Annotated in this window: 53 protein-coding genes (2 of these 53 cut by a window edge); 8 read left to right on the forward strand and 45 right to left on the reverse strand. The window is 31.0% G+C overall.

Annotation, left to right across the window (positions count from 1 at the left end):
• From BR77_RS17890 to BR77_RS17930, 9 genes are all read right to left on the reverse strand, one after another.
• Window positions 1-139, reverse strand: the beginning of a protein-coding gene (locus tag BR77_RS17890) for a helix-turn-helix transcriptional regulator (protein ID WP_035067097.1). The gene continues 752 nt to the left of window position 1, outside the view; only the first 139 of its 891 coding nucleotides appear in the window; the start codon lies at window positions 137-139; its stop codon lies off the left edge, out of view.
• A 567-nt stretch (window positions 140-706) separates the two neighbouring features.
• Window positions 707-2,677 carry an NACHT domain-containing protein gene (locus tag BR77_RS17895; protein WP_035067099.1) on the reverse strand — a complete coding sequence of 657 codons (1,971 nt, stop codon included), beginning with the start codon at window positions 2,675-2,677 and terminating at the stop codon, window positions 707-709.
• Window positions 2,678-2,682: 5 nt separating this feature from the next.
• Window positions 2,683-3,354, reverse strand: a complete 672-nt coding sequence (locus BR77_RS17900; protein WP_051926846.1) for a recombinase family protein — start codon at window positions 3,352-3,354, stop codon at window positions 2,683-2,685.
• A 439-nt stretch (window positions 3,355-3,793) separates the two neighbouring features.
• The gene (locus tag BR77_RS17905; RefSeq protein WP_015077927.1) at window positions 3,794-4,417 is read right to left on the reverse strand and encodes an HAD-IA family hydrolase; all 624 of its coding nucleotides are present in this window, start codon (window positions 4,415-4,417) and stop codon (window positions 3,794-3,796) included.
• Window positions 4,418-4,438: 21 nt separating this feature from the next.
• Complete coding sequence (locus tag BR77_RS17910) at window positions 4,439-5,092, reverse strand: HAD family hydrolase (RefSeq protein WP_015077928.1); 654 nt, start codon at window positions 5,090-5,092, stop codon at window positions 4,439-4,441.
• A complete protein-coding gene (locus BR77_RS18475) occupies window positions 5,085-5,735 on the reverse strand; it encodes a 4'-phosphopantetheinyl transferase family protein (RefSeq protein WP_015077929.1) in 651 nt (216 codons plus the stop codon). Before BR77_RS18475 ends, BR77_RS17910 begins: the two co-directional genes overlap by 8 nt.
• A gap of 3 nt (window positions 5,736-5,738) precedes the next feature.
• The gene (locus BR77_RS17920) at window positions 5,739-6,737 is read right to left on the reverse strand and encodes a protein kinase family protein (protein ID WP_015077930.1); all 999 of its coding nucleotides are present in this window, start codon (window positions 6,735-6,737) and stop codon (window positions 5,739-5,741) included.
• Window positions 6,738-6,839: 102 nt separating this feature from the next.
• Entirely contained in the window at window positions 6,840-7,781 is a 942-nt protein-coding gene (locus BR77_RS17925) for a hypothetical protein (protein ID WP_015077931.1), read from the reverse strand.
• Window positions 7,778-11,677, reverse strand: coding sequence for a non-ribosomal peptide synthetase (locus BR77_RS17930; RefSeq protein WP_035067103.1), 3,900 nt, complete (start codon window positions 11,675-11,677; stop codon window positions 7,778-7,780). Before BR77_RS17930 ends, BR77_RS17925 begins: the two co-directional genes overlap by 4 nt.
• Before the next feature lie 163 nt (window positions 11,678-11,840).
• Between BR77_RS17930 and BR77_RS17935 the strand changes: the two genes are divergently transcribed.
• Both BR77_RS17935 and BR77_RS17940 read left to right on the forward strand, forming a co-directional pair.
• The gene (locus BR77_RS17935; protein ID WP_035067105.1) at window positions 11,841-13,061 is read left to right on the forward strand and encodes an ATP-grasp domain-containing protein; all 1,221 of its coding nucleotides are present in this window, start codon (window positions 11,841-11,843) and stop codon (window positions 13,059-13,061) included.
• Window positions 13,030-14,256, forward strand: a complete 1,227-nt coding sequence (locus BR77_RS17940) for an MFS transporter (RefSeq protein WP_080639172.1) — start codon at window positions 13,030-13,032, stop codon at window positions 14,254-14,256. The genes BR77_RS17935 and BR77_RS17940 overlap by 32 nt, the downstream gene beginning before the upstream one ends.
• 361 nt (window positions 14,257-14,617) lie before the next feature.
• On the opposite strand, the gene BR77_RS17945 is transcribed toward BR77_RS17940, so the two are convergent.
• The 4 genes from BR77_RS17945 to BR77_RS17960 form a co-directional block, all read right to left on the reverse strand.
• Window positions 14,618-17,173: a DEAD/DEAH box helicase family protein gene (locus BR77_RS17945; protein ID WP_015077938.1), complete on the reverse strand. Its 2,556-nt coding sequence runs from the start codon at window positions 17,171-17,173 to the stop codon at window positions 14,618-14,620.
• A gap of 53 nt (window positions 17,174-17,226) precedes the next feature.
• A complete protein-coding gene (locus BR77_RS17950; RefSeq protein WP_035067107.1) occupies window positions 17,227-18,117 on the reverse strand; it encodes a helix-turn-helix domain-containing protein in 891 nt (296 codons plus the stop codon).
• A 286-nt stretch (window positions 18,118-18,403) separates the two neighbouring features.
• Window positions 18,404-18,790, reverse strand: coding sequence for a hypothetical protein (locus BR77_RS17955; protein ID WP_035067109.1), 387 nt, complete (start codon window positions 18,788-18,790; stop codon window positions 18,404-18,406).
• Window position 18,791: 1 nt separating this feature from the next.
• Window positions 18,792-19,973, reverse strand: coding sequence for a Tle-like phospholipase domain-containing protein (locus tag BR77_RS17960; RefSeq protein ID WP_035067112.1), 1,182 nt, complete (start codon window positions 19,971-19,973; stop codon window positions 18,792-18,794).
• 63 nt (window positions 19,974-20,036) lie between these two features.
• Between BR77_RS17960 and BR77_RS17965 the strand changes: the two genes are divergently transcribed.
• Window positions 20,037-20,402, forward strand: coding sequence for a DUF1433 domain-containing protein (locus tag BR77_RS17965; RefSeq protein WP_035067113.1), 366 nt, complete (start codon window positions 20,037-20,039; stop codon window positions 20,400-20,402).
• 74 nt (window positions 20,403-20,476) lie between these two features.
• Here BR77_RS17965 and BR77_RS17970 read toward each other — a convergent pair whose 3' ends face one another.
• From BR77_RS17970 to BR77_RS18480, 4 genes are all read right to left on the reverse strand, one after another.
• Window positions 20,477-20,683, reverse strand: coding sequence for a hypothetical protein (locus BR77_RS17970; protein WP_035067115.1), 207 nt, complete (start codon window positions 20,681-20,683; stop codon window positions 20,477-20,479).
• Window positions 20,684-20,715: 32 nt separating this feature from the next.
• Window positions 20,716-20,898 (reverse strand): hypothetical protein, encoded by a 183-nt coding sequence (locus BR77_RS17975; protein ID WP_035067117.1) that lies wholly within the window; start codon window positions 20,896-20,898, stop codon window positions 20,716-20,718.
• A gap of 16 nt (window positions 20,899-20,914) precedes the next feature.
• Complete coding sequence (locus BR77_RS19295; RefSeq protein WP_155520239.1) at window positions 20,915-21,058, reverse strand: hypothetical protein; 144 nt, start codon at window positions 21,056-21,058, stop codon at window positions 20,915-20,917.
• A gap of 134 nt (window positions 21,059-21,192) precedes the next feature.
• Complete coding sequence (locus BR77_RS18480) at window positions 21,193-21,690, reverse strand: hypothetical protein (RefSeq protein WP_185751431.1); 498 nt, start codon at window positions 21,688-21,690, stop codon at window positions 21,193-21,195.
• Between the two features lie 335 nt (window positions 21,691-22,025).
• On the opposite strand from BR77_RS18480, the gene BR77_RS18890 reads away from it, so the two are divergent.
• A protein-coding gene (locus BR77_RS18890) for an IS3 family transposase (protein ID WP_233463432.1) occupies window positions 22,026-23,167 on the forward strand; the annotation gives its coding sequence in 2 pieces (ribosomal slippage) (window positions 22,026-22,272 and window positions 22,272-23,167; 1,143 coding nt in all).
• A gap of 1,022 nt (window positions 23,168-24,189) precedes the next feature.
• The gene (locus BR77_RS17995) at window positions 24,190-24,633 is read left to right on the forward strand and encodes a GNAT family N-acetyltransferase (protein WP_035067119.1); all 444 of its coding nucleotides are present in this window, start codon (window positions 24,190-24,192) and stop codon (window positions 24,631-24,633) included.
• A gap of 56 nt (window positions 24,634-24,689) precedes the next feature.
• Here BR77_RS17995 and BR77_RS18000 read toward each other — a convergent pair whose 3' ends face one another.
• From BR77_RS18000 to BR77_RS18030, 7 genes are all read right to left on the reverse strand, one after another.
• Window positions 24,690-24,896 (reverse strand): hypothetical protein, encoded by a 207-nt coding sequence (locus BR77_RS18000; RefSeq protein ID WP_035067120.1) that lies wholly within the window; start codon window positions 24,894-24,896, stop codon window positions 24,690-24,692.
• Window positions 24,883-26,202, reverse strand: coding sequence for a Y-family DNA polymerase (locus BR77_RS18005; RefSeq protein ID WP_035067122.1), 1,320 nt, complete (start codon window positions 26,200-26,202; stop codon window positions 24,883-24,885). The genes BR77_RS18000 and BR77_RS18005 overlap by 14 nt, the downstream gene beginning before the upstream one ends.
• A gap of 228 nt (window positions 26,203-26,430) precedes the next feature.
• Window positions 26,431-26,712 carry a hypothetical protein gene (locus tag BR77_RS18010; protein WP_035067124.1) on the reverse strand — a complete coding sequence of 94 codons (282 nt, stop codon included), beginning with the start codon at window positions 26,710-26,712 and terminating at the stop codon, window positions 26,431-26,433.
• Window positions 26,713-26,744: 32 nt separating this feature from the next.
• Window positions 26,745-27,362 (reverse strand): thermonuclease family protein, encoded by a 618-nt coding sequence (locus BR77_RS18015; RefSeq protein ID WP_035067126.1) that lies wholly within the window; start codon window positions 27,360-27,362, stop codon window positions 26,745-26,747.
• A 75-nt stretch (window positions 27,363-27,437) separates the two neighbouring features.
• Complete coding sequence (locus tag BR77_RS18020; RefSeq protein ID WP_035067127.1) at window positions 27,438-28,295, reverse strand: DNA cytosine methyltransferase; 858 nt, start codon at window positions 28,293-28,295, stop codon at window positions 27,438-27,440.
• Between the two features lie 42 nt (window positions 28,296-28,337).
• A complete protein-coding gene (locus tag BR77_RS18025) occupies window positions 28,338-29,150 on the reverse strand; it encodes a DNA adenine methylase (protein ID WP_035067129.1) in 813 nt (270 codons plus the stop codon).
• Between the two features lie 391 nt (window positions 29,151-29,541).
• The gene (locus BR77_RS18030) at window positions 29,542-29,952 is read right to left on the reverse strand and encodes a hypothetical protein (protein WP_035067133.1); all 411 of its coding nucleotides are present in this window, start codon (window positions 29,950-29,952) and stop codon (window positions 29,542-29,544) included.
• Window positions 29,953-30,297: 345 nt separating this feature from the next.
• Between BR77_RS18030 and BR77_RS18035 the strand changes: the two genes are divergently transcribed.
• Window positions 30,298-30,579: a MerR family transcriptional regulator gene (locus BR77_RS18035; RefSeq protein WP_035067136.1), complete on the forward strand. Its 282-nt coding sequence runs from the start codon at window positions 30,298-30,300 to the stop codon at window positions 30,577-30,579.
• A gap of 75 nt (window positions 30,580-30,654) precedes the next feature.
• On the opposite strand, the gene BR77_RS18040 is transcribed toward BR77_RS18035, so the two are convergent.
• The gene (locus tag BR77_RS18040; protein ID WP_035067139.1) at window positions 30,655-30,918 is read right to left on the reverse strand and encodes a hypothetical protein; all 264 of its coding nucleotides are present in this window, start codon (window positions 30,916-30,918) and stop codon (window positions 30,655-30,657) included.
• Between the two features lie 105 nt (window positions 30,919-31,023).
• Window positions 31,024-31,359: a hypothetical protein gene (locus BR77_RS18045; RefSeq protein ID WP_035067142.1), complete on the reverse strand. Its 336-nt coding sequence runs from the start codon at window positions 31,357-31,359 to the stop codon at window positions 31,024-31,026.
• A gap of 122 nt (window positions 31,360-31,481) precedes the next feature.
• On the opposite strand from BR77_RS18045, the gene BR77_RS18050 reads away from it, so the two are divergent.
• Window positions 31,482-31,709 carry a hypothetical protein gene (locus BR77_RS18050; RefSeq protein ID WP_035067145.1) on the forward strand — a complete coding sequence of 76 codons (228 nt, stop codon included), beginning with the start codon at window positions 31,482-31,484 and terminating at the stop codon, window positions 31,707-31,709.
• Between the two features lie 22 nt (window positions 31,710-31,731).
• Here BR77_RS18050 and BR77_RS18055 read toward each other — a convergent pair whose 3' ends face one another.
• The 4 genes from BR77_RS18055 to BR77_RS18070 all read right to left on the reverse strand — a co-directional run bounded on the left by BR77_RS18055 (window position 31,732) and on the right by BR77_RS18070 (window position 40,605).
• Window positions 31,732-32,109: a hypothetical protein gene (locus BR77_RS18055; protein ID WP_035067148.1), complete on the reverse strand. Its 378-nt coding sequence runs from the start codon at window positions 32,107-32,109 to the stop codon at window positions 31,732-31,734.
• Window positions 32,110-32,180: 71 nt separating this feature from the next.
• The gene (locus BR77_RS18060) at window positions 32,181-38,642 is read right to left on the reverse strand and encodes an SNF2-related protein (protein WP_051926849.1); all 6,462 of its coding nucleotides are present in this window, start codon (window positions 38,640-38,642) and stop codon (window positions 32,181-32,183) included.
• A 168-nt stretch (window positions 38,643-38,810) separates the two neighbouring features.
• Complete coding sequence (locus BR77_RS18065) at window positions 38,811-40,382, reverse strand: DUF3991 and TOPRIM domain-containing protein (protein ID WP_035067152.1); 1,572 nt, start codon at window positions 40,380-40,382, stop codon at window positions 38,811-38,813.
• Between the two features lie 13 nt (window positions 40,383-40,395).
• A complete protein-coding gene (locus BR77_RS18070; RefSeq protein WP_035067154.1) occupies window positions 40,396-40,605 on the reverse strand; it encodes a hypothetical protein in 210 nt (69 codons plus the stop codon).
• 84 nt (window positions 40,606-40,689) lie between these two features.
• Between BR77_RS18070 and BR77_RS18900 the strand changes: the two genes are divergently transcribed.
• A protein-coding gene (locus BR77_RS18900; protein WP_233463432.1) for an IS3 family transposase occupies window positions 40,690-41,831 on the forward strand; the annotation gives its coding sequence in 2 pieces (ribosomal slippage) (window positions 40,690-40,936 and window positions 40,936-41,831; 1,143 coding nt in all).
• A gap of 19 nt (window positions 41,832-41,850) precedes the next feature.
• Here BR77_RS18900 and BR77_RS18085 read toward each other — a convergent pair.
• The 15 genes from BR77_RS18085 to BR77_RS18160 all read right to left on the reverse strand — a co-directional run.
• Entirely contained in the window at window positions 41,851-42,063 is a 213-nt protein-coding gene (locus BR77_RS18085) for a hypothetical protein (protein WP_035067157.1), read from the reverse strand.
• Window positions 42,064-42,070: 7 nt separating this feature from the next.
• Window positions 42,071-44,506, reverse strand: a complete 2,436-nt coding sequence (locus BR77_RS18090) for a VirB4-like conjugal transfer ATPase, CD1110 family (protein WP_307781486.1) — start codon at window positions 44,504-44,506, stop codon at window positions 42,071-42,073.
• The gene (locus tag BR77_RS18095) at window positions 44,454-44,828 is read right to left on the reverse strand and encodes a PrgI family protein (RefSeq protein ID WP_035067159.1); all 375 of its coding nucleotides are present in this window, start codon (window positions 44,826-44,828) and stop codon (window positions 44,454-44,456) included. Before BR77_RS18095 ends, BR77_RS18090 begins: the two co-directional genes overlap by 53 nt.
• Before the next feature lie 14 nt (window positions 44,829-44,842).
• Window positions 44,843-45,679: a VirB6/TrbL-like conjugal transfer protein, CD1112 family gene (locus BR77_RS18100; RefSeq protein ID WP_035067162.1), complete on the reverse strand. Its 837-nt coding sequence runs from the start codon at window positions 45,677-45,679 to the stop codon at window positions 44,843-44,845.
• A gap of 11 nt (window positions 45,680-45,690) precedes the next feature.
• A complete protein-coding gene (locus tag BR77_RS18105; protein WP_035067165.1) occupies window positions 45,691-45,894 on the reverse strand; it encodes a hypothetical protein in 204 nt (67 codons plus the stop codon).
• Window positions 45,895-45,907: 13 nt separating this feature from the next.
• Window positions 45,908-47,695 carry a VirD4-like conjugal transfer protein, CD1115 family gene (locus BR77_RS18110; RefSeq protein WP_080732589.1) on the reverse strand — a complete coding sequence of 596 codons (1,788 nt, stop codon included), beginning with the start codon at window positions 47,693-47,695 and terminating at the stop codon, window positions 45,908-45,910.
• On the reverse strand, window positions 47,695-48,477 hold the full coding sequence (locus tag BR77_RS18115) for a DUF3801 domain-containing protein (RefSeq protein ID WP_035067168.1): 783 nt from the start codon (window positions 48,475-48,477) through the stop codon (window positions 47,695-47,697). The genes BR77_RS18110 and BR77_RS18115 overlap by 1 nt, the downstream gene beginning before the upstream one ends.
• A gap of 22 nt (window positions 48,478-48,499) precedes the next feature.
• Complete coding sequence (locus tag BR77_RS18120; RefSeq protein WP_080732590.1) at window positions 48,500-49,324, reverse strand: hypothetical protein; 825 nt, start codon at window positions 49,322-49,324, stop codon at window positions 48,500-48,502.
• A gap of 77 nt (window positions 49,325-49,401) precedes the next feature.
• A complete protein-coding gene (locus tag BR77_RS18125) occupies window positions 49,402-50,040 on the reverse strand; it encodes a hypothetical protein (protein ID WP_035067171.1) in 639 nt (212 codons plus the stop codon).
• Between the two features lie 54 nt (window positions 50,041-50,094).
• A complete protein-coding gene (locus BR77_RS18130; protein ID WP_035067174.1) occupies window positions 50,095-50,373 on the reverse strand; it encodes a hypothetical protein in 279 nt (92 codons plus the stop codon).
• Window positions 50,374-50,710: 337 nt separating this feature from the next.
• Window positions 50,711-51,670, reverse strand: a complete 960-nt coding sequence (locus BR77_RS18140; protein ID WP_155520240.1) for a hypothetical protein — start codon at window positions 51,668-51,670, stop codon at window positions 50,711-50,713.
• A gap of 54 nt (window positions 51,671-51,724) precedes the next feature.
• Window positions 51,725-52,009: a hypothetical protein gene (locus tag BR77_RS18145; RefSeq protein ID WP_035067183.1), complete on the reverse strand. Its 285-nt coding sequence runs from the start codon at window positions 52,007-52,009 to the stop codon at window positions 51,725-51,727.
• 95 nt (window positions 52,010-52,104) lie between these two features.
• Window positions 52,105-52,989, reverse strand: a complete 885-nt coding sequence (locus tag BR77_RS18150; RefSeq protein ID WP_035067185.1) for a hypothetical protein — start codon at window positions 52,987-52,989, stop codon at window positions 52,105-52,107.
• A 41-nt stretch (window positions 52,990-53,030) separates the two neighbouring features.
• Window positions 53,031-53,312, reverse strand: coding sequence for a hypothetical protein (locus tag BR77_RS18155; RefSeq protein WP_035067188.1), 282 nt, complete (start codon window positions 53,310-53,312; stop codon window positions 53,031-53,033).
• 78 nt (window positions 53,313-53,390) lie between these two features.
• Window positions 53,391-57,671, reverse strand: the 3' portion of a protein-coding gene (locus tag BR77_RS18160) for a SpaA isopeptide-forming pilin-related protein (protein WP_035067191.1). Its footprint extends 342 nt past the window's final position; the window shows 4,281 of its 4,623 coding nt (coding positions 343-4,623); its start codon lies off the right edge, out of view; it ends in the stop codon at window positions 53,391-53,393.

The following is a 57,671-nucleotide window of genomic DNA, read 5'->3' on the forward strand; positions in this document are numbered from 1 at the left end:
TTGAAATCGTTGGTACACTTGCCCCATTTTCTAAATTACTAATGGTTGCCTGCGTACAGATATTTTCAGCCAACTCTTTTTGAGTTAATCCACGTTTTAAACATTTGCTCTTAACTTCTTCCCCTATTTTTGTAGTCATTTTTTAATTCCTTTCTTTTTTATATTTTACCCTCTTGATTAATCATACAATATTTCGTATTATTAAGATATAAATTAGTATTAAAAAATCAATTTACTTATAAAGAATAGGAGGTTAGTACATTGACTCTCGAAGAGACTATTCTAATATCTAACGCAACACAATTCCCAATTGTTACACCCTTTGGAAATGTTCCATACGTATAAAAAACTACAAAAAAATAAACTATTAGCTATAATAGTTTATTTTTTATTTGGTTATTTTTGCATAACCCCCGAAACGGGTTCAATGGAACATCTTTACGAAAAGTTGCGGTGTAAATGCGAATGATTAAAGAATATTAATCTTCATTCGTCGCTATTTTATTTTGGAAAACAGCGTCATTTATTCTGTCTAAAGCTTTAATTTTCACAATCTCTTGTTCATTCAAAAGAGCCGATTAACAGCCTTTCAATAGAGCCAGTCAACTAGACCATTTCGTTTTCACAATCTATCAGGCTGTAACACTTACGGGACATGGTACTTGGTAAAAGGTGGATTATGTCTTCCTAACAGTTAAATAACTTTTTATAAATCGTCTAAAAATAAATCTTCTTGTTCTTCTATTGTTTTTAATTCTTTTTTAATATCTTCAGATAAGTTATCTAACATATCCATCCTGTACTTTATCATAGAACTCATAAATATATCGTTTAAAATATTAGATATTTTTATTTGTTCAAGATTAACCCCTACTCCAAAAGAACCTACGTCTTCCCGACTTTTAAACTCTTCAAAACGTTCTTTATAAATCTCACGCATCTCAATATTAGAACCCAAAGTAACTTTCATCATTTCAGAGGCGATCAACTCTAATTTTTTATCATTATTAATTTGATGCAACTCAGGTCTGTATTTAACATTTTTATAGTTTGTAAATTTCCTAAAGACATAGTAGATAAAAATAGATCTATTGGTTTCTCCGGTTTCTGTGGGATAAGGAAACAACATACATCTTATAAAAAAAGAAGTAGAATTTTCTTTTTTTCTGATTTCAAATCTATATTTTCTATCTAACTCTGTTATATAATCTTTAAATGTTGGTTCCATCTCTATTTCATCTAGAATAGGTACTATAACTTCTTTTTTTAATTTTACTTTATCCAAGGTTTCATCTAATTCATCAAAATAATCTAATGTAGTAATTAATGTTCTCCAATTATTACTATTATCATTTAGAATTAATTTTTTAAAAAAAATCCGTTTTTTTTCGTCACTAACAACTTCATATAAAAAGTAAGCAGCATAAAACTCTTGAAAAATATTATGAACAAAATACCAATTATCCCCTTCTTGATACATAACACATAAACATACCGAAAGATCGTACAAAACGGAGTCTGATGTTACTTGTCCATTACTCAATAATAAGGATTTTTTGATGATTTCTTTCATTTCATACTTTGTAAACCCTTTTTTTTCTCCTTTGTATTTAAAGTAGGTATGGAAACAAATTCTTGAAAATAAATTCAATAGCTCTGAATCTGAAAATGGAGTATGAAAATCTCTAGAGTACTTACCTAACTTTATAGCATCATGTTCTTGATACAAAATATCATATACCTTTAATAAAAATTGAGCTTTTACTTTAGGGAACTCTGTTGTTTTTTGAAATGTTCTAAACATCAATAATAACAATATAGGATTGGAAGCCAAACTTTTAAATGAATTAAATAAAGACTCATCTAATAAGCTTCTAAACTCTTCATTTTGCTCATCAGTATAAATGTCAATTTTAGAAATTAAACAAATTGCTTGTTCTTTATTTAATCCTGTTGTTCGGTATTTTTCTAATCCTGGTATAGTTTCTAAATATCCTATTTCTGGCATAGCTCTGCTAGTAACTACAAAATTATTTTTATCATTTTTACATATCAAGTCATTTATTTCATGAATCGCTATATCGAAATACTCAGATGATATTTCATCAAAAGCATCTAAAAGAAATACAAATCGTCCTTTTTTGGCCATAAATTCAAAATATTTATATTCGATATCAAATCCTAGCACACACATTTCATCATAGATAAATTTTAAAAAATTTCTTCTCATGTTATCCTTTTTTTCCAAATTATATTTTCTCAATTCAATATAAATAGGGATCTTATTCTCATGAAACTCCCCTTTTTGCAGGGAAGATAGCAGGAAATATTTTAACATCGTTGATTTTCCAATCCCACCAAATCCTGATATCCACGCTTTCGAACTAATTGATAAAAGTGGTTTTAACGATGTAGTTAGTATATATTGTTCTATTTCTTCATTATCTTTATATTCCAAATACGTTTCTTGGTATATTTGTTGCAAAGGCATTTTTTTGTCACTTAAAACTGTCGGAACTTTTTCATATGAATTTATTGCCTTTTCAAAATATAATTTGAAATTTTTATTGAATTTAGTTTCCCACTCACTCCATTTTTCTACTCCTAAATCTATAAATCCATCATGTAATTGTATTAGATTATGTCCTAAAAGTGTAGTAATACTAGATAAAATCATAAAATTTACTCCTCCATATGAGCTATTGAGGTACTAGCTTCATTTTTATTTTCTTGCACCTGCCGTTTGATTCTTTGCAACGTACTTTTACTAAACTCGGTCTCTTTAGCCACTTCTTTATAACTCTTACCAGACATTAATTTTTCATAGGCTTCCATTTTTCTGGTTGTGAGTGTTGCCTTTGGACGTCCTTCCCGATAGCTCTTATTGGTCTTTTTAGCGTATGCCTTTCCCTCTTGTGTTCTAGTTACAATTAGATCACGTTCAAACTCCGCAAATGATCCTAGCATATTTAACATCATAGTTTGCAATGGACTGGATTTTTCAGAACCATTAAATTCCATTTTGTCTTCAATAAAAATTACGGAAGAACCTTTTTCAATTATTTCATCTACAATCATTCTTAGGTCTCTGATACTTCTTGCTAAACGATCTATTTTCTTAACTAGAACTATATCACCTGGTTTAATTAATTCCAACAATTTTTTAAGTTCATTTCTCCCACTTCGATTTGTGGCAGACATTTTTTCTGCAAATATTAGTTCAGCACCATTTTTCTTAAGCAATGATTTTTGTTCTTTTAATTCTTGGCCAAGAGTTGAAACTCTCGCATACCCATAAATTGTCAATTTTCCCCCTCCATTTCCAAAAACATACAGAATAGAGTATCTGACCATCCCGCAAGTCAATGATACCAATAAAAAAAAGGGTAGTCAACAACTTATAAGTTATTGACTACCCCTTTTTTATTGTGACTAGTAATTTTAGTATGGCGCACTTTAATGGTGGCACGAAAACCTACATAAACTACTTAGGTTGAATCAATCAATAGATTACACCCTATTGGTTGATTTTAATTCAATAAATAATTTTTTCTAATGACCACCCATACTACACTCTAGAAAGTTCTATAAATGGGATTAAAACCAAATGACAATAAAGTATACCCTATTGTCATTTGTTAGAATGAAAAATATCAGCTAATGCCAATTTGATTTTGCAACAAGTTCCCTAAACCTCTAAAAACATAAATGAATTTCTTTTTAAATTAAAGGAATAAAAATTAGATACAATGCAAAATTTTAGCTTCTCTTATTTAAGCTTAGTCTTTATAACTTAGAAAGTAAAATCATTTCTAGTTATTTTTATAATATCCGTAAGTTTTGAAATATTTTTATTTGACTTTGAGTCAGGTTGAGTTAAATTAAAACTAATAATTCCAGTATTATTTGCTACTTCTACATCAAGACTTCGATCTCCTATATAGTACGTATTTTCTAGAGATAGATGATACTTATCTATCAAATAATTTAAACCTTCTGGATTAGGTTTTCTCAAAAATTTATTTGAACTTGTCACTATCTCAGTAAAATATTCTCTTATTCCTAGTTTTTCAATAAGTTCCAAAGCATTATCGCTTTTATGCGTATATATGAAGTTAACTATACCTTTAATTTCTGTCCAACGTAAGATATCCAAAGCTCCTTCCATTAAAGTTACTTTGTCATTCTTTTCTTTTGATTTTTCTGAAAAATAATTTTTTAAAATTTCGTAAGGAATATCAAAATCACTGGAAATTTTTTTTAAAAAACTTACCACAGATTCATTAATGATGGTTTTTTTTGCGAATTCATAATCAAATGGTATATTATAAAAAATAAATGTTTCTTCTAATGACGTTAAAATAATATCGTAAGAATTAATTAATGTTCCATCTAAATCCCATATAAATGCAGTCATAAATTCAGCTCCTTCCTATTTTCACAATAAATCATTCAATGAATCAAACAAATAATCAACTTTCTTCATCAGTATAGAGTTAGGTTTAATTAAATCTGGAATCATAATCGTTGTCATACACGCTCTTTTCCCAGCTTCAATTCCATTCGGTGAATCTTCAATAACAAGACACTTATCATTAGAAACATTTAATATTTCCGAAGTCTTAAGAAAAATATCAGGATTCGGCTTCCCTTTATTAACCATATCACCTGTAACAATTAGATCAAATCTATCTCGTAAATTTGATTTATCAATATAATAATTGGCCATCGTGTGTCCTCTAGAGGTTGCAATAGCTTTTTTTATACCTAGTAAATCTAATAAATCTAACACAGATATTATACCACTTTTTATGGGAGTACCATTAATGTCTATATAATTACGTACAAAATTACGTTTTTCTTCTTTTATTGAAGTATAGTCAAAATCACTACCCATGTATTGTTGGATTAAATTTTTAGAATCTTTTGAATTAAGTCCTATTTTCTTCTTTAAAATCTCAATAGGTACATCATAATCAAAATAAGCAAATGCATGTTGCCAACCTTTAAATCCCAATCTTTCAGTATCAAAAATAGTTCCATCCATATCAAAAATCACTAATTCGATATTTTGAAATACATAATTATTCATTAGGTCCTCTCCTTTTGTCCATAAATTTTAATATTTCATCTAATCTAACTGTTCTTATTTTAATAGGTAAACTTGCATAAACAGTTAAAATTTTTTCGTTTTTTAAAGTAGAGAAAAAATTTGATTTGTTTAAAGAAGAAATATTTATTTCTTTTGGATTTTTATAAAAACCTACTCCCAAAAATTTACTGTAACTTTCTTTTTTCGTCCAAATTAATGTTCTAAAAATAGGCTTAATATCAGATGAAAAATACGATTCAAGTTCTGATTTTGTCATAAATTCAGTAATAATTTCGTCTGTGACTTTAAATATTGACTCAATATCTATACCAATTTTATTTTTGCATAGTGCAACTGCAATTGTATCTTCACAATGTGAAATGCTCACAAATATATTTTCTTTTTTTATAACCGGGCAACCTTTACTTTTAATAGTTATGCAAGGAGTCCCAGAGATTCCATAACATGATATCAATGCATACTTAATTAGGACTGAAGCAATCATTGAATTAACTATATCTTTTTTATTCCTATACTTAAGACAATATCTCATTCTGCACTCACATATGTCTTGATGGAAATCTTTCACTCTTAAATCTGAATATTTTTCTACTTGGAGTATATATACTTCTGTATGTTCCAAAAATTAATTTCCACCCTTAAATTTTATCGTAAAGTACTTTTCCATTTTAGAAAAACATTCAATTTTTTTTGCACGAAGAATAGCTCGTTCTTCAAATTTAGGATTAGCTGATTTAATCAAATTTTCATAGACTGATAAGGCTTGACACATATATAATTGATTAATAATAAACATTTTTTCATAATCATAACTATTTAAAGGTATTTTCTCCGAATAATAATTTAAATAGAATAAAAATTCATCAAAATCGGGAATCCCTGTTTCAGAATTTGGAGCAGAATTTAAATAGAAACGCATAAGTTCCCAAATAGCGGGAACTCTCGAAACCTCAGTCATGTCAATAACTGCCGTAATTTCTTTATTTGATGTTAATAATTGAGTTATAGAATAATCACCATGCCCATTTACCATAGTTAACTTATTTAAATCTAACTCTTCCGACTCTTCAATGAATGATAATCTATAATGTAAATCTTCAAGATATAATTTTTTATTCTTCAATTGTTTAATTTTTTGTAGATTATATATGATTTTTTTTATTCTCCGTATATGATACTGCTTTTCATTAATTATTTCAATTGATTTTCTAGTATTTAATTTTAATTCAGATAATGCAACATGAATATTAGCTGCTAGGTCAATACCTTTTTTAACCAACCAACTTGGTGCAGAATTTTTCCTCCATGTTTCACCTTCTATAAAATTTTGAATATGGTAAGACTTTTCATTATTTAAAATATTAATAAATTCACCATTTTTATTTTCAATAAATGAACTAGTTTTTATACCTGCATTATTTAACACCTGGCACGCATGAATTTCGAAACTACTTTCGTTATTTTCTGAATTAGTAATAAATGTTTTCATAAAGTATTTTTTAGAGTTAATAGTTAGTACGTAATTTGTATTCCAACCGATGTCATTTATTTCAATATTTTGTATATTATTGATGTCAAAGTTTTCTTTAACTCTATTTTCAATTAACCCAGATTCTATTTCCATAATACCTCACCTTATCTATTATACATTCAGTTTTTGTTATCCGTTTAAATAACTCATAAAGAGAAATTAGGTAAAATACTATTCATCAATACAATTAATATTCTACCTAATTGATAATTTTTTAATATCCATTTTTCTAATCAATTTCATCATATGAATTGAGGCTGTAAATTCAGACGTACGATCCAAGGAAAGTATATTATTTGAAGCATAATCTTCCCAGCACCCCAATTCCAATTGACTATCTTGCAAATATATCTCTACTTTTTCGCAATATTCTTGATAAATTGTATTTTCTGTAATTATATACAATAAATTACTTGCTATTCCAAATTTTCCAATGTAATTGTTAAAGATTGCTTGGTCTCCTATACTAATTATAATGTTGTAATACTTTTCAGCATATTCAAGATATTTAATTTCATTTGTTTTTAAATATCCGATTGCTAAATTTATTACTGCCAAAGAAAATGCATAATATAATGGACTACCATCATTATCATAAAAATCGTAAAGACGTGCAAATTTTTCTGGATACTTAGTAACATATTCATTATTTTTATATCGAATCATATAAAAGTGATTTTTAGTTTGATTTGTTACAAAATTACTAATTAAAAAATTCGAAGTTTTTTCGCCTATTAAAATATCATTGTTTAAGTAGGCACATATACCACTAAAGGCAGTACTTCTTGTTTCATATAAACTCTCTCCATTTTTACAAGAAAATCCTCCATTATCTTCGTTAAAATTTTGTAATATTTTATTGTAGGTAGTTTCTTTTAAATCATTTTTTGAAAAATAAAAATACAAAAATAACCAATAATTGTAATAATCATCACAATTTCTGTTTGTTGTAAAATCATCAGAGTAATAAAACAAGTCTCCTCTATCTTTCATTTGATTTATCATACTTAATGATGCATCTTTAGCATTACTAAGATATAAAGCTAATGGTGATTTATACAAGGCTTCATATGGTAGTCTTTCACTGTTTGCTAAATTTTCTTTTAACCAATTTACACTTCTTTTAGTAGTATTCAATATATTTCTCCTTTATTTTCAAAATATTTTTCTACTTTTTTTATAACTTTCCCATTATTTTTAGGAAGTCTGATAATAAAACACAACTTACCATTATAGGTAAATGCTGTAATGAAATATCTATCATGAATCTTTAATTTTTTTTCTTTTTCATGTTGATATTCAGTTTCATCACAATTTCCTATGAAATTGAAACCAAAATCTAATTTATCATAAATTTCGACAATTTTTTCTGATAAATAGCCAGTTCCAAACGCTAAACTATCAACAAAAACATTATTATTATAGGTTTCATCGTAACATTTCTCAACTTTATTATTATTCCATTTACCTGATTTGTTTGCATCCAAAATTAATGGAAGTGAGATATGAAAATCTCCTATCGTATTATTCCATATATTATTTTGATGTATTCTAGAATTTCGAGTTACCCTAACTGCCAAATTATTTCTCTGAAAAATAATTTCTCCTATATCTAGTGATACAGCTAATGCTTGATCTTCTATTGAATTTTCATTATTTATTGGATACTCAAAAAAATATTCTACCAATTCCTCTTTAATCACAATTTTTGACTGGGGCAACAATTTATCCAGTTCTTTGTACCACTTACTCATTATGAATTCTTTAGATTTGCAAGAAGTCGAATATTTTTTTTCTAATTCAATATACTTTTTATATCCAGAATCTGTAATATCATATTCCGCAGGTTTTTTGGAGTTTAAAATATTAAAAAATTTTAGTTTCAATATATTTTTGCTAGCTCCATCAAATATTAAATGATTGAAACCAAATGATAGTTGATAATTTGTTTCATTCAGTTTAAAAACTATAATTGAAATAAGTGGTGAATCTAATTTGAACTTAAATTTATCAATCATTTTATTTTGAACATTACTAGTAAAATTCAGAATTACATTTTGTGAAGAAATATCAAAATTCGAAATATCAATAATCTTAATATTTAAATGCTCTATTTCTTTAAAAATCGAATTGTAATAACTTAAACCATCAAATTTAATTGTGCTTCTTAATATCTCTTGATGATTTAGTAATTTCATAATTGAAACAATAATGTTATCTTCATTAAGTGTAGTAAGATTAATTGAGAAAGGAATAAACGTAAATCTTTTTTTCTTAAAAAATTTATTTTGTGGGCTGCTACACTCAAATTTTTTCACTTCATCTAGCTTCTTAAAACTTTTATTAAATTGATTTAGCTCTCGAATAATACTAAATCTAAGTTTTGAGTCTATTTCATCATCCGTTTCAATATGTGTTAATTTAAAATTATTACTTGATTTCATTATATACATTGGATAATTTTCAACAGGGACTTTACATTTAAGAAATTTTCTTACATCCTCCTCATCATTATTAGTAAAAAGAATAGTTTGTTCGTTTATTTTTTTCAGATCAAACAATTTTTCAGGAAAATTCATTCTTAATAAATTCAAAATTTCTTCGGAAAAATTTTGAGTAGATGCTATTATGAGTTTTTCTAATCCTTCAATGGTTGCATCAGCTAAAAAATGATTTACAGAGAGTTGAGTTTGGTAAAGTTGATTAATTTGTTTAATCATTTTCACAGAATTAATTGAATTTCCTCCAAGCTCATAAAAAGAATCTTTTGTACCAAATGAATCATAGCTTAATATCGTTTTCCAAACTTTATATATTTTTTCTTGTTTATCTGAAACGGGTTGTTTTAATTTCTGTATATTTCGAATTTTTTTATGAGACGGTAATAATTTTTGATTTACTTTCCCATTATTTGTTAGAGGTATTTCTTCCATTAGGAAATAAAATGACGGTATCATATATTCTGGTAACTTAGTTTCTAGATATTTACGTAAAACTTCACGACTATATAAGTTTTTATCTTCATATACAACATAGGCGCATATATATTGAGTCTTTTCATCTGTAACTACGTTTACGAACACATCTTTGACAGCGGAATAATTGCGTAATAATGTAGCTATTTCTTCCAATTCAATTCGATACCCTCTAATCTTAACTTGTGTGTCAATTCGACCCAGGTAATCAATGTTACCATCCGACAACCATCTAGCTAAATCACCAGTACGATACATTAGTGATTTATTTCCAAATGTATTTAAATGAAATTTCTCTGAAGTTAATTTTGGACGATTATAATATCCTTTAGTAACTGATACTCCACTTACGCAAAGCTCACCTGGTATACCTGCAGGTAATGGCTTATCGCTACTGTCTAAAATGTATACATCATTATTTGCTACAGGTCTACCAATTGGTACAGACCTATAATCTAATTCATCAGCTATCCAATAACTCGTAACTATACTCGCTTCAGTAGGACCATACGCATTCACATACTTTAGCTTACCTCTAAATTTATCTACTAATTTAGTATTAGAATCACTTCCACCAGTAATTACGATTTCAAGAGTCTCATTTTGTTCACTTAATTCTTGTGCCACAAAAACTGGAAGAAATGCAACTTGAATTTTTTTTGTAGTTAAATAATTATTTAACTTATCTGAATCAGTCATCATATTTTTAGGAATGATATGTAGCTGACCTCCACTTAGCAAGCACATCCATATCTCCCATACCGAAGCATCAAATGCAATACTTGCTGTTTGAGTCATTTTCATATTACTTCTCATGTTCATAGATTTATTAAAACTTAGAATTAAATTGATCACTCCAATATGTGGTACTATTACACCTTTTGGTCTTCCAGTTGTACCAGAGGTATATATCATATAAGCATCTAAATTTTTGGATTGATATTTAGTAATTGAATGATTTTTTTTGGTTGTAATTACTTCACTAATTTGTAAAAAATTGACATCATTTATTTCATAGCAAAGACTATCTGTAAAAATAGTTTTAACATTACTGTCCTTAATAATGTACTTTACTCGTTCTTCAGGTAAAGAAGTATCAATTGGGAGGTAAGCTGCTCCAGCTTTCATAATTCCAATCATTACAGCTATCATTTCAATATTCTTGTCGCAATATATACCAATAATGCCGTTACCTAGTAAATCTTCACTAGTTAAATAATCAGCAACATTATTCGATTTTTCGAATAACTGTCCATATGTTAATGAATGTGCACCATATATAACAGCTACTTTTTCCATTCTTTTTTTAGCAATCTCATCAAATAAATTGTATAAATATTGATTATTGTGTACTTCATTTAGTTCATAATAATCATGGAATTCATTCAAGTTATTATTGCTACCAATATTTATGCTACTTAACTCTCCCTCTTGAAGCTTGTGAATATTTATAAATACTTTCATAAGTGTTTTAATAAAATCTTCAATAATTTTTTCTCGGTAAAGACCACTTGAATAATTAACCTTAATTTGAAAAGAATTTTCTTTCTCTTTAATAAATACAAAAAAATAATAATCACTATTTGGTCTCATAACATCAAATTTGTCAAAAACTAACTTTGTCGCACTAATATTATTTTTCCCCATTTTTTTATAGTCTTTGAATTTAAATCCCTTATTTTCAGAAATAGAGGTTAAATATTTTTTTATAAAATGTATATTTTCTTTGACACTTGTATTCTCAAAATCAAATGGAAACGGGAAAAATTCCCCATCATAATCTACATCAAACATCACACGGTTGTTAAGTGTATACTTAGTAAGTAAGAAAGCATAACTTAAAATAAAATTACTAATAATATCATTCTTTTTCATTTCTTCAATATTCATTTCTTTTTTTGTAAAGTATAATGATAACTCCCCTCGCAAATCTTTCTTTTCTTCAGTATCAACAAATTCTGGTGTTATCATACTACTAACTAAACCTTCATTACAAAATTCATGCCAATAGTTATAGGCAAAAAAATAATTGTTACTTAATGAAAATTGTCTTTTCATAATTACCTCCTTTATGTTATAATTTATTCTAATCAAATCATAACCAAAAACCAATGTAAAAACTTTTTTTTCTAATCATAATCTTTAAATTAAAATAATTCAAGTATTTTTTGAGAATAAATTTTTTTTTTAATTCCAAAGAATATATTCTGGAGGGAAGAACATGAAATTAATAGCAATTTTAAATCGCTATTCGGAGAACACGCTTGACTACAAAAAAGCATTGAACAACATAGAGGCTGATTTTTTATTCATAACTAGAACAAAACATAAAGATATTTTTAAAGACTATTTTTCTAATCGTAAAACATTCGATACTTTTCACGAAAATAAAAATATAGAAAATTTTTTATCGGAAATAAACTTAAAAAATAAAATTGATTCAATTGTTGTTTCTCATGAATTTGACATTGAAAAGGCTGCCCATATTCGTGAGAAATTAAAAATTAAAGGTCAATCATTAAACAGTGCTGTTTGTTTTAGAGACAAAAATGTAATGAAAGAAAAATTGAAAGATATAGTTAATATTCCAAAATTTTCTCAAATAAATAACTTTAGTGAATTAGAAAATTTTAAAAAAGAGCATGGCTATCCTTTTATAGTTAAACCTATTGACGGAGCTGGTTCTGTTGGATTTTTTCAATTTCATAACAACAATGATTGGGAAGAGTATAGGCTACACAAGCATAACTATCCATTGATTGCTGAAGAATTTATATTTGGCGAAATGTATCACCTTGATGGAATTTTTTCTAATGGTGAAATAAAAGCTTTTAGTAGTGGAATATATGTAAATGGATGTTTGGCTTTTTTTGAAAACAAATACAATGGTTCTGTTCTAATAAGCGAGAATAGTCTAATGTATGCTCGTCTAAAAACCGAAATTACAAAGGTTTTACAAGCATTAGAAACACCAAATCATGCTATTTCATTCCATGGTGAATTTTTTCACACGGCTGATGATAAATTAATATTTTGTGAAGTAGGATCACGTGTCGGAGGAGGAAAAATTAATGAAGTTTTTGAATTAAAATATGGAATTAACTTACTTAATGAATCTATACGTGCTCAATGTGATCCTGAATATGACAACACTAAACTAAATATAACAACCTCTAAATACGAGTATGGATGGATGCTTGTTCCTCCCAAAAAAGCAATTTTGGTTTCAATTAATGAAAATATTCCTTTTGACTGGATAGTAAAAATTTCTTTTAGAAAAAGTAAAATCGGTGAATTTCTTGATGGTGGTAATTCTAGTGTATCTGAGTATGTTTCAGTCATAATAAAAGGTAAAGATTCAGAAGAAGTTAAAAAAAGAATGGAAATCACTGATAAATGGTTAAACGATAATGTTACATGGGATTATAAAGGAGAAGAATAAAATGTTTAATTACCTTTCTAGCACTATAAAATTACGATTACTTATGAATTTCATTAGTAAAGCTACATCATCAATGCTACTCCCATTTGTCACAATCTTATATGCAAAAGAATTTGGAATTGTAATTGCTGGTACATTAATTAGTATTACAAGTTTTTTCCAAATTGGATTTAGTATTTATGGTGGTCAACTAACAGAAAAATTTGGCCGAATCCCTCTCATGAAATGGGGTGAGTGTATTAAACTATTTTGCTTTTTAGTACTTTTATTTTATTCCAATACTTGGATTGTGTTTTTTGTGATTACCATCATTTCAGCAGCTCAAGGATTTATTAATCCTGCTATTGATTCCATGCTAATAGATGAAAGTAATGACGAAATAAAAGCAAAAGTATTGTCTCTAAACAATTGGATTTATAATACTTCATACTTAATAGGTGCAATGATAGGTGGTTGGTTATTTCAAAAAAATTTCGTTGTAATTGTTATTTTACTTATACTAAGTAGTCTTTTTGTACTTTGGAATATATTTGCTAATATGAATGAAACACATATTGTACTCCAATCTAAAAAACTTAAATATGGATTTTTTAGTTCTTATTCAGAAGTTATAACTAACAAAAAATTTGTGCTATTTTCTATAGGAATGATGTTCTTTCTTTTTTTACAAAGAACCTTAACTAATTACATTGCTGTTAATTTTAAAAGTACATTAATTCCTTTTACTCAAATAATGTTAAACCAAGAACAATTATTATCTGTTGTCTTAACAATTAATACTATTTTGGTAATAGCTTTTTTACCAATAGTAACTTTTAAATTTAATATATTAAAAACAAGATTTTTTTTGATACTTTCAATGATTCTAATCCCAATTGGTTTTTTCGTTCTTTCATATTCAAATACATTTTCACATATTATCATTGGAACAATATTATTTACTGCCGGAGAGTTAGTTTTCACTCCAAGTATGCAAGCTGTATTTATTTCAACCATCGATGAAGATAACAAAGGGCCTTATAATGCTATACTAAGCACCTTTCAGTCAATTTCAAAAATTTTATCTTCAATTTTTCTATCAGTATCTGTTATATTCACACAATTCGGTAATGCCTCACTTCTTTTTATAGTTGGTTTTTTAGGTATATTATTAATTCTTCTAGTAAGTGACAAACCAAATAAATTAATTACCTAACATTTAAATAATATATTTATTTTACAAGTTAAACAGCTAGAGTAGTTACCAACTTATAAGTTGGTAGCTACTCCTTTTGTTTTTACTAGTAATTTTATTATGGCATGATTTAATATTGGCACGGAGACCTACATAAATCACTTTGACTAAATAAACCAGTAGAGTACACCATAATGGCTGATTTTATTTCCCAAGATAAATTTTTCTAATGACCACCAATACTACAGAAAGTTCTAAAAATAGAGTTATCAATATGATTATTTCCAATTTTTAAATTAATAACAAATCGAAGATTCCAACAATTTTTCTTCTTTATCATTGGACATTTTTGCCTATTAATTTGATTCAAGTTTGCTTAGTTTTAGCTATTGTACGGCTTTGATTCTTCACTATAAGTTTTAAGTGAATCAATGCTTAAATCATGAAGCTCCAACAATTGACTTATCTTGTTAATTGAAATATCTGCAAAATCAGTATTTTTAAATTCTTTTGTAAAATCACTTACATTTTTAACTAACTTATTTAACATTTTTTCTCTTATTATATTTACATCTTCATTAAACCCACCTGCTGGATCAAAATATTTTGTTCCTACTATCATAAAGTTTGTGTGTATACTATTCTTATATTCTCGATTAAACCACGAAATTGAATTATTCATTTGACCCGTTTCATCTTTATAAATATATTTTCTTGTTGATTTAACCATATTTTTACATTCAAACACAAAAAACTCATTTTCTCTTACTGCCCAAACATTATCTGGACCCTTTTTATAACTTTTGTCCGGGCGTTGAGTTTCAAACCCTAATAAAATCCCCAAAATGTCAAAACTACTCTCAAAGGCTTCCGAATTTTTACCCATTCTAAGTTTATCTGAAATTTCATGCATTAGTAGCTCTAGTTCATTATAAGTTCTCAGTTCACTAATATATTTTTTTATATTTTCCGCTCTATGAGAATTTTCAATACTTCCAATTTTAGAAACCTCTATATTACTAGGATATAGTAAAAGATAATTATTAATGCGATGAGCAATTGTCTGTACCTCTATAGCTTTTGATTTTGAAATTTCATAACAATATTTTGCTTTTTTTTGTAAATACCATCCTTTTTCATAATCGTCGATCACATATTTATCTATAAATGGCTGAATTTTTTCTATTGCTTTTTGCTTCTCACCATTCATAAAAAGGTTATCAATTTTCCTTTCCTCTTCAAGTTTCTCTACAGCACTTATATCAATTATATTTTCAGATTGATCATCCATTCGTTCTTTATAAAATAATTTCCAACCTTCATCTCTTTTTAATAATTGGTTTATTAAACTTGAAAACACAGTATATGGTGCTTTACCTTTTTCAATATCTTCTTTTGCAAAATCAACCAGCTCTTTGCCTATTAATATTTGTTTTTTAGTAAATGTAGAGAAATATTTTTGATTATTATTAGTTTGAACAAACCTAGTCAACTCCGTTCCAATTAAAACAATTACTGAAAAATCTTTTTCACCACGTACACTACGGCCCATTCCTTGTTCAATTTTTTGTGCTTTTTTTCTATTTAACTGTTCAGAATTTGAAATCACTGAAGATAAATAGCGGTCTTCCAAAGATTCAAAAGATGGGATTGAATCAATCACCAGTATTCTACATAAATTATCAGGCAAATCAATACCGTCATACCTATTAGAAAAAACTACTGTCTGTGGTTTTTCACTAGCCTCAAGATATTTTACACTCTCATTTATATCTCCAGTACTAACGATTTTAGATCCATATTTGTTCCAATCTTGTGTCAAAGAAAAACTCGGTGTTAGTGCAATTCTTCCAATCAAACTAGCATTACCACCCCACGGTTGTCCAAAATAGTGAACCATTTCAGTACGGTTTAACGTTTTTTCAATTAAAGAAGGAATAAGAACCATTTTTTCACCAGACCATTCTTCTTTATCTAATTTTAGTGGTTCTAACAAATTACTTGCTGGTATTCCCAACTCTTTAATTAAAATTGAATCTTCACTAGCCGTAGCAGACATATATATTTTAGATTTTGCATTATAAAAACTACCAAATATTTTCAACGGCATCTGATATGGAATGATTTCAACTTTTTCTGCGGATATATAACAATCAGTGTATTTTAAGCTGTCTTTTATTATTGGCCAAGCATACTTTATTTCATTTTCATTTGAGTAAGCAGCAATAATTTTAGTTATTGCATCAATATTGTCATGCCAAGCCCAATAAGGAACTGGTAACATTGGTACTGTTGAGGAATCATTATTTTTAAATTTAACTAATTCTTCAAACGTTCCCAATCCTTGAAGTTTAATATCTTCTTTTAGCAGCTCAAATATTTCTGTGTACGCACCCTTTGTTTTCTCTTTAGAAAAATTCATTCTTGTTGCCTGTCTAATTGATTCAATACAAGCATGCGCATCATCTATGACAATTCCCTCCACATCTATAGATTTTGCTCCTAATCCAAATTTTGAAAACCCATGAAACATGTATTGAACTGTAGTAATTAGTATGGCTTCTGAATTTGTAAATTCTGGAGGAATTGCCCTATCTGATCCCACAGAGCAAACTTTTAATCCAAATTGCTTCGCTTGGGCTATAGTTTGATCAACTAAAAATGAGTTGGGACAAATATACATTACTGGTCTATTCTCCTTATTTAAAATTGATTGTAAAATTAATAAACCAACTAAAGTTTTTCCTTGACCTGTGTTCATTTTGAGTATTGTGTGAGCTTTATTACTGAATTTTTCAAACCATTTATTTAAAATCTCTGTCTGGACATCACGTAACGGTCCTTTTTCAGCAAATCTATCTAAAGTATCATAGATTTCAACTGGATCTATCTCTTTTTCTTTTTTTATCATAGTTATTTTATTTCGAAAATCTACCATTTTAAACTCACTCCATTTCCATTTTTATTACACAATCTATTTTGATTGCTTATTTAACAATAATTGTATCTATTTAATTTAAATTCAGCCATATCCATTGCTATTGCTTCAGTAACGATTTTATTTTTGTTTAATATAGCAACTGATGCTGCATGGAAGTAAAATTCTTCTGCTTCTTTCATTTTTCCTAGTTTTGCCAGGTTAAATGCTTTTTCATAAAACAATCGATCTAACTCGAAATTTGTATGATTCATTTGTTGTAGCGCAATACCTAAATTACAGAGATCAACCGCCTTCTCATAATGTTCAATTTGAGAATAAAATTTTGCACTATTAAAATAAACACTAGTAATATCAAAACTATCCCTTATTTCCCCTAGATTTTCTATTAATTCTTCTAACTGACTAAGCGCTTTTTCATAATAGGTCAAGGCTTTATCTAAATCAGAATTAAGTACGTACGCAATTCCAACACCATTCGTTGCTAAAACATCAATCAACTCTACATTTGTTTCTGATTTATCAGACAATACCAAATTAAAGTAGTAGTGAGCTTCAGTAAAATTTTTATTGGCAATTAACTCCGTCAGTCCTAAGTAATAGTGATACTTCTTAATTTCATAGCTTTTTTCTAATTTTTTTATATCTATTTCTTTTACTAATAAATCATGCGCCTCTTTATGTTTATACGTTGCACATAATTGTTTTACCTGGTTAAAGATAGCTGCATTGTAGTTAGAATTCATTAACGTGTAATCAGATATTTCACTAAATTCTATATCAAGTCTGTTCGCAATGGCTATTAATATAGGCAAATTCGGCATCCCCGACTTGTTCTCTAAATTGCTGATAGTAGCTTGTGTACAAATCCCTTCAGCTAACTCACCTTGTTTGAGTCCTTTTGCTAAACGCTTTTCTTTAATGACTTCCCCTAATGTTTTCATCGTTAAGCTCCCTCTCTTCTAAGATTAAATAGTATTGATTAATTGTACCCTAACCGTTATGATTAATATAGTAATAAATAGTTATCTTTCAAAAAGGAGGCCACTTGCATGACCATTGACGATATGATCAACCTATCTTCAGATTTAACAGGTTTTTCTCCATATGGAAATATTCCTTATGGATAATTCAACACCATTAACCTAATTAAAAAGAAAACGCATTCCTTGATTATTGTATACAAACCCGTCTCTCATTATAAAAGTGACGGGTTTATTTTAGGACGTTTCATATCCAATTTGAAGATTTAAATGATTGTTTAAATGTTTTCATATCTTCTACGGAATCCGCTACATTAGTTACTAGAGAGCCCATATCTGTCTGCAATTTCTTACCAGCATGACTCGTAAAAGCATCTTTTAAATTTGTTTTAGCTTGTGAAACTGAAAGCCCACTGTCCTGGCACCATTCATGAGTGAGTAAGCTTTGTTGTTCTGGTACCGCACGCTGCAGTTCAGCTTTTAATTGTTCTCTCAATGCTTGCTTCTGATATCCTGCTTTGGCCCAATCAAGAACGTCTTCTAACGAATGACGAACGGCATCCGAAACTTCTTCTCCCAAATTTTCTAGTTCCTTTTGCACTTTATTCAATTCATAAAAAAAATCAATACTCATGTTAAGATCCTCCAAGAATAGTACTTAAATTTTTGGCCATGTTTTTATCTGCAGTATCAAATTGAGTGGCCGCTACTCCAATTTTATCTTTTAGGTGGGAAAGACTTTTCTTTGTTTTTTCCAAATCATCAATCAGACTCTCTTTCATTTTACGATCATAAAAATAGTACGATCTGCCTTTATAGGATTGTGCCAGTTCTTCAAAAATTTCTTCTACATCGTTACTTGTTAAATGGCTAAAACTTCCAACCCCCATTTTATCCACATAAGTAGAATAAATTGTCTTAATTTCTTTATCTAAATTATCCGTTACTGTTGAAATCATTTCTTGTGTAAAATACAATTTTTGTATAGCAGAATCAAAATGATCTAGCTGATTCAGTATCTCTTCAGGATCAACTCGGACCATAATAGAACCATCACCGTTAAACATTCCTGCAAAACTTCCACCCATATGCCCTACAACCCACAAATCGCTTTTCGCACTCTTTGCCATGATTCTTGAGCCAATTATTTCCCCAGCTGGTAGATAACCTACTGGATCATTTTTATGACGATAATCACGAATCATGTCATCATATTTTCCGTCACGAACGGCTTGTTGTAATTCTGGAGGTAATAATCTAAACGCTCTTGCTGCTGCAAACGTAGTCGCTTTAGCATCCATTATTACTGCCATGTATTGAGCGAGTGCCCCACCTAAACTATGACCAGTAAAACTATAATTTTGTGGGTTATACTCTTGAATCGATTGACGTACAAAGGCATCGTATTGGATAAATTGATTCTGGGCATTAACTTGCTCGATTTCTGCTTTTTTTAACTCTTCTGGGCTCACAGAGCTACTCCCTAATACAATTCCATTGGTTTTAACCCAATCATTGTAGCCATCCTCGCCCATTTCGCTTCCACGAGAAACGAACACCATATTTTCAGGGGCTTTAATCTTTCCTGAGCATAAAGCTTTATATTCATCTAAAGATATAACTGCCATAGCTTGAAGCCCACTATCGGTGCTAATTGAATTAATTGTAACCCACTTTGACCCATCATTTGCATTTATAGTTTCCAGTTTCTTCAATTCGTCAATAGAAAGTTTTGTAACGCTGTTTATGTTTAGCCATTTGTCATCATACACTGAATCCGCTAATTTCCAATATTGTTCATCTGTTAGTTGTGTCATTTAACTTCCTCCTGTATAGTTACTGTATAGATTACTTTATTAATAGATTTGAGGCGTGGTGGTATGAAAAAATTTTTATTTGTATTTATAACAACTATTTTAATTATAACAGGAGGTTGGTTAATTGTGAAAGAGATTCAAAAAAAAGAATTATTAACAGAAAATGCACCACTTATTGAAAAATATTTAAAATACAATTATGAAGGAATTAAATCTGTAACTTTTTCAGAGGTAAAAGTAAACCCAACTGGAGTTCCACACATAATAGGTTATGTAAATAACGATAAAGATACTTATTTCAGTGCTGGTATTTATAATGAAAAATTTGATGGAGATATCGGTGTAAGTAATATTCCAATGACAGATAACAATTTGGAATTTGGAGCAAAAAGTGTTTCTGACATTGAAAAAGAAGAAAAAAACAAATAAAACGATTATAAAAACGACTTAAATAAACAAGTAAGGGCAACACTAAAGTAATATTTAGTGATGCCCTTACTTGTTTATTCTTTCTCTTGTTCTTCTATCCAATCCTCAAAACGTTTTTCTACAGTCTGATAGCATCCTATACAAGTAAATCTATCCGTATCAGCTTCATAGGAGCTTTCAAAACTCTCAACTGCTTCTTCAAGCGTGAGATTAAATAGTTCTGAAACACATTGATAATAGTAAATATCTTTAGGCTCTCTGCAACAATACCGACACTTCATAGGCATCCCCCTCATCATATAGGAGGTATGGATCACTTTACCTTATAAACAATTCTCATCGCTTCTGGCATAGGTTGAACCGCTATGTTTTTTCTTACTCCAGTTTCAGTAGTCCCAAACTCGTCATCTAACCAACGTTGCAGTTCAGAGCGTTCTGTGGACTCAAAATAAACCTTATGAGTCTCAATTCCAACTAATTTGAACAATTTTGTCAATTTTTATGGATCTCCTTCAGAGATTATTTTTTTCTTTTGCATCAATTTTATCCAGGGTTAATTTTAAAATTTCCAAGTAAAGTCGATCGTCTTTATTTTCTATATTCACTTCTTTTTTAAGCTCAGAAAACAACAGTGCTGCTTTTTGGAAATTATCCATTTTATCCCTCTTTTTCTTGCTTACTTTACTTTAAAGTACCTTAATACGCCTTTAAAAGCAACTCATATATTAAAATGGACTAAACAATAAAAACAGAGTAATGAAATCTCATCTAACTTCTTAAACTCAAGAAGTTATTCTTTTCTCCCTATATAAAAAAAAGTCATAATATTATTAAACTCTTCTATTTCTTTTTCGACACTATTTATCCTACCCTTTTTATTATAAAACGGTAATGCACTCTCAAAATCAAGATATTGAATACCTCCATGCCTAATATATTCATTTACTTTAGATACCTTATCTAAACAACATTCATACATATTAGACTGTAACATTTCAACAAACTCTGTCCCATATTCTTTTTCCATTTCGTTGAAAGCTTTTTTTGATATTGTATTTAGTTGTAGCAATTTCTCTTTTTTTTCTTCTACCCACTCCATTGCAACATCTAAATTATAACATTTAAGTTTTGCTAGAACTAATTTATCTATTACAGCAATATTTGTTGAGTCTTTCTTATATAGAAAGCTTAAAACTTTTTCTCTAATGACTGGAGGAAGAAAAGAAAATGAATACATAACATCATTTCTTGTGCCAAACTCATAAGCTTCAAAATAATTTATTAGCAAAAAAGCATAAATGTCAAATAATTTATCTGCTGCTTTATCAAAATCATGTTTAGTTACCTGTGTAGGATTTTGAGTATGTGTGTTATTGTTTCCATAAGCGGTTATAACCTTTAAAGCATCTAATAAATATTCGGAATTACTAATCTTAGATAATTGTTCTTTGATTTTTTTATCTCCTAAAGTTAAACGTTTACCAGGAGAGTAATTTAATATTTTTCGAATAACTATTTCTGTATATCTTCTTATGATACTTTGGATATATACTAATAAAGTAGACAGTATTTTTAATGGTATACTGTTTATAAGTAGACACTAAAACGAAAGGAATGATTCAAATGTCCAATTACAAAAAATATGATGAAGAATTTAAGAAAAGCCTTGTTAATCTTTACCATGGAGGTAAAACACAAACTTCGTTGTGTAAAGACTATGGCGTTTCCTTTACAGCGTTATCCCGCTGGGTAAAACAATATTCTGAAGTTCAAATTGAAGATGGTTCTATCCTTACTGCTAAACAGATTAAAGACTTACAGAAGAAAAATGCTTTATTAGAAGAGGAAAACCTCATCTTAAAAAAAGCGATTGCCATCTTCACGCCACACTCAAACAACGATTAGATGCGGTTCATTTATTACGTTTTGATCATTCTATTGTGCGCCTTTGTAGAGTCTTAAACGTAAATAGAAGTACCTATTATAAACACTTTGACCCAACTCCTGCTCCTAGAACTGTTGAAAATCAACAGCTTCGACAAACCATTTTTTCTATCTATATGGATTCTAAAAAACGATTAGGTGCTGCGAAAATAAAAGTTGTTCTTGAGCGTGATTTTGGAATTTTCATTAGTGTTGGGCGAGTGTACCGATTAATGAAATCAATGGATTTGCCAAAAATGTCTACAGCTAAGCCGAAATTTTTATATGCGAAACCAAAGGTTTCTTTAGCTTACTCAAATCACTTAAACCAACAATTCAATCCGACTGAACCGAATCGAGTTTGGACGAGCGATATTTCTTACATTCCTGTTAATAAAGGGTTTGTTTATCTCTGTGTCATTTTAGATTTATTTTCCAGGAAAATTATAGGATGGCGCGTTCGTCCAACTATGGAAGCTTCTTTAGTCCTTGAGACACTTGAAACAGCTGTGAATCAAAGAAATCCCAAAGAGCCTGTTCTATTCCATACAGATCGTGGAAGCCAATACTGTGCGACTAGTGTTCGTCAATTTTTAGACACACATAACCTCGTTCCATCTTATTCCAAAGCAGCTTACCCATGGGATAATGCCGTAAACGAGTCTTTTTTTAAATATATGAAAAAAGAAGAACTGAACCGCAGAACATTTAGAACAATCCAAGAAGTTGAACAATCTTCATTTGAATATATAGAGGGTTTTTACAATTCAAAACGCCCCCATTCAGCAAACAATATGATGACCCCGAATGAAAAAGAAAAAATCTATTTTGGGTCTATCTAAATTGTATCTATTTTTGTGTCTACTTTATTGACATCTGTCCACTTATTTTAGTAGTATAGGAAGTGTTGTTATAATAAATATCACCAATTAACTCACTAATTAATGGTACATATATATCATCCTTATATTTACTCATCATTTATGAAAACCTCACTTTTTTATTATTCTACTATTTTCATTGACTCTGGCATTAGATTAGTTTCTATTTTTTTTCGTATACCTTTCCCAGTTTCACTGAACTCATCATATAACCAACGTTGCAATTCTGGACGTTCCTTTGACTTAAAATAGACCTTATTGCTCGTTACTCAAACTAATTTAAATATTTTTGTCATCTTATAACAAAATCCATTTCATTTGTTACTAGTATTCTATGCAAGGGGTCCTTAATTGAATACTTATTCAATATTAAAATGACCAAAAAAAATGAATAACCATTAATAAATGGTTATTCATCACATAATTATTAGAAACAAATAAGAAATAACCCTTATATGTTGCATAACTTAGTAAAGTATGCTATAATAAAGAGTAAGGGTTTTTTATCCTTAACTAAAATTGAAAGGAGACACACATGTCATATTTTGAAAGGAGACCAATATGTCGTATTTAGAAAAGAATTATTTTGAAATATTTGGATTGATTATCTCATTAAGTCCATATATAGCTTTCGCACCTTTAAGTGCTGTAATTATCTTTGTACTAATTGTACTAGGTCATTACTTAATATCAACATCGAACGGCAATTCGAATGGTGATAGTAACAACTAAATCAAACGTCTTAACTAAGAATACACCGAATATAATGTTTTGTCAACATTTTTTGTAAATAAAATTGACAAATTTGAGAACCGCAGTACATATGATCTATTTTTTGCTCTTTCTTATGTATAGCTATGCGGTTTTCAATCTATTATATTTGAAGTCTTACATCGTAAACGTTAGTAAGGTTTACGATGTGAAGATTTTATTTTCATTCTCACCATCTATCTACTATAAACAATTTGAAATGAGGAATAACAATGATAAAAATAAACATTGATTTAAAAAGTGAAATTGAATCCTGGGGGGTTCCTGCCATTTGGGAAAAATTAAAACTTAGACACGAGTTTTACAACGATTATAATACGGAAACTAGCCAACATTTTTTTATTATTGATAGTGCAGATAATGAAATATTTGAGTTTTGTTTTTCTGTAGCGACAACTGAAAATGGATCGATATATATAGAATTAGATCAAATAACCGTTAATCCAAAAGATAGAAGACAAGGTATCGGAAAATTTTATTTGACTCGATTAAAAGAGTTTTGTAAAAAAAATTCTATCTCTGAGATTCGACTGACACTATGTACCACTGGTGAAAATATCTCATATGAGAATGCGTATACTGACAAGAATGAGCTAGAAAACTATTATAGGAGAATACTAGAAGATAAGACTATACATCTTACTACAAGACACTAATTTATTTAAATGGTGTAGGTAGCCATATTTCTTCCTACACCATTATATATATATTGTTAAAAAGACAAAAAATTTTCCCAATCTGCAAATATTGGAGTTGAATAATCAAATTTTTCTCCTTCAGTTAATAACTGAAGATAAAATGTTAAACGATTGCTTCCTATTTCGAGATACTCACATTCTCCTAATCCCTGCAAGGATTCTTGTAAGTCGTTTAACGTCATTTCCCCTGATTCATACGCTAGAATATCATTCATTTTCATCTATGCCTGCAATAGCTTTAGTACGTCCACTAGCATGACCACCGACTAACGAACTACGCTTAATTGCTGTTGCTCCTTCTATTAAACTGCTTGCGTGGACAATTGATGAAAAACCATATTTCCCTCTTACTCTATCAACAATATCATCAATTACAAGCTCATTTAACTGGCTTTCAGGCTCTTTAAACAGATTCAATTGTACAGCTAAATCAACTTTTAATTTTGAACACGAAACCCCTAAATGGCGCACTGGTGACCCTGTGTAATACTTGTTGAAAATAAATAAGCAGTGCTTTGCTATCTCCTTCGTATTGTTAGTAAATGGAATTTTCATTTGTCTGTTAAAGCCTTTTTCAGTTTGATTCATTGAATAACCGACCATCAATGACACACAACCACTTTGGCAATCGTGCTTCCTTAAACGACTTGCGACCTGCTCGGCTATTTCTTTTATAACGACTTCTATTTCTTCTTTTATATAATAATCCTTTGTAAGGACTTGTGAGTTTCCGTATGATTTTTCAAGCGTCATGTGCTTTTTTGTAATGTCGCTTCTGTCTAAGCCCCAGCTATGTGCATATAATTGTTCTCCAAGTACGCCGAATTTGTTCTTTAGCCTCATTACATCAGCATTGGCTAATTCTCTTACAGAGCGTATTCCCATCAATTTTAGCTTATTTGCTGTTTTAGAACCAATCCCCCAAAAATTGGTGAGCGGATCAATACTCCAAACCTTTTCTTGAACGTCTTCATAACGCCATTCAGCTTTAAAATCTTTGGCGTTTTTGGCTTCATTATCCAGGGCTAGTTTTGCTAAAAGTAAATTGTCCCCTATCCCAACCGTCACATATAAACCAAGACTATGGTATATATCTTTTTGGATTTTACGAGCGATTTCGTAAGCGCTAGAGTGAAATAATTTTTTGACTGGTGACACTCTTATAAAGGCTTCATCGATAGAGTAGACTAAAATATCATCCTCTATAGCGTACTTCCTGAATATATTAAGTATCTCTTTGTTTTTCTCTATATAAAGGGACATTCTTGGAGGTACTATTATGAGGTCTTTGTGTTCGGGTAAATCATATTTACGCATAACGTTTGAGATTCCTAGACGTTTTTTCGACGCAGGCGACGCTGCTAGGACTAAACCGCCTGCATTTTCAGCGTTTGACATTACCACCAACATGGCTTTTAAAGGGTTTAATCCACGCTCTACACATTCAACTGAAGCGTAAAAACTCTTAACATCAACACATAAAATATCATCTTTTGGCTCAATAAAATAATCCATTTCTAGCCCCATTTTGTTCAATCCCTTTCTACTGTTTTTACTCATTATACGAACTTATGTTCGCGTTGTAAAGTGAATAGTACCAACAAAAGATAAAAAAAAGAACTCTAATATGAGTTCTTTTCTCTTCTGATTAACTACCAGCAATTTAATCATTTCATAATAATAAAATAACGATTAAATATAAATTGACACTAATTGGTTTAGATTACCTGCGCTAACTATTATCGTTCTTGTTAATTAATTCTGATTAACAAGTAATTGTAAAATTTCTTGTTGTTCTTTTTTTGATAGTTTTTGATAAGCATACACAATTTCGTTCCCTTGTTCTTTACGAAATGGAAAGTAACATAGATTAACCAAACTCTTAACAGCTAAAAAATAGTCTCCTGACTCACTTAAAGATTCATTTATATAATCATAGACAAGCTTTTGATTTTCGTTAAGCTTAATTGGCTGACAAAATAAATCAATTTGTTCCACTAACTTTCTTTTTTTTGTATCTAAAATCCCATTTTTCATTTAATTAATCCTCCTTCAGTGAGCTAATCATTTTATTCTTGAAATCCATGTTTATTGACATAATTATCAATTGACCAAATGCCAATTTTTAAGTCCTTTGCCATTTGCTCGTATTCTTTTACTTCTACTAACTTCGTGTCATTAGGACTATTTACATATGCAATACGAGCAAGTCCTTCAGACGTGAGAATATTTTGAATTAACACATTGTCCACGTATACATAGCACAAAGCTCGATCATACCTATCCGTCTTGTCACCTTTATCAAACTCAATTTCTATGTTAGCTGCCTTCATTAAAAGTTCGTCAGTACGTTCACTAGCTTCTTTTCCAAACTTTTGCGGTGTCACTCCAGCTTTGACAGTTTCAGGTGTATCAATTAATAGAAATCTCGTTTTAAACTCGAAACCATTTAACTCAAATCTAGCTGTATCTCCATCTATTTTCTTTGAATAAGTTACTTGAATTCTTTTATTTTTTGGTAACACTGAAAAATTTCTACCAGTAAAGTTACTTGAATTTACTTTGTTTTCTTTATCTTGTTTATTTATACTCTCACTTAAATTTATTCTATTTTCAAACAGTTCCATTTCTGAACAACCCGATAATAAGGTTAAACAAAAAGCTACTACTATTAGTTTAATTTTCAATGATTTCCCTCCGTAATTGTGTTTTTCTTATAATAATTATGTGGGTTTATATAAAATCAAACCCACATTTGAATACTAACTGAAGTAACGAATAATTTGATCCCCAATCCATTCACCCATAATTGGTGGAACAGCATTTCCAATTTGTTTAATCGCATCATTATCTGTGCCAAAAAACTTAAAGGAATCAGGAAAACTCTGTAACCGCTGGTACTCTAGCCTTGTGTAAGGTCGGATTCTTTTTCCATCATCTACAAGTCTTGTTGATTTATCTTTAGAATAATGAGCGACACACGTTGGTGCAATCCCATCTAATTTGGTGATAATTGGTTTATCTCGATATTTTCCATCTATACGAAATTGAACGTAATCAGGTATGTGAACATTTGGATCTTGTTCTAGAATATCACCTACAACCATTTGAGTTGTAAACATTGGATACTCAAGGTTATCAAAAGGCTTTTTACTACCAATAACAATCAACCTTTTCCGTTCTTGGGGAAGCCACCAACTGGCATTAACAGGACACTCAACCCTAACATAATAATTAGGCAACTTGGTTAGACACTCCATAACAACTTGAAATTTACGCATCCCTGGAACGTTCTCTACTACATACATTTCAGGTTGATCTATAGCAACATGTCTAAAGAAATGTAAAAATAAATCATCACCATTTCTTGTACCACTAATGTCTGCTACCGTTGAATACTTTGTGCATGGAAAGGTTCCTACATAAACATCTGCTTTGGGTTGACCCAATACTGTTATTTTCGTAATATCACATTCATTTATTTTGTGTTTGAAATTCATTCTCATTGTTTCGCAAGCCTTCTTATCAATTTCGAATGATTCAACAACATCTATTCCTGAATTCAATAATCCTAAATCCATACCACCAGCTCCAGAAAAATAAGATTTTGCAGTTATCATTTATACTCCTCTTTTCTTATATTTTATCTTAGGTTAACTACCTTACCGATTTTCGAGTATTTCTAATATACTAATCTGCCCTGGTGGTTCGAAATTACACCATATTACCTCTTCTGCTTTTTTCTTCTTCAAATTAGTTATTCCAACACTAACCTCGTGTTTAACCATATACCAACCTTCCAAGTATTTCTGGTAAATATCGCTATCGTAGCCACTTAGTATTACATAACCCTTATGGTCGTTTAACACTTCCAAGAGTTCAATATGTTGATCTACAGAATATTCATTTATATATTGCTTTGACGTCCTTGTTTTACTCAAATATGGCGGGTCTGCATATATAAGAACATCTTTACTATTATTTTCCTGTATTAGATCCAGGGCATCTTTACATTCTATTTGTGCATCTTTTAAACGTCTTGAAGCTTCTATAATTCTATTTGGGACATCGTTCCATTCAAATGTATTATAGGGTCCCTTCCACGATACATTCCGTTTAAAACTATTTCTTGTAATCATGCCACCGATAGAAAACCAACACCGAACCAGCATGCGACGTGCATCTTCCAAGTCATTAGAACTAATTTCAATAGCATTCTCAAACTCTTTTCTAGAATATAAAGTAAAATCGCATAGCTTTGCTAATTCTTCAGGGTAAAGCCTAATCTGTTCATACATGTTAACTAGACGGCCATCTATGTCTTTAATTGTTTCTAAAACACATTTATCTTTATTCATAAATATAGCTAGGCTTCCACCATAAGGCTCTAGATAAGCCTTATGTGCTGGCATTAAATCAATAATTTTTTGCGCCATCGACCATTTACTACCAGCGTAATTTAATAATCGTTTCATACTTTCCCTCCTAAATTGTCTAACATATTGTAGTTACTCTTTATTTTTAAAGTCCCTCTTTATCCTTATTTTTTAGGTCCTTTGCTGAAACTTTTGCTAATTTTAGAATTTCAATGATTTCTGTCAAGCTCATAAAATACCCTCCTAATATCTAATCCTTTTACCTTCTTTAAAGTAACGATATGGCTAACAATAATGAAAAGAGTATACCTAGTCCAAATGAAATCAAGTATTTTCCAAACACCCTATCTTTATCAACATACTTGTAGTAAAAATGAAGAATAAAAAGGGCACAAATTATAGCCATTAAGACCTGGTAATATTTTTCTAATTCTATCAATTGCATTCCCTCCAATAATATTGGGGGAGAATCAACTCCCCCATTTTTTAGCTAATCTGCAAGTAACTGGCTAAAGATACTAAATATTTTTTTTAAGTTTTGATAACTAGATTTATCTTGCTTACCAATAACTTCCATCACTAATTTAAATTGTTCACACCAATTAAAAGGTCTTATTTGTTCTGTACAACAAACAATCTTGTCAAAACATTCATTTGTAATTCCATCTTCTGATAAAATATTTATTCTTTCATCACCATCAAATACATTCACATAGTCGTTATAATTAAGAGATACAAAAACTGTAAATGTTTTGTGCTCTTTATAATTTTCTTTATTTATAAACTTCTTAACAAAATAGTCACAATGGTCGTTTTCCCAACCATCCATATCAAGTAAATCCCAAGCCATCATTTTTAACTCTTTTTCATTTAGCTTTGTGGTTTTAGTTAAATAACTCATTGGTTTGACACCTCAGTTCTCTTGTTCACTACCTTTTCAAACTGTTCATGTATTATTGTTCCCACTATAAAAACTAGCAAGCAGGCACTTCCAAAAACAAACCCTAACATCATCTAAATCAACCTCTCTTTGTTGTTTTATTTAGAGATAAAAAATGATATACTTAACGAAATCAATTACTTGATTTGTTGTTGACATGAGAAGTTACAGCTTCTTGTGTCTTTCTTTATCTCTTTACTAAGTATAACACTAACGTTACACATTGTAAAGTTATTCTTTATATTTATACGCATGCTTTACACTTTGTAATAAATCGTATATACTAGTCTTTAGGAGGCGATTAATTTGTTAAAAATACATGACATTATTGAAAACAAATCACTTACAACTGAAGATAAAATTGTTGCTATTGAAACATTCTTAAAAAACGATCTGATTAACCTTACAGAAGCAACTAAACTGTTAAATGTTAGTCGACCTACTATAAACAGATACATTGACAACGGAAATTTGTCTTTATTAATAGATAAAGGACAATTTAAAGTCCTCAGTAAAAATGAAGTGTCTGATTTTAAAATATCTTTAGACGCAACTAAAGACTTTTTCAAGAAAAAAGAGCCAAAATAAAAAAACACATTTCTATCGCATCAGCGTTAGGAATGTGTTTTTTATTAATGTGTATCATACAATTACCTGGTATACTTAATCATTTGGAACTATTGCTTTTCTTGCATAATCAGTTAATTTCATATCAATTGAAAGAATTTCATAAGTTGTAAACAAGCCTTTTCCATCTACCCACTCTTTACCATCGTCCCATTCATATGCATCAGACTCGCTCCCCCAACCAAGTGTGTCCTCATCTAATCTTGTTAAAAACAATTGCGTATCTGGGTTTTGGATTACAAGTAACCCCATACCATAGATATGATTTCCTCTTTTTCTTAATCCATTAGTATCAAACAAATATATTCCTCCTTTTTGAGATACTTAAATATCATCACTGATAACTCTCTTTTATTGCTGAACATGACCTACCATAATTTACTTATAGTTCTTCTTACATAATTATTAATTTAAGATCATGTTTACCAAACTTATGACAACCATTGAGCTAAAAAAAAGACGAGCTGCTTTAGGAGTATTAAACAATTCATCTGCAAAAACTCCGTAAAGAATGCAAGCAATGATACTAAAAATAAACATACCTACACCTAAGTTAGTATTGAGAAATCTTGTATAGATATTTGATTTGTTTCCTTTTACTATTAACAAAATCACATTAAATACTAGCATAATTACAAGGTATACTCTCACATTATAGAATGCTTTTTTATCAAACGAAATGAGTAATAGCGTAGATACAATAATTAAAATTAACATTAAACCTACAGTGACATCTTTCAAATTAATTTCCTCCGATTATTTGTTGACTCTTGTAATAAACTCACATAGTATAATCATTTTAAATATCCATTTACATATAATCGTTTGCATGATATATTTATTTTGATTAGGAGGTCCGATTTATGAATATAACAAATGATAAAGACATGAAAGAATGGCTTAATAATAATCTTCTGTCTCGAAACGAAGCAATGCTTATTACAAAACAAAGCGCTTCTGCTTTTGATCAATCTGTCGCATCAGGAAAAATTATTCCTTATTTAGAAAGAAAAGTAAATGGCCGTAAAGTAATTTCTCTATACAAAAAAGAGGATTTACAGCTTTATGCTAAAAATAAAAAACGTGTATAAGGGTGATTAATTTCATCCTTTTTTATTTTGTATGAATTATTTTAGTTTTGTTCATTCTCATGAAACTAATTACACTACGAATCAGTCCATAAACTGCTATACCTATCAAAATCAATAATACAAACTTCATAGTGTAAGCTAGAACGGGTAGACCTATAAAAAATATACCTCCAGCGATTAAAATGTAATACCAACAAAGTTTAATAAACAGTACAGACAGTGATAGCCCTAATACGATTAAGAAGATATTCCCACCTTCTTGAGCCATAATTGAATCCACGAAAAACTTGATAAATAAACTTGCTGCTTTAACTATAAATGTTGTTAAAAATGAAAATAATTGACCTACCATATTAGCTAAAAAATCTGAAAATGAAAATACCCATTGAACTATAATCATATTAAACTACCTCCTTTTAATTTCTTACTTATAGTTTACCACATTAACGATACCATGTAAACGTTTATATGTTATCGTTCTTTCCTTGTATTTCCAATTTCTTTATTTGATAAGCTATTTTTCTGAATAAATGCACTAGGACGCTTCACTTTATCTGTAATAGTCAGTTTTATTTCTTTCGAGTAATACCCATTATGAAAATCATCTAAATCAAAATCTGATCCAATAGATTCCACAATAAAATTCATTGCTTCACCACGTGTATTAAACTGATTTACATTCGCTTTCACATCAATCCAGTCAATAACTTTATAATCCTGTTCTTCTATCTCTATATTAGGCGGTATTTCGTTAGTCATCATTGAGTCAGGTAGATTATACCTGCAGTCTGAAAAGTACGTGTCATAATCAGGATCATCGGACATAATTCTATATTCTTCCGTTCCCATACCTATTTTCAGTCCGTTCTCACTATAGTATACCCCTTGTACATGATAATAATTTTCCCATTCTGAAATGGGTTCTCCTGTGCTTTCACAATACAAAATGAGATTTTCGTCTTTTGGATACATTAATTTATTAGTATCAAGAATCTCTTCCACATTTTTGTTCTGATTTTGAATTTCAGATTTTTGTTTTGTTGCTTCAGTTTCTAAAATATCAAGTTCTATTTTAGCATCAAGTTCCTTTTGTCTACTTACTAATTCATTCAGTTCTGTTTCATGTACGAATGGCTTTTCCATTTCTACCTTAGTGGCACTCAATTGTTCTTGTTTATTAATTAAGTCTTGGTCTGCTTCAATTTTCAAGGTTTCAATCCGACCAATTAAATTTTCTAAACGTAAGACATTCCCAATTCCTTGACTACCAACATTGAAATCTACTGAATAACGTTCATTCCCAAGTACATGCATTAACACACCGTTAGTGCTTCTATTAACCGCAACATCAAAACCTCTATATTTTCCTAGTGTTTTGTATTCCGAAGCGGATAACTCACTAATTTTAATCATTTCATTCATTTTAGAACTCGCTTTAGTCCGTTCATCAAATACCTCACCATCAAGATCCATTACAAAATCTGAAACCTTATTATCTAATAAAACAACTAAGTCTTTATCAATATTAGCAATTTTTTTCGATACTTCATTGATTTGTCTAGGATAAACCACATCAACATTGTTACGCATATTCACAATATTATTTTGCCAATTTGATTTTAAAAGTCTAAATTTACTTACCTCGTTATCAACTTGCATTTTTTCAGCTAACATTGGATTATCAGTAGCCACAGCTTTAACTTCAGAAGCAGTTAACACTGTATCATCTAAATCATCGCACGAGCGTGAAATACTTTTATTAGACATAATTTGACTAATATATTTTAGTTTTTGTTCTTGAATTTGCCATAAATAAGCATCGAACGTCCCTTTCGTTACGTGTCTAAATACTGCTACCTCTTTGTTTTCATTCCCTTGTCTAATCCCTCTACCGTCACGTTGTATTAAATCCGAAGGCTTCCAGGGGCAATCTACGTGGTGCATAGCTATTATTTTATTTTGTACATTAGTCCCTGTTCCTAATTTCTTTGTGCTCCCCATTAAAATGCGAATTTTACCAGATTTAACCTTACCTAATAGCTCATCTCTTTGACTTTCGTTTTTAGCTTCGTGGATATAAGCAACTTCATTTGCTGGAATTCCTCTATCAACTAATATTCTTTTTATTTCATCATAAACATTGAATCTATTTGCTTTTGGTGTTCCTGAATCAGAAAAGACAATTTGAGTAGATTTCTTTTCCTTGCTCTTTTCCCAAATATTAAACACATCATTGGCAACAGAATGAATTTTTGAATTTCCATCGACTACAGCAGATTCATCCAATAAACGTGGGTCTATAGCCATTAGTTTAGCTTCACTCGTAATCTTTAACATATTATCATCTCTAGGATCTACAACACCAGCTTTGATTCTAGCAGACCGCTCTATAAACTCCTCCATCTTATTTGCTTGCCATTCTGATTTTTCCGTAATTCTTATTTGAATTTTTCCTGTTTCTAGGTCTGGTACAGGTAAATTCAGCATATCAGCAGTTTGTATGTCTGCTACTAAATTAAATGTTTTCATCAGTTCTGGCACGTTGTGAAATTTTGCAAACCTATTTCTCATACGATAACCGTTACCGTCAGGTGTAATTTCCAACGTTGATTGAATTTCTCCAAACGTACTAGCCCATTTATCAAAAAGTTCTACTCCCATCTCTTTTAATTCAAGCGGTTGTAGATAATTTTGCATTACAAAAAGTTCACTCATGCTGTTTGAAATGGGTGTTCCTGTGCTAAATACTACATTTCTGTAATTGTGTTCTTCCTGGTAATATCTAACTTTTGACAACATATCACTTGCTCGTTGACTACTTGTATTACTAATACCAGCCACATTACTAATTTTTGTTAAAGTGTAAAGATTCTTATAATCATGTGCTTCATCAACAAATAAGAAATCTGTTCCTAAATTTTCTAAAGTGAGAACATCATCTTTCTTCTCCATTTTGAGTAAATCAACCATTCTTTTTTTCAATCTTTTTTGTGTCGCTGCTAATTGTTTAACAGACCAAGAACCCCCTTCATCTTCTGCGTTAAGTTTATTTATCGCTTCTGTAACACTAACTATTTCATCTGTTAATTGCTTCTTCATACGTTCAGGTGATAATGGTATTTTTTCAAATTGAGTATTTCCAATTATCACTGCATCGTATGTGTTTGTTGCGATTTTTGAAATAAAACGTTCTCGATTCTTCTTTTCAAAATCTTTCTTTGTTGTAACTAAAATATTTGCACCAGGATAAAACGTCATAAACTCTTTTGCAAATTGATCTGTTAAAGCTGAAGGCACAACATATAGTGGTTTGTTGATAATACCAGCTTTTTTCATATACATTCCACTGGCTATCATAGCTAATGTTTTCCCAGCCCCGACTTCATGAGCCATTAGAGCACGGTTATCATAGATAATACGAGCAGCAACATTTTTTTGGTGGTCTCTTAACTCAAACGATTGATTTAGTTCATCAAATACTAAATGCGATCCATCATACTTTCTTGGAACAACCCGATTGAACTTGTTGTTATAGATATCCATTAAATCATTTGAACGTTCTACATCTTTCCAAATCCAGTTATCAAAGGTATCCATAATTGACTGTTGCTGGTTTCTAGCAAGGATTGTTTCTTCAGGATTAATGACATATTTTACTCGTTCTACCCCTTTGTCATCAATGTATTCAACAGGGTCTTTAATCGTTGTTATTTTCAAGTTTAAAGCATCTTCAAACAATTGATAAGCTGTAATACGTTTTGTACCAAATACTTCTTCTACAGTAACATTTCCTTTCTCAATCGACTTATTATCTACATTGTAAGTCGCAGTATAATCTAGATATGAAATATCAATTTTATTTTTACCAACCGTATTGAATCCTCTAGTTTTAAATGTCTCGTACATAAATTCCTTGTAATAATCAACTGGTATCCATGTTGATCCAATTCGTGCATTAATATCGGACGGTAATAGCTTCTCAGGCGTAACAGCTTCAAGTGCGGATAGATTTCTCAGATACGCATTAGAGTCGTCTAACGAATGAATATACTCTATTTTCTCAAAAATATCTCCCGATAAATATTCATCACGAATTTCCCACGTTTCTTCTTCAGGATTGAAAAATATTTCTTCACCCAACTCTTCTATTATTTCATCTTTGCTACGATTATAAACACTTTCCATATACTCAAAGTCAATACAAACCTTTTCATTTAAGGATAGGTGTAGCGCACTTCTAGCACTATCTACGCTCATTATTTTCCTTTTGGGTCTTATAGTTGCTTTAGTAAATATATCCGATTTTCTGTAGTCTGTAGTATCTGTAATCCTATCCTCAATAGATTGCAATAAAGACAACTGGCTATCTTCATAAAATGCTCGGACATTCATCTTGTCGTTAATAAAACCATTTACAGAAACAAAGGAGTCGTATCTTTCTGTTAAAATTTTTTGAGCCTGAATTAATTCTGATTCTTCATATAAATCATTTTGCTGTATTTTAATTACTTCATTCAAGGCTACTTTAATATCAATCATTCCTGATATACGTTCTAAATTTTTGCCACCAATTTCAATTTTTGAATAGTTTTCTCCTGTATCTTTATAAAAAATATCTTTGTCCATTTTGAAATAGCTATAATTTTTTACAGACTCCCTAACATAATCTTGATCTAATACCTTAACCTCTAAAACTTGTTGTGGTTTTATTTCTTGGTTGACTTCTTTTACTTCCTTAACTACACGAATTGGATCAGTGCTAAATTGAATTGCTTGCAATCGAGACTCTAACTCTTGTATTAGCGTCAAATCATTTTTTGAATCCCAAGTAACCATTAACTTGTTTCCATGATAATTTTTCACCATAAATTCACCTAGTATCTGCTTAGGATTATTTATAAAGTACTCGTTTATTAAAAAAGTATCGTTATCAATTAATTGGGTTTCCTTTCTATCAATCCATTTAATTGATTCATTAACAATACCGGTCCCTTTCTTCTGAAAGAAAAGAATATCTGTAGTTACTTCAGTTCCAGCAATTGCCTTAAATGATTGAATCGGTAAACGTACTGCACCTAAAAAATCTGCTTTTTCTTCAAGAATCTCACGAGCTGAAGACTCTTTCTTATCAAGTGTATATTTAGAGGTAATAAGCGCTACTATCCCTCCCTCTTTCACTAAATCCATTGACTTATCAATAAAATAATCGTGGATTTTATAGTTATGCTTGTCATATCTTGGATCTGATATTGAATAATCTGAAAATGGAATATTTCCAACAACCACATCAAAGCTATTATCTTTAAAAGCTGTTTCTTCAAAACCCTTTATTTGAATGTCTGCAGTAGGATACAGTAATTTAGCAATATTTCCAGTTATTTCATCAATTTCAACACCAGTAAGTTTCATTTCAGGTAAATGATTGCTTATAACTGAAAAGAAATTACCAGTTCCCATTGCAGGATCTAATATCTTTCCTTTTTTTATTCCCTGGGTTTTTAATTGCTTATAAATTGCTTCAACAATTTTTGGGTCAGTATAATACGAGGTTAAAACAGACTCAAATGCTTGTTGATATTCGTCTGGAGTTAACAAATCTTTTAACATTTCATATTCTTGTGTCCAAGCTTTATTTGAGGCATCAAATGCTTCTGAAACCCCACCCCAACCAACATATTTAGCTAAAATAATTTGTTCATCATTTGTGGCCGCTTTATTTTCATCTCTAAGCTGTTTCATCATTTTTATTGCAGCAATATTATTGTTAAATTTAGTCTTTTTTCCGCCACTATATAATTCTACAGCTGGGTCAGAAACAAAATTAGAACCTCTATCAGTTGAATCTTTTTCTACAGAGAGAACCTTTTTCTCATCAAAAAAACTAATTTGTTCGATATTTTTTTCAACTGAATCAGACAAAGGGCCCACTTCTTTGGAAGTGGACCCTTTGATTTCATTTATTTTATTAGAAACTCCTTTAATACCATTTCTTTTGCTATCTCCTTCAGTTGGTTTAAGTGCTTCACTCTTTCCATTGGGTTCATTGTCGAGTAAGGCATCTTCATTAACAAGAGATTGGTCAATTTTATGTCCATCTCTAACATCTGAATTTCCTTCTGGTGTAAGTGGCTCATCAGCTCCCCTTGCATTAAATACTGGCTGTACAGCTGTTCTTGATTGATTTCCATATGCTTCATCATCAATGTTCCGTACGTACCTAGTGGCTGATTGTCGGCTTCCTGATTCGATATTTGTATTTGTTGGTTGTTGAATGCTGTTGTCATTTGAATTTTCCTCATTTCTTTCAATTTTATTGATAATAGTTTTTTCTTCCATAACTTGGCTTACTATTTTTCTAGTTATTTGGTTACTTTTAATACCAATTTGGTTTAATGCTGCAATGGATCTAAAATCTTTAACAGCTGATAAATCAATATCTCCCTGTATTCCAAATTTTCTTAATACCTGGTATTTAGCAGAACTAACAGCAAAATTTCCACTACCTAATTTTTCAAATTCTTTGGAAAATAGTTTATCAAAATGTTCTTTTATGTTGCTAGTTTGACTATTTACGCATAAATTTTTAATTTCCTGATTCGTAAGATAGTAGTTTGGAAATTGATAAAATTCACCTTTAGTTTGATTCACATCGTACACATAACTAATACTTAGCTTATTACCCGCACTTTTAACAATAGCTACACCATTTTCACTATTCACTACCGAACGATTAATAGACGCCCATTCATCTATACTAGCAAAGTATGTTCCTTCGGGATTTTGTTGGTAAATCAGCAATTGTTCAGCAAACGAATACCTATAACTACTACTAGTACTACCTAAAAATTCTTTCCAACTAGATTCATCTTTTGTTATATCTTGACTTACTTTTGTATAAATTTCCCTTAGCTGACTGATTTTATCACTATTCATAATAATCTCCTTAAAATAATTTTTTATAAAGCTTGATTCTACTTATAATTGTAAAACCAAGCCCTTTCAATTTGCGGATCTATCTTTCAATTTGTAGAGTATTCAATTTCTCTTTATTCTTGCTTTTAACATTTTTCTCTTTATTTTGTTTAAAGTGATCTAACTCCTTCACATCATTTTTTCAACTGATTCATATCCATATATTTTAATAAGCTGTTCAATTTCTTCCGGACTATCTCCTTCAAAAAATCCAACTACTTCCGTCTTATTTTTTATCTCAGCTTGGAATTTCTTATCATTAGTAACAAACACAAGATAGGTTCCATTTTCATGTTGATACTCCACTTCTTTTACTGGTATCATAGTGGATTCTATTTTTAAATTTTCCATTTTTTCAGTTGGTTTTTCATTCTTCATACTATCCTTCAGTAAATCGTTCCAGTCCTTAAGAACTTCATCTACAAGTTTGTAGCCTTCGTTTGAATATTTCTCAAAATAATACACAACTCTCTCCGTAAGCTTAGAGCTAGAATCAATAGATTTACCTTCATTATCTTTATAGATTTTAAACCCTTGATAATTCTCACCATCGAAAAAAGGTTTAATGGCTTCTGCACACTTGTTAAGAGAATCATACACATCAATTTCAACTGGTTTGGATTTACTATTCCTTTCGTACGTACCTAAAAAATATCCCATTCCTTTTTCAAATGGTTCGTTAGTCGTTCCCATATTAGTTTCAGCTTTATGGATTGCTGCTAATATTTTCCAATCTAAGTTATGTTTTGTTCCCAAGTCTTGATAAATGTCAAAAAAATGTTTATTTATTTGAGTGTCACCAGCAATTAAATTTTTAAATTTAACATCTTTTTTTGTTTCTACATCTTGAAAAGATATCTTCCTAAATTTTTCCATTAATTTGTGTCCAGTAAAGTCATTATCTACTCCTAAATAAATACCGTCTGTAGGTGTAACACCATGCGCTGCTATTGTTTGATTCAAAAAATTTACAACGGTTTGTTCCTTTGCGCCATTCATAGAAATAAGCCTGCAGTCTTTTAACTCTTTATTCATACTCCAGTAACTTAAAAGGTCTACTGGTGCTTCAAAAAAATACAATGCTTTGGGTGTACCAAGAGTGACATTAAACCCATAATTGGACTCTGAATTTTTCATAATCATTTTCTTTGTCCCTCGAGTATTTCCGAATCTAGCTTCATCTCGTACTGTTCCTTGTTCGTCTGCACCTACAATACGGCCAGTTTTATTCCAAGTAAAAACACAATCACCGTAGCTATTTTGTTTTAGGTAACTCGTTTTTATTAATGAACTAACAATTTCAGGGTCTATCTTTCTTTGATTAATAAGATAATTCTCTACTTTTTTGGTATTCCAGGCTGGTGTATGCTTAAATTTAAAAGGCTCTTTAGGAATTTCAACGTATTCTGCTTTCTGGTATTCTTTCCCAGTTAAATCTCTTACTGCATCTTGAAAAGAAAGATCCATAAAAGTTTCTGCAAACTTAATTGAACCACCACCAAAGTCCCTAGAGTACCAATAAAAAGTATTCTTTTCTCGATTAATTACCAGGCTGTCGTGTTCTACTCCAGTACCATATTTATTGTTAAGATTTAATTCATAACCATGCTGCCTAGCATAATCAATAATATCGACCTTTGAAGCTTCTTTAATCATTGAATCTGTTACCCAATTTCGTTTTTTCTTAGTAGCCACTACCATTTTTATCCTCCTATCATCTATCAATTTGTTCTTCACGTTTCATTTCTTCAAACTTGCGTTTGTTTAATGTGCTTTGGAATTCATCATCAAGTATTTTTTTTATTCGATTTAAGTCTTTTTTACGAATGCCACCGAATGGACGAAAGCCTTTTTCAGGATTCCAATCCGCCTGATTATTTTTACCATATTCTTCCTGTTGCTCTTTGCGTTTCTCTTGTACCATTTTGGATATATACTAATAAAGTAGACAGTATTTTTAATGGTATACTGTTTATAAGTAGACACTAAAACGAAAGGAATGATTCAAATGTCCAATTACAAAAAATATGATGAAGAATTTAAGAAAAGCCTTGTTAATCTTTACCATGGAGGTAAAACACAAACTTCGTTGTGTAAAGACTATGGCGTTTCCTTTACAGCGTTATCCCGCTGGGTAAAACAATATTCTGAAGTTCAAATTGAAGATGGTTCTATCCTTACTGCTAAACAGATTAAAGACTTACAGAAGAAAAATGCTTTATTAGAAGAGGAAAACCTCATCTTAAAAAAAGCGATTGCCATCTTCACGCCACACTCAAACAACGATTAGATGCGGTTCATTTATTACGTTTTGATCATTCTATTGTGCGCCTTTGTAGAGTCTTAAACGTAAATAGAAGTACCTATTATAAACACTTTGACCCAACTCCTGCTCCTAGAACTGTTGAAAATCAACAGCTTCGACAAACCATTTTTTCTATCTATATGGATTCTAAAAAACGATTAGGTGCTGCGAAAATAAAAGTTGTTCTTGAGCGTGATTTTGGAATTTTCATTAGTGTTGGGCGAGTGTACCGATTAATGAAATCAATGGATTTGCCAAAAATGTCTACAGCTAAGCCGAAATTTTTATATGCGAAACCAAAGGTTTCTTTAGCTTACTCAAATCACTTAAACCAACAATTCAATCCGACTGAACCGAATCGAGTTTGGACGAGCGATATTTCTTACATTCCTGTTAATAAAGGGTTTGTTTATCTCTGTGTCATTTTAGATTTATTTTCCAGGAAAATTATAGGATGGCGCGTTCGTCCAACTATGGAAGCTTCTTTAGTCCTTGAGACACTTGAAACAGCTGTGAATCAAAGAAATCCCAAAGAGCCTGTTCTATTCCATACAGATCGTGGAAGCCAATACTGTGCGACTAGTGTTCGTCAATTTTTAGACACACATAACCTCGTTCCATCTTATTCCAAAGCAGCTTACCCATGGGATAATGCCGTAAACGAGTCTTTTTTTAAATATATGAAAAAAGAAGAACTGAACCGCAGAACATTTAGAACAATCCAAGAAGTTGAACAATCTTCATTTGAATATATAGAGGGTTTTTACAATTCAAAACGCCCCCATTCAGCAAACAATATGATGACCCCGAATGAAAAAGAAAAAATCTATTTTGGGTCTATCTAAATTGTATCTATTTTTGTGTCTACTTTATTGACATCTGTCCAACTGAATTAATCCAATTATCAATCTTTTTTTCTAGCTTCACACTATCAGACTTTTTATTTTTCTTTACTAACCTAGTATGGACACTCGATTTTACTAAAGTCTTTAATTGCTCCTTTTTTTCAACATGAACGGATTTTTTATTTTTTGTATCACTTGATTGAGTCCATAAATCAGACTTTCTCTCTCTCATGTGTCATTCACCCTTGTTTTTTTTTCAATTTAATTCGGTCATCTGGATCGGTTGTAACAAGATCATAAACTTTCGTACCGTTAGGAATAATATTTGAAAAAGGAACAATTGCATTCCCAGCTTTAATCAAACCAGCCCCTTGACTCGGATTAGCAAGTTGTTTCTCTTGTTGATAAGAAAGTCCAAAAAGTGAAGAGATTTCATCTAAATCACTTTTAGCTTGTTTTAGCATAATGATAAATTCACTGTTACTTAGCATACGTCGTGCTTTATCTGATAGTAAGAGTGTTTCGACATTCTGAGTGACTCCAGTAGGAATTGCTCCCCATTTACGAATACGACTCCAAAGTTCAAAAAAGTAATTTTCACAATATTCATCATTTAGCAACAATTGCATTTCATCAACATAAAGCCAGGTTGTTATCCCTAATTCTCTATTTCTAACCACTCGATTCCACACTTGTTCTAAAACCACCATCATGCCAAAAGTTTTAAGCTGACTTCCTAATTGTTTTGTATTATAAATAATAAATCGTTTATTCAACTCCACATTAGTTGGTTTAGAAAAAACAGACAATGATCCTTCAATATAAAGTTCTAAATCTAAAGCTAACGTTTTAGCAGCTTCTTCTGGTTGAGCCTTTAATATGGGGAACCAATTATCTTTGAGATTTGGCATAGGAGTTCCAGGCGTATTCAAATATTCTGCATAGGTCAAGCGTGTCACTCGATCAATAATAGAGCGAGAAGACGAACTTAAACCTGTATTTCCACCAATAAGTGTTTCAAAAGCTGATAATAAAAAATCTGCTTTAAGTTTTACTGGATCTTCTTCGCCATTTAGATCTTCCGATATATCTAACAGATTGATAAAGGTATCTGTGCTTGGTGAAATCTTAATTATTTGAGCATCAAATGCCTTCCCAATAATTGAATCCTCATCTTCCGGATCAATTGATATAATTTCATCATTGGGATTTTTTAAAAGCGTTGTTATTTCTTCATATTTTTTAGCAACCCCTTTTCCTGTACCTGAACTACCCAATATAAATCCACTAGGTGTATTTAACTTTTTTCGATTTACTCTCACAACGTTCTTGGTTGTTTCATTAACGCCATAAAATTTACCATCCTCATGATTTAGATCCTGAGCTGTAAATGGAATAAAAATAGCTGTACTGGCAGTAGTTAAAGTTCTTTGAATATCAACAAAATTCTTTCCTAATGGCAAAATAGAATTTATACCCTCAAGCTGTAAATAATCTAAACGGCTAAATCCACATCTATTTTTACGACCTGTACTCAGAACTTGTTCTATTACATCTTGTAATTGTTCTTCAGTATCTGCTCTTACATAAACAAGAAAAGTAGCATAAAATAATTTTTGTCCATGATGAACCATGTCATCCAATAATAAATTTGCTTCAGCAATACTCGTATTTAATTCATAAGGTAAAGAATCCGGATCATATCCACGTTTACCAGCTGTCCTTTGAGCTGAAACTTTATCAGAATCCATAAACATTTTTTTCTTTTGAACCAAATCGTTGGCTTTATCCGGATCAACAGGATCAATATGAATTGAAATAGTTAATTCTTCTGGTATTTCGGTCAATTCTGTTACTAATTTATCCGTTAAATTTGACGGATAATCTTTTAAATATAAAACTTGACCGAAACCTGAACCTATTTCAAAAGAATGCTTATTTTTCTTAAAGTTAAAGCTTGAAGGAGCTACGGCTGACTTCGTTGTAAGCCCACTATACAGGAGGTCTTCATACTTGAAATGAAACAGATCATTTGGTTTCATCAAATGGTGCATGACTTCTAACCGATTTATCCCTTTTAGTTCCTTACATTCGGCTCCCATTTCTGCAAAGCCGCCCATCAGAGTTTGTTCGGTCCTATCAAGGTATTGTTGTGCTTGTTCGATTGTTTTAGCAGTTGTTGAATAAGTTAAATAGTTTTCTTTAAGAAAACCATTTTGGCCTCCAGTAATCGTTTTACTTAACATGTCGTTTAGTTCACTTCGATATACATCTTCAGAATCACCTTTCTTCTCATAGAAAAGTTCCCTTTCAAAAGCCTCAATATCAATCTTTTTATTCATAATCGTAACATTTAAATGCGTACTCGAATCACAAGCATTTAGCAATTCACAATAATCACTAAAAATATTTAGTTGATCATCCCTTTGAGCTATTTGGTAGTTTACATCTGAGAAACGAAAACTTTTTGAAAATAGTCCATTTGATAAATCACACAATCCACTTTCATACATTTTTTCGTAACGTAAAACGTTTTGAGCACTTTTAACTGGAGCTTCTTTCCGCTGTCGCTTACCACGCATTTTTTTTTGCTTATTCAATAAATGAACGATTTTTTTGTTTTCAATTTCCATATTCTGTTCGTTTTTTACGTTCTTTTTTGTCTTCAGCTTCAACAACTTCTACCTCCAATTTCCTATTTTTAAAAGGATAAGCGTTAGCCAATCCTTTATATCGCCACATAATCAACATATACTTTTCAAAAGGCATCCCTTCTTTTTTAAACCATCCAACAGCCAAAATAGGAATAGATAAAAACATAATCACTACTCCTATATCATCAATAGCCCAATGGATAAAAAAATGATTAATTGTCCCAACTCCAGCACTAAACGCAACTGCTACAGTTGCACACGCCGCTTGTCGTAATGACATTCCACCTATCAATTTTTCTTGATAGGACTTTATTTCTTTTCTTACTGAAACCTCTATTGCCATAAATATCTTCCTTTCTATGCAGCTGTGGTAATAGACTTCGACCATTTTCCTGTATAAAACAAACAAAAAGCCAATGCTACACTGTATCCCAATATAGATGCAGTAATTTCAAATGCTCCTTCACCACCAGTTAAAGTAAATATTCCATTAACTAAAATGGGATAAAAACTTAAAACTAAAAATAGCAACGTTCCTTGTAAGGACGCTGCTACAAATGATTTAAAGAAATTCTTTCCAATTTGATTTAATTCTGCATTTGGTAAAGTGGCAACCGGCAAAGGTGAAATACTCATGTAGACGTATAACTCAAGAAATCGCATAAATACAATTACTTTAACTAGTACATTCGTAAAAATTGAAATTAATAGTACAAGCAAGAATACGACTAGTAACATGAGTTGGGAAAAGAAACCTAAGTCAGATATTGTGTCCATTGCATTGGAAATATCTATTTTATTACTTCCTCCAGCTGCAATCCCAAGATTAGAAATCCCTCTAGTTATCGTTATTCCCACATCCATGATTGCTTTCAAAAACAGAGCTAAATTCCTCATGACTAATGAACAAAATCCCACTTTAATTACAAGTGGCAATAGGAATTCCATTCCACCAGTTTGTCCATTACTTGAAGAACTCATTTTCTGCGCTAACGCTTGAAATTCAATCAATAAAAAAAAGCCTAATAAGGTATATCCAATTGGCTTCACTACTATATCCATTATTGACACACTATATTTATATAACTCAGGTAAATACTGATCTAAATTTTGGAGTAGAACGCCTTTGTCTCCACTTGATAGACTCAACTGTTCTGCAATGCTTTTTAATAGAAATTCAAGTGCATCATTCATTTTCTTCTCCTTTACAAAGTAATATTGGTGAACCATGCAGCTGCAGCCACAATAATCCCCCCACCAACAGCTTGTAAAATTGCATGCTGCATTCCTGGTCCGTTACTATCCTTAATCGCTAATCCAAGTTGTACCAATCCCCAAATCGTTAGTAGTGATCCGGCTGCTAGTACTCCCTTCGAAAGCATAGACATTGCTTCATTAAAATAATTCACTGTTTTCCCTCCATTAACTTACTAGTTTATTAATTTCACTATAATCAAAAGTTTCTACAATTTTCACATTTTTTAAAAAGTCTTCCATTGGACTTAATGAATAATTAGGCACGTACCAATTATCTGGATTTGAGTCAGATAATTTACTGTAATTTTTGTGTTTTGTTGCATCATATTTTTTAGATTTAAATGCAGGCACACCACGAATTTTTAATATACAGTAATCATTATCCAGGTTGGCCACTTCGCCCTCATCAATTAGGTCCCGTCCTGTTTTGTCATAGCTTTTAGAATAAGAGCCTTGCATCCCAAAACTTTGACTCACTTTTAGAATATCAATCGTCTCTTTACCCACTAACTTACTAACCTTTTGATGTGATGTTTCTTCCATCCCACCTAAATAAAGAAACGAATCACAAGATCCTGTTATATCTTCCCATGTATCTTTATATAGATTTTTTAGTTGTGACATACTTTGAAGCATGATCGTAACAGAAATCAATCGACTCCGAATTGTCGTTACTTTTTTCTCAAAACTTGGAATTTGACCTATATTTGCAAATTCATCTAATATACACCTTACAGGTATAGGCAATTTCCCTTTATGAACGTTATCCGCTCTATAAACAAGCACTTCAAATAGCGTATCATAAAGCATAGCTGCTAAAAAATTGAACGTTTCATTCGTATCTGGTAAACAAACGTACAATATCGTCTTTTCGTCCCCAAGTTTATCCAGTTCAAGCGTATCCTTTGAAACTAGATTTGCAATTGAAGAGATATCAAATGGCATTAAACGAACACTTGAACAAATAAGAATTGATCTAGCCGTTTTGAATGTTGCTAATTTGAACGTATCATACTGCTTGGTTGCAAAATGTTCAGGATACTCTTCTTTAAAGTCATTAAACAGCATGTCTAATGGACTGACTAAAGCCTCATCGTCCGAATCAACCCGACCTTCTCGTAAGAGCATACCTACCATAGGAAATGTTTGTTCTTCAGTAGTTCCTATCTCTTTCAAATAGCTAACCAACGCACAATATAGAGCTGTTTCAGCCTTATCCCAAAATGGATCACCTGATTTTTGAACATTTCCATCCGTATTTTTCAACAAATTTTTAACTACCATTAACACATGATCCTCTTTGTCTATATACGCAAAAGGGTTAAAATAATCACAATTCTCACGATTCACTAAATCAAATATTTTCACTTTATACCCATCATCTTTAAACATTTTTCCAGTTTCATGTGGGAGTAAACCTTTTGACTCTGTTAGTACGTATGAAGAATGAAGTTGCATTAAATTGGGCTTTACAACACCAAACGTTTTTCGTGCCCCTGCTCCACCTACGACTAAAACATTCTTATTTCGCTCATATTTCATTTTTCTTTTTCTCAGATTGGACTTCATTGTTAAACTTTCCGTTTGAGTCAAAATCACATTATTCGATTTTTCTTTATCTTTGAAAGGTGCGCTGTCTTTTGCTGTACCCCATCGAGCTGAACCATGCTCTTCCCCATGCCTATAGTTTCTTTGATTGGCTGAAATATATAATCCACAAATAACACAACAGAAAAAAGCAAACGCTCCAGTTTGAAGTGATTGCTTTGTAAATTCAAAATTTATTGGATTACGACTTAAATCTTGCCAAACTAGACTCAAAGATTGATTAGCTCGTGTTATTACATCACCACTTAAATCAGCAAAAACCAACGCGATTCTATGAAACAGATAAAAAGAAAAGAGACCCACGATAAATGAGAAAAGTACAATTTGACCAGCATTTTTTTTCATTATTTTTCCGGACCTCCCTTATTTTTAGGAGCTTTGTTCTTATTCAATGCTTGTTCTTTTTTAACAGCTTTATTAAATTCGCTCGCCTCCTTTTTGGCTTTTTCTAATCGAGTCCTTACTGTCGGAGATTTTCCTAAATGCTTTTTTTTATCCCCTCTAACTTCAATTCCTGAATAGTCTTTAAAACCTGGATCTGCAGCTTCTTTTTTTAAATTTATTTCTTTTGCAGCTTCAACTTTAGACAGGTTTACTTTATCTGTTTGGTCCTTCACATCCTTAACTTCATTTTTTGAATCGGTGACCTGTTTATCATCAACAGCCGCTACTTTTTTCTCTTCCGGATCTACTTCTTTTGATTCATTTGTCAATTTCTCTGCATTTTTCTTATCAAAGTCTTGAATCACCTTCTCAAGAGCTAAATTAAAGCGCTCAGTATCTTGTGTTTTGAAAAAGACATGATACGTCTCATTGCCTTCTTTAACGATGCTAAAATCAATTGAATAGCGTTTAAGCTCTTTTTGTAGTTCTAATAGATCTTGTTTATCATCAATTGGAACAAATGCCGTTTGTCTTCCATGTTGATTTAATTCATCTAGCTTTTGCTTTCCAGTTTTCGGAGCATTTTTTTTCTTTCTTTTTTGATATTTTTGTTCTTTACGAATATCTTTGTAAATGTATCCAACTTTTCTTTGTGAGTCTTTTAAAGCTTGGATAATTACATTTGCTGAGATTTTGCTCGATTGAATTACAAGATCTACAGCACGTTCATCAATGTCACTCACGCTTTACCTCCTCTTTTAAGAATTACATTTTCGGGGTAACTTTCGTAAATACCAACCGACTATCTTTTAAAAAGGCTTCTTCATAATAAAAACTACTAGTCGGAACTTTTTTAACCCATGTCCCTTTAATCCCATACGCTCCCCAGCGATAACCGTGTTGCTTCAGTAATTCTTTTTCACCATATGCACCAGGGACTGCGATATAATAATTTAAGGTAAATAACGTTGTTGCTTGGCTAACAACCCCGATATCCATAGTTTCAAAGGTATTTTGAAGTAATTTTGCCTCCCGATTTGCATATAAGGGGTTGGGATATTCTTTCCCCCAGGCTTGACTCTTTTTAAAATATTTATATCCTCTTTGCTTCAACTCCTCTCGTTGGTGATATTCATTAAATACAAAGACAAATCTTTTTTTTGCTTCTTCAGTTACTTCATAGTCCCAAAATTCTATATCACCAAAATATCCAACTAATTTTTTATAGTCCTTAGAATCTTTCGCATCATCTTCTAAATCTTTAGGGACTACAAACCCATGAGATAAAGCAGATAATAATAAACCATGAAATCGACTGTAAAAAGATTTCTTATGCCCTGTCTCCCCTAAATCCATAAACTCTACATGATGTGCGAGTTCATGAATACAGGTCAACATTGTACATCCAGGCGGACGGGCCAAATTAAAAATTTCAATCTTTCTATCATTCGGTATATAGTGGCCATGTTTTGACTTCAATTCTTTAGGAACAATGCTAATACTAAAATTTATATACGGTTTGATTGAATCGTAAGTGTCTTCCAATAATCTGCATAACATATCTTTCAGTACTATTTTTTCAGTATCCATAGTATCCTCCTAACATTTACTTCTTATAAAATTATTCCTTCAGTCATCTTAGTAATTGGATAGGTTATCATCTTTTTTTAAAAACTAATATTCTGTAACTGTAGCAGCTCTTTATTTTTTTCATTCACATAGAAAATCCATCGTGTTTTTTCATCTGGATAGTAATCGGATAAAAGAGATCTTTCTTTTGTTAATTCTTTAAATCTATGGTCCTTTAAAACTCGTTTTTCTAATACAATTCTCTCTCCTTCAGTTTCAGATAGGTCCCGAAAAAGAGTGTTATCACTGTTCATTTCAAAAACTGTATCCATTTCAATTGGTTCATTTATTTTTGATTTAACAACCAAATTTACATTTGTATCAATTTTTTTTTGTACTTTTATATCTACTTGATCAAGTGAAAATACATATTCTTTTTCCCATTTATAGACAACATTAGGAGTATTAAGAATTTGTTTTTCTAATTTATAAACTTGGATGTTAACGAAAATACTTACTATGAGTCCTAAAAATAAAGAACAAATCACGGCGCTCATTACATAATTACTTTTGTCAGTACTTTTCTTTGTTTTTTTCGAGTTTCTATACAATAAAAATACGACTATTAAAACAATTCCTACCAACATTAACAATAGATTGAAAAATCTTGATTCTATAGATTCAACTGCTTTTTGATAGGTTTCATAATTAGTTACTTCTATTTTTTCAAACACCATTTGCACCTCTCATTTCTGTAGAATAGCCAATATATTCAAAAATTGTTTAACCTTTTACTTTTTAATCGCTCTTAAATCCTTAATTTTGTCATAGCGATAATTCTTAACTACAATGGCTTTATCCATTATTAACAATATTCTGTGTGCTATATAGCCGTATACTGGTAATGTTGCAGTCATAATATAAATACTTCTGATAATATGACCTTGCCAGTTTTTATAAAACTCTTGAAAAAGTGATAATAAAAATACCCATGCTATTGTGAATAGAATTAAATACAGTGTCCTTTTAATTTGAATTTTTTTTTCATCATTTCCAATTCCCCATTTCATTTTTAATGGATCTTAAATTCTTCATTTCGTCTTAGTACTAATTTAACGACACAACCAATTGATAGTAGGTTCAGATAGAACCACAATGAATCTAAATATATATTCTGATTCATTAAAATAAATGCAAGCATCAAAAATAAACCATTAGTATTGACTACGAGCATGCAATACAAGATTATCTTTTCGCTATTTACCCTTTTATTTATCAAACTAATCAAAATACAATTTACAATCATAATCAAAAAAGTTAGTAGGTATATGTTTACAGAGACAAATGAGCAAATATTTACCAATGCAACCTCCATATCTTTTAAATAAAATCCAAAACCAAGCAAAATCATAAACTACTCCGATTTTTAGCAACTTGGATCTTATATTTCGAAGACACTTCTCGTATTTCATCAGTCATAAAGTTTGCCGTTATTTCAGAAATAAATCCATCTCTCTTTTTGATTCTGTCTAACACAAATGAAAATTCACGAGATGTTTCTTGAGCTGTATTATCACCTAAAACTTCCAAATTGAAAAAATCTTGTTTTTTGTAATCAAACACCATTATGTCCTTTATTACTGCTAAAAATACTTTAAGTGGTAACTTCTCTTTCCATAAAAACTCGTCAATTGATAGTAATTCTTGAAGGATTGTTTCTCGTGATAAATCTAGTCTTTTTTCATCATAAATATAGTTAATATATTGAATAAGAACTATTAAAAGATTTTTTACACTCATTAAATAAAATTCACGGTTACCATTAGGAAATCTTTTACTGTGAAGGTCCATAAGCTCCTCTTCAATTGATACAGAATGAAAAGGTACAGAAGTGCCTGGTACTACATTAAAGTTGTCTTCATTCTTCCTCAAAGCAGTTTCTCGCTCAACTAAATTTTTGAAACTCGAGTTTTGGGCTTCTGTAGCATCTTCCTTGATCCATTCCTCTATTATTTTTTCTACTGTTTCTCTTTGTCTTTTTTTTACTTTATTGTAAATATAGATCATGGGTACTATTCCAATAAATACAAGTTCTCTCTGTTTAACAATCACTTTTATCTGATTCACTATATAGATAAATAAAATTGGCAAAATCACACAAACATATAACCTTAACAGAATTGGTTCATTTCTTTCATTAAAATCCCTATAAATTGCAAAAAGTACAAAAAGAAAAAGTATCTTTACAAATGTTGTAAAGATACTTTTTTTAAACTTTATTTTACTGATATCTATACTTCCCTGACTTACATTTTTAAACACTATACCTATGGGAAATAGAAAATTCATATACATTGCATTTTTCATCAAAAATAACGTCAATTGAATTATTATCTCAGTATTAATAGGAATCCCTCCGTCTTATATTTTTGTAAACACATCAATATTTTTTCCATTTCTTGTAATTCTCGTTTCTAGGGTTAATATCCACTGATCTAAATCATCAAAAGAACAATTCATGCTTACTAATTCTTCTGGCAACACGTTTGAATCTCTAATAGAGTACATATTTTCTAATGCTGCTTCCAAGCGACCAAATGGAAACAAATGTTTTTTGAGCTTTTCCCCTTCCAGTCTACCGTGAAGGTAAACGTATAAATGGTCTCTAGATTTTACAAATTTCAAATATCCTGTTCCTTCTATCATTTACCTTCACTCCTTATGATTACAGTGTTGTCCCTCTTAGTTAAAATTTATTAATCTAGGGACAACACTGATTAATCAGCTTTCTTTGATTCATATTAAAGTTCAGAATCCAACTCGTCTTTTAATACATCCTCTTGGTCACTTGTGCTGTTTGTTTTTGAATATTCATTTACTTGGGATTGCTTAATAAGATCTAATAGTGTTTCTGAATCAGCATCAAAACCTTCACCATTTTTTTCTAAGGTAAATTCAATTTCAATTGCTTCACCAAGTAGATCCATTGGAATGCCTTTATCACCATAAATAATGTCATACAATTTAAACGTAAATAAATTGTTAATTGCTTTAACGTCTGTATTTTGAGAACTTCCAATCATATCCGACACTTCTAAACCACCATAAAGATTGGCTCTTGCCCATGTAATCGAATTTGAAACACTATTCATTGCAATAGGATTAACCATGTAAGTCACCGTTGCAGTATCATCCTCAACAGAAACATTTTTCACCTCATAGTCACCAATTTGTTTAAATCCTTGAATATAGACTTTCGAGTATTGTCTGAAAATATCTTCTGCAGTATAAATACTTCCATCTACTTCTAAGCCCCAACCACTACCTGGGTAATCTTTAATTTTACTTTCATAGACCGTATCTTCAAGAATACGATTCATATCTGTTCCAGCCACACCTGTTACATCTTTTAAATTTGCTGTTTTATTTTTATATAAATAATCTAAAACAGTGGTTGCTGCTTTGGTTGCTTTTTTTTCATCTGAAGTACTGCTTGTTTTCGATTCACTTTTTTTATCTTCTGATGAATCAAGTAGTTTATCTACTTTTTCAATCACTGCACTTCCACTCTGAGAGCTTACTTTACTGCTTTCTTTCTCTGCTTCATTATTTCCTCCACAAGCTGTAAGTACCATCACAGACATAAGAGTAACAAAACCAATTTGTAATTTATTTTTCTTTTTCATAATAATCTCCATTTCAATTTCCATTTTTTATTTTTTTATTATTAATCGTTGGCCAACAAAACAACTAACTTTTGGCGCGTAGTGTTGAACTTTGCAGCTCGAATACGAAATGTTCGAGATGTGTCACCACTAATTACAATCAAATTATGACCGTCTTTAAAATCAGTTATACTGTAGTTACCCTGTCTGTGAGCACATTTTTCTTTTAAATAAAATGCTTTAATTTCCACTCGTACAGCTTTTTTTGTATTTATTTTGTTCATAATAACCGCATGTTTCCGGTCAATATAAACCTCATTTCTCACCTTAACTCCCACTGTCATCTTGACCCTCTTTCCGTAAAATAAGGACATAAGCTTTTACACTTATGCCCTTCTACATGTTTTATTTTTAACTAAGCATTAATTAGGACTAAGAGAAAAATCTTCATCCTTTAAGCCTATTTTTTCCCATAATCGTTTATATTCTTCCAAGTCGCTCTTAAATTTATAGTTGTATTTAATCGTACTCAAAATTAAACACGTTGCAGCATAAACTTTTCCTTGATCGTCTTCAGTAGAAAAAATACTTTCTGGACCACTGTAACCATAAGTTAACGCCATGTTCATTTGTTTTTCTTCTTGCTTTTTTGCTTCTTTTTTCTTCTTATTAGTTGAAAGACCAAACCAAGCACCAACACTAGCAACAATCACTAAACCAGCAATCATAAAGATTATTTTATTGTTTTCGCCTGTTTGTGGCAATGGTAAAGGTTTTTTAACTGGAGTTAAGCTTTGATTGCGATCTCTTCCGTCAAAATTATGCTCGGTATCTTTTTCGCCAGCTTCATTGTACCCAATCTCTTTAAAGTAAAAAGAAGTGCCTTCAGGATAACTTCCAGTGTCTACTTTTGTTACAACAGATTGTGCAAATTTTTGATCATTGACGATATAATCAATTTTTTCTGATTCCCAAATGTCGCGTTCAACCGTTTTTCCATTTTCAGGAATAACTGCAACTAGAATCGCTTTAAATGCACGTTTCGTTCCATCTAACACATCTTCGTGAGTAAGATCAACGTTATCGTAAGCATCGATAATATCACCATGTGTGAATGTTTGTGTTTTACCATCACCCGTATGAGCCTTAGTTTTAATTCCAACTTTTGGCGTTTTAAAATCAACTGTCTGAAGTTTAAGTGTTAAGTCATCTTCACGTCCAATTTCTTTTGTTTTTTCTTTATCTTCATAGAAAATATGAGTCGCTGTTAAAGACATACCGTCTTTCATGGTGCCTTTTGGTAAAAACAAGTTCGTTGATAGTTTTTGAATAGCATCACCTGTAGAGACAAAACTGAATTCAGAAGAACTTACTGCTTCACCAGTAGCTGAGTTTCTGTAAACTGTGTCTACATAATACTCATGACCGGCTTTCCCACCACGAACTTCAATATAATCCGTTAAATCATTATCCACATCAGGATTCACTTGTTTCAAACCACCTACCGTAGTCGCAAATAATGTCGTAATTTCAAGAGGTTTACGTTTGTTTACAACGTTTAACTCAATTAATTCACCGTCATTATCCGGAGAAACAGTAAACTTGTATTCTTCTTTATTTGCTTCGTACCAATCAAGTGGTTTTGTTTCCACAAATTTGTACTCACCAGTTGGTAAGTTTTCTACCTTAATTTTACCTTCACTGTCCGTTTTATATTCACCAACAATGGTTTCTTTGCCATCTGCATCTGTATGAATAAGATTAAAAGCGACGTTTTCTAACGGTTTTCCATCTAAATCATCGATCTTAGTTAATTCAACTGAAGCGCGAGCTAATTCGTTTTCTACAGAGTATCTAGCAATTTTCAATAGGTTCTCATTGCCATACGCTACACTGTCTTTCCAAATACCAATTTCATAAACTGGAACATTGTTTTGTGCTGTAAATTCAAAATCATATTCTGTTTCGTCTAATAAATGACCTACTCCAGCATCAACTTCACGCACATAAAACTTCCCTTGTGGGAATTTCGCTTGGAATGCAGCAACGCCATCTTTAGTCGTTGCGAGGCCCATTAGACCGTCTGCAGGAATGACTTCATTCGTATCAAAAGTAAAGGCATCACGAGCATATATACCGAATTCTTTCCCATCAGCAGGTACTTGCTCTGTAACGGCTTCTCCATTTTCCCAAGTTACGATTGTTTCTTCTGTTTTATAGATTTTTACTAATAATTCTTGCAATTTATTTTTTGCTTGTACAGCTGTAGAAGAAATTTCAATATCTTCTCCCTCGTAGACCACTTCAAAAGGAATAGTAGTAGGATCTACAACGTATCCATTTGGCGCTGACTTTTCAACAGCGTAGTATTTCCCTGGATAAAATGTTTTTGTTTCTGGATCTGTTACAATTTGACCAGTTGCATCACTAATGCCTGAATCGACTACTTGAAATTCTGAATAACGTAATGTTCCATCATTAGTGTAAATATCTTCAGCAGCACTGAACTCAAACTCAGCACCTTCTAGTGGTTTTTGAGTGTAAACTGGATTGTATTGTGTACCATAATCCGTTTCAACTTTGTCAGCATCCGTTAATACTTCACCAGTTTTTGTTAACGTAATTTTTGATACTTGTGCTTTGTTTTTAAACGTAACAGTTACTAACCCATTTTCTTGGCTTTCTTCATTAATAATGAAATCCATAGGTTCAGTATTTTTTACATAACCGTCCGGAGCTTTGATCTCGTGCAATTTGTACTCACCGAATGGCATTTTGTTGAATAATAAAATTTCTCCGTTTTCGTTGGTTTCAAATTGACTAATGTTGTGTGTTGTTTCTGTATAAAGTTCATCAGTATCCCCAATTGTAATTTCAAAAAGAGTTCCTGGAACCAATACATTTTTACCAGTATCCGCATCTGCCTTCACAATTTTCATTGGTGAAGTAAACGTATTGTTTAAAATGGCATAAAAATAAGTTGCTCCATCCTCGGTAACTTCTACCTCGAAATCGTCAACTTTAATTAAGCCTGGTAATGATTTAGTTTGACTTACAACATAACGGCCATACGGAAGTTTATCAAACTCAACATGTCCTTTTGCATCCGTTTCTTTACGTCCGTACTCAACACCTGAAGATTTAAGAGTGACTGTAAATTCAGCACCTGGTTCAGGTGATAAGTGACCACCACCAACAATTAATTCATAATATTTTTGGATCTCAACTTTTCCTAAAATGACTTGATTGTTCACTCTATCCGTTGTTGTAACTAATGGAATTTCTTGTGTTTCGTATTTCAATTCCATTGGAACTGGAGTAGGATCTAATACATAGCCTACTGGGGCTTTCGTTTCTACTCTCTTGTAGTTTCCAGGTGGTAGTGGTTTTGATGTCGCTTTAAACTCACTGCCGTCTGGAGCGATTACAACCTTGTCTACAACAGTACCAGCTGAATTGATAATATCGAACTCGGCTCCTACTAAACTCGCATCCCCTTGAGCAATGTTTCCTGTTTGTGCATCTTGTTTAAATAATACAAATTGACCTAATACAGCAATATTTGTAAATGTAACTGTAGTCGTCTCATTTGAACGGACAATTACTGTTTTCACTGTTTTATCAAGTAAATATCCGTTTGGAGCTTTAATTTCTTTTACCTGATAGTTTCCAGGTAACAATCCTTTTGTTTTAATTGTTCCGTCTGTAGCAGTTGTAACTGTTTGTAAAACTGCATTATTTTGTAAAATTTGGTATTGAGCGCCTGCAATGTTTTGGGTCGTGTCATTTCCTTTTTTAACAAGGTTTAGCCAACCTTCGCGAGCAAAGAAGGTAGCCTTAAATTGAAGTGTGAAATCTGGATCAAACCATCCACCTCTTCCCAAGGTTTGTAAACTGCTATCATTTGGTTTTGTTAAAACTGCTTGCCATTTTTTCATTGAACCATGTAATGCACCTGTAGCATAATTATTCGTGTAACTCATATTGGCAGTTAAAAAAAATGTATCTCCACCTTTAATATTTACCGTTGTATTTGTTTGAGTACCTCCACCAACTAAGTTAAATGTCATACCAGCTGGGATAGGCAATTTGAAAACATTTCTTGAATCAGCATTTAAAGTGATATTCTCTGTACGTTGTTGACCATTTACTATAGAGACAGTTGGGTTACTAGTTGAAAAACTCGCTGAAGGATTTGGCACAGGATTACTAGCAACCTTATTCATTAATGCCTGCGCTTCAGGGGTATTAATTCCTGAAGCTACACCCGTATAATAGTAACTTACAACCAAACTAGTAGCTGTGTATCCCATTGCAAAATCAGTAAAAATATTTTCTGAACCGTTCCAACCATAATACAATGCAGAACGTACATTTACATCATTATAAATTAGACCATCATCAGCAGGTGTACCTGTTGGTGGAGTTGGCTTAGAATGCTCAATACAGAAAGCATCTTCACCATTGACGCGGAAATGTCCAACTACATTGTATCCATATATTACTTGACCCAAATATTCAATCGTCACATTAGCTCGAACTGAACGAGCTAATACTGTTGATCCATCAGATTGTGTATTACCACCTTGTTTCATTAATTCAGCAAGATCTTCTTTAGTTATTTGTTCTTCATTTTTATAAAATGCTTCACCATCGAGCATTGGAGTTCCATTTTCATTAAACGTAATTATCTTTGAAGATGG

The sequence above is a fragment of the Carnobacterium maltaromaticum DSM 20342 genome, from assembly GCF_000744945.1.
GTDB classification, from domain to species: domain Bacteria; phylum Bacillota; class Bacilli; order Lactobacillales; family Carnobacteriaceae; genus Carnobacterium; species Carnobacterium maltaromaticum.

Coding starts and splice junctions, on each gene's coding strand:
- BR77_RS18095 (WP_035067159.1), bottom strand. CDS start 44,828: ATGGCAATAGAGGTTTCAGTAAGAAAAGAAATAAAGTCCTATCAAGAA.
- BR77_RS18150 (WP_035067185.1), bottom strand. CDS start 52,989: ATGAAAAAGAAAAATAAATTACAAATTGGTTTTGTTACTCTTATGTCT.
- BR77_RS17920 (WP_015077930.1), bottom strand. CDS start 6,737: ATGGAAATAGAATCTGGGTTAATTGAAAATAGAGTTAAAGAAAACTTT.
- BR77_RS17945 (WP_015077938.1), bottom strand. CDS start 17,173: ATGGTAGATTTTCGAAATAAAATAACTATGATAAAAAAAGAAAAAGAG.
- BR77_RS18130 (WP_035067174.1), bottom strand. CDS start 50,373: ATGAAATGGGGAATTGGAAATGATGAAAAAAAAATTCAAATTAAAAGG.
- BR77_RS17910 (WP_015077928.1), bottom strand. CDS start 5,092: ATGAATAATTATGTATTTCAAAATATCGAATTAGTGATTTTTGATATG.
- BR77_RS18060 (WP_051926849.1), bottom strand. CDS start 38,642: ATGAATAGTGATAAAATCAGTCAGCTAAGGGAAATTTATACAAAAGTA.
- BR77_RS17935 (WP_035067105.1), top strand. CDS start 11,841: ATGAAATTAATAGCAATTTTAAATCGCTATTCGGAGAACACGCTTGAC.
- BR77_RS18000 (WP_035067120.1), bottom strand. CDS start 24,896: ATGAAAATGAATGATATTCTAGCGTATGAATCAGGGGAAATGACGTTA.
- BR77_RS17955 (WP_035067109.1), bottom strand. CDS start 18,790: ATGAGTATTGATTTTTTTTATGAATTGAATAAAGTGCAAAAGGAACTA.
- BR77_RS18025 (WP_035067129.1), bottom strand. CDS start 29,150: ATGAAACGATTATTAAATTACGCTGGTAGTAAATGGTCGATGGCGCAA.
- BR77_RS17970 (WP_035067115.1), bottom strand. CDS start 20,683: ATGAAGTGTCGGTATTGTTGCAGAGAGCCTAAAGATATTTACTATTAT.
- BR77_RS18155 (WP_035067188.1), bottom strand. CDS start 53,312: ATGACAGTGGGAGTTAAGGTGAGAAATGAGGTTTATATTGACCGGAAA.
- BR77_RS17905 (WP_015077927.1), bottom strand. CDS start 4,417: ATGACTGCATTTATATGGGATTTAGATGGAACATTAATTAATTCTTAC.
- BR77_RS17960 (WP_035067112.1), bottom strand. CDS start 19,973: ATGACACAACTAACAGATGAACAATATTGGAAATTAGCGGATTCAGTG.
- BR77_RS18145 (WP_035067183.1), bottom strand. CDS start 52,009: ATGATAGAAGGAACAGGATATTTGAAATTTGTAAAATCTAGAGACCAT.
- BR77_RS18030 (WP_035067133.1), bottom strand. CDS start 29,952: ATGAGTTATTTAACTAAAACCACAAAGCTAAATGAAAAAGAGTTAAAA.
- BR77_RS18085 (WP_035067157.1), bottom strand. CDS start 42,063: ATGAGAGAGAGAAAGTCTGATTTATGGACTCAATCAAGTGATACAAAA.
- BR77_RS18100 (WP_035067162.1), bottom strand. CDS start 45,679: ATGAATGATGCACTTGAATTTCTATTAAAAAGCATTGCAGAACAGTTG.
- BR77_RS18010 (WP_035067124.1), bottom strand. CDS start 26,712: ATGAAAAATGGGATTTTAGATACAAAAAAAAGAAAGTTAGTGGAACAA.
- BR77_RS17965 (WP_035067113.1), top strand. CDS start 20,037: ATGAAAAAATTTTTATTTGTATTTATAACAACTATTTTAATTATAACA.
- BR77_RS18050 (WP_035067145.1), top strand. CDS start 31,482: ATGAATATAACAAATGATAAAGACATGAAAGAATGGCTTAATAATAAT.
- BR77_RS18055 (WP_035067148.1), bottom strand. CDS start 32,109: ATGATTATAGTTCAATGGGTATTTTCATTTTCAGATTTTTTAGCTAAT.
- BR77_RS17995 (WP_035067119.1), top strand. CDS start 24,190: ATGATAAAAATAAACATTGATTTAAAAAGTGAAATTGAATCCTGGGGG.
- BR77_RS17940 (WP_080639172.1), top strand. CDS start 13,030: ATGTTACATGGGATTATAAAGGAGAAGAATAAAATGTTTAATTACCTT.
- BR77_RS18005 (WP_035067122.1), bottom strand. CDS start 26,202: ATGGGGCTAGAAATGGATTATTTTATTGAGCCAAAAGATGATATTTTA.
- BR77_RS17930 (WP_035067103.1), bottom strand. CDS start 11,677: ATGAAAAGACAATTTTCATTAAGTAACAATTATTTTTTTGCCTATAAC.
- BR77_RS19295 (WP_155520239.1), bottom strand. CDS start 21,058: ATGGATAATTTCCAAAAAGCAGCACTGTTGTTTTCTGAGCTTAAAAAA.
- BR77_RS18070 (WP_035067154.1), bottom strand. CDS start 40,605: ATGGTACAAGAGAAACGCAAAGAGCAACAGGAAGAATATGGTAAAAAT.
- BR77_RS17950 (WP_035067107.1), bottom strand. CDS start 18,117: ATGAAAACATTAGGGGAAGTCATTAAAGAAAAGCGTTTAGCAAAAGGA.
- BR77_RS17900 (WP_051926846.1), bottom strand. CDS start 3,354: ATGGTCAGATACTCTATTCTGTATGTTTTTGGAAATGGAGGGGGAAAA.
- BR77_RS17895 (WP_035067099.1), bottom strand. CDS start 2,677: ATGATTTTATCTAGTATTACTACACTTTTAGGACATAATCTAATACAA.
- BR77_RS18120 (WP_080732590.1), bottom strand. CDS start 49,324: ATGGATACTGAAAAAATAGTACTGAAAGATATGTTATGCAGATTATTG.
- BR77_RS18110 (WP_080732589.1), bottom strand. CDS start 47,695: ATGAAAAAAAATGCTGGTCAAATTGTACTTTTCTCATTTATCGTGGGT.
- BR77_RS18020 (WP_035067127.1), bottom strand. CDS start 28,295: ATGATAACTGCAAAATCTTATTTTTCTGGAGCTGGTGGTATGGATTTA.
- BR77_RS18065 (WP_035067152.1), bottom strand. CDS start 40,382: ATGGTAGTGGCTACTAAGAAAAAACGAAATTGGGTAACAGATTCAATG.
- BR77_RS18125 (WP_035067171.1), bottom strand. CDS start 50,040: ATGGTGTTTGAAAAAATAGAAGTAACTAATTATGAAACCTATCAAAAA.
- BR77_RS18140 (WP_155520240.1), bottom strand. CDS start 51,670: ATGAAAAATGCAATGTATATGAATTTTCTATTTCCCATAGGTATAGTG.